This is a genomic window from Hyalangium versicolor (genome assembly GCF_020103695.1).
Lineage (GTDB): Bacteria > Myxococcota > Myxococcia > Myxococcales > Myxococcaceae > Hyalangium > Hyalangium versicolor.
Genome location: NZ_JAHXBF010000044.1, coordinates 1 through 57671 on the forward strand (window position 1 = coordinate 1; position 57671 = coordinate 57671).

Genomic DNA, 57671 nt, shown 5'->3' on the forward strand with positions numbered 1-57671 from the left:
GCGCCGCCTGCGCGTACGCGACGAACGACGGGACGATGTCCACTTCGGCCTCCTCGTCCTGGGCTGCTGCCTGATGCTCTTCCGTCGCCTTCAATCCTGACTTTTGTTAGGCGCTCTAAGCATTCCGGGCGGTTGCGAGGTAAGGACACCATTCTGCTGAAGGTCTGCACCCCCGGCGCGGGTTCGAATCCAGCCGCATCCCAAGCCTCCTACTATGGGATGAAGCTGTTCTGGTAGTTCGGATCCTCGACCGTGAGCGCCGCCGCCGTGGGATGCAGCGGCAACGTCGTGTCCAGCATCACCGCCAGCTCATCCGTCCTCTTGTGGCCGATGCTCGCCTCGTACGCGCCCGGGTGCGGTCCGTGCGCTACGCCAATCGGGTGGTGGCTCACGCTGCCCGGTCCCACGCCTCGCCGACTGGTGAAGTTCCCCCGGCAGTAGAAGAGGAACTCGTCACAGTCCACCGAGCTGTGCGGGTACGGGCACGGGATGGCCTCCGGATGGAAGTCCACCACCCGCGGCACGAACGAACAGATCAGCGCCCCACGCGTGGCGAAGGTGCCATGCCACGTGGGCGGCAGGTGCACCAGGCCCGCTCTCGGCTGGAAGTTCAGGATGGGGAACGCCCACGGATACACCGTGCCGTCCCAACCCACCACGTCCAGCGGCGAGCTCTGGTAGCGGAACCCGTGGAACGCATCCCCGCGCTTCACCACCAGGTCGCGGATGCCCTCGTCCTGCGGGCCCGTGAACGCCACCACCTTGAAGTCCCGGTGGCTGTAGGGCGCGTCCATCCGCAACTGCCCCACCTCGTTGCGCCACTGCCTCGGCAGGTGCAGCCCGCCCTTGCACTCAATGGACAGCCAGTACTGCGCCACGCCCTTGTCCGGGATGAACCGGTGCACCATCCCGTGCGGCACAAAGACGTAGTCCTCCGCCTCGAAGCGCAGGTCCCCCAGCGGCGTGCGCAGCACCCCACTGCCCTCGTGGATGTAGAAGAGGTCATCCCCATCCGCGTTGTTGAAGTAGACGGGATCCGCCTCCGTGGGGTGCAACACCCCGAGCGTCACGTCGGCGTTGAAGAGCAGCGGCACCCGCGCGTCGATGGGCGCACCACCCACGCGCTTGAGCTCCTGCGTCTTGTAGTGCCGCTTGGCCAGGGCCCGCCCTGTCACCGGCTCCGGCGCCTTCCATCCGTGCGTCGCCTCCGACAGGCTCTGCGTGTGCGGCGCCCGCTGGTGGTACGCAATGGTGTAGGGCCCCTCGAACCCGTCGCGGGTGATGCACTCCTCGTACATCAGGGTGCCCTTCTCATCCCGCAGCTGGATGTGGTGCTTGCGGGGCACCTTCCCGACGACGCGTCGCTCGAACATGGCCTAGATCCGCCCTTCCGACTTCTGCTGGCGCTCGATGCTCTCGAACAGCGCGCGGAAGTTCCCGCCGCCGAAGCCCTGGTCTCCCTTGCGCTGGATGATCTCGTAGAAGAACGGGCCCGCGTGCGGATCCTTGTAGAGGCTCGCCGCGTCCTTCATGAAGATCTGCAGCAGGTACTGGTGCTCCTTGTCCCCATCGATGAGGATCTCCAGCTCGCGCAGCTTCTGGATATCCTCGTCGATCCTCTTGATACCCATGCGCTGGATGCGCTCGGGCAGCGCGTCGTAGTACGAGCCCGGCGTGGGCATGAACTGGATGCCCGCCGCCTCGCGCATCGCCTTCACCGAGCCGATGATGTCATTCACCGTGAGCGCCAGGTGCTGCACGCCGTCGCCCCGGTGGTCCTCGTTGAAGAGGTTGATCTGCGAAGCCTTGAAGAAGGGCCGCAGCGGCTCGTTGTTGGCGAACTTCACCTTGCTGTTCGGATCCCACACCACCGTGGAGCGCAGGCCCGACCCGTGATCCCGCTTCTGCTGCGCCATGTCCTCGGTGTGGAACTGGATGCCCCAGAACGTCTCGAAGCCCATGACGTGCTCCATCCACAGGAGCATGGGCTTCATCGTCTGGAAGTTGCAGGTGATGTGGTCCACGCGGCCAAAGCCATAGCGGTTCTGCCCGCCCTGCGGCGTGGCGTGGGCCTGGAAGCCCGGGTACAGCGCGCGGTAGCCGTCCCGCTGGATGAAGCGGAAGGTGGTGTCACCGAACGGCGTGGTGATGGAGAACATCGCCAGCTTGCCGCCCCGCTCGTCGGTGTAGCGCTGGATGTCCGTGATAAAGGTGGCGTCCCGCTTCTCGAGCAGCCGGAAGGCCTTCTCGACGTCCTCCACCTCGTAGTTGATGGTGCCCACCCCGTCCGGGTGCTTGCGCAGGAAGCGCCAGGCGCGTCCGCCATCGCCATCCGGCTGGCTGACGATGAGCACCACGTCCCCCGCCTGGAAGACGGCCGACTTCTGCTTGCCCGCCTTCTCCAGCTCCGGCGACGACACGCCCAGCTCCGCGAAGTCCAGCCCCTTCGTGTAGAAGCGGCGGCTGCGCTCCAAGTCATGCACGTACCAGTGCACGCTCTCGATCATCTTGATGCCCAGCGATTCAACTTTGGCCATGGTCGGTTCCTTCAAGAGTGCTTGAACTGTCAGGCCGGCACCGCGTCGGGTTGCCGGTCGGGATGCGCCGCCTGGAAGGCGGGAAGTTTCTCGCACGCTGCCTCGATGCGCAGGAGCGTGGGATAGGGCGTCAGGTCTACTCCATAACGCCGAGCCCCGTAGAGTTGCGGCACCAGGTAGATGTCCGCCAGCGACACTGTCTCTCCCAGACAGTAGGTGCCCGCGGTCTCCTTCACCGCGGCCTCCAGCGCCGTCAGCCCGCGGACGTTCCAGTGCGCGGCGAAGGCCTTCTCGTCGGCCTTCAGCTCGTTCTTCACGTACTGGGCGACCGAGGTGTTCTGCAGCGGCTGGATTCCCGAGTTCACCATCTCCACCAGCATGCGGACCCGGGCGCGCGGCAGCGGCTCGGCTGGCAGCAGCGCGGGCGTGCGGTAGCGCTCCTCCAGGTACTCCAGGATGGCGACCGACTGAGACAATCGCACCAGCACCCCGCCCTCCTCGAACTCGAGGGTGGGCACGGTGCGCATGGGATTGATGGCGCGGTACGCCTCCGAGTTCTGCTGCCCGCCGTCCTTCAGCAAGTGGATGGGCTCGTAGCTGTAGGCCACGCCCTTGAGGCTCAGCCCGAGGCGCACCCGCCACGAGCTCGTCGATCGCCAGTAGCTGTACAGCTTCATCGCTTCACCACCTTCTGCGAGATGCGGCCGAACAGGCTGCGGCCCGCGCCGTCCAGCACCTCGATCTGGATGGTGTCCCCTGGCTTCATGAAGGGCGTCTTCGGCTTGCCCTCATCAATGGTCTCGATCATCCGCCGCTCGGCCAGGCAGGAGATGCCGCGGGTCCGGTCCTCGTTGGACACCGTGCCGCTGCCCAGGATGGTGCCCGCCGTGAAGCCACGCGTCTTGCTGATGTGCTGGATGAGCTCCGGGAAGGAGAAGTGCATCTCTCCCGCATCCGTGTCGCCCACGAGCTGGCCGTTGAGGGTGGAGCGCACGCGCATGTGCAGCCGTCCCTCCTTCCACGCTGGCCCGAGCTCGTCCGGGGTGAGGGCGAAGGGGCTGAACGCGGTGGCGGGCTTGCTCTGGAAGAAACCGAAGCCCTTGGCCAGCTCGTCCGGGATGAGGTTTCGCAGCGACACGTCGTTGGCGAGCATCACCAGCCGGATGTGCTTGCCGGCCTCGGCCGCCGTCGCGGCCTGCGGAATGTCGCCGAGGATGACGCAAACCTCGCTCTCGAAGTCCAGGCCCCAGGCTTCATCGCCCAGGGGGATGTCCGCCGTGGGCGCCAGGAACTCGCCCGAGCCGCCCTGGTACACCAGCGGATCCGTCTTCAGCGTGGGCGGAGGCTCGGCGTTGCGCGCCTTGCGCACCAGGATGACGTGGTTGAGGAAGGCACTGCCGTCGACCCACTCGTAGGCCCGAGGCAGCGGGGCCAGCAGCGCGTTCACGTCCAGCGGGCGGCTCTGGACGGCGCCAGACTCGAGCTGCTCCACCAGGGTGCGCAGCTGAGGCTCCGCGCGCGCCCAGTCATCCAGCGCGGCCTGGAGCGTGAGGGCCACCGGGGTGGCCAGGGCGTACGCGGTGCTGTCGCGGTTGACGACGATGAGCCGTCCATCGCGAGTCCCATCCTTGAGGGTGGCGAGCTTCAATGCCGGGCTCCTGGGCGGCCGAGAGGAGAACTGCCAGGCCGCCATCTTGCGCCGCGCTTTTGTGCCCTGAAACTGGGGGTGTCAAGCCACTCGCGGGTAGAAGACCGGGGGTGGCGGTTGTTGCTCCCAGAAGTCTGGCCTCCAGGACACCTGTACCGGGCTGATCCCATGGCACACCGGCCGACGCTGTGCGCACTGCGTCATCGCCGGTTGCCTGTCTGCTCTCCGGGCCGTCGTATCAGGCCTTGCGAGCAAGTGGGATGGAACCGGCGCAGCTTTGTTGAACGCCAGGGCAGCAAGTCCGAGTCGGTCGGCGCTGACCCCTTGGCACGGACCGTTCCGGCACCAAGCTTGTCGCAGGGACGACGCGCAGCCGACCGCATTGCCACGGCAATGCGCTGGGAGGGCGAGGGCATCGAATGGCAGACGGCTTTCCACAGGCCAGCGCCGCTCCTGGAGAACCTCTCCCCGGGCGTCGGCTGGGCAATCGCTTCGAGCTCCTCCAGCGGATGAAGGCGGGCCGAGGTATCTCGACCTGGCTGGGGAGCGACCTGCGGACCGGGGGCCGGGTCGTCATCAAGGTGACCCCCACCACCACCCTGGCACCCGCGGCCCGGCAACGGCTGGAGCACGAGGCCTCGGTGCTGGCGGAGCTGCGCAGCAGTTTCCTCACCCCCATGCTTCACATGGGCGTGTCGGGAGAACTGCTCTATCTCGTTACCCCCTACATCCCCGGAGAGACGCTCGAGGAACGGCTCTCCCACGGCAGCCTCTCGCTGCCAGAAGTGCTCACTCTGGGACAGTGCGTGCTGGCCGCGCTCGCCGAGGCCCACCGCCACGGCGTGCTGCACCGGGACGTGAAGCCCGCCAACATCATTGTCGAGGGCCAGCCGCTGGCGCGCGCCACGCTGGTGGACTTCGGCCTGTCGCGCAGTGAGCGGTTGGATCCGTCGTTGAGGGATCTGCCCGTGGGCACCGCGCGCTACCTCTCGCCGGAGCAGGCCGGGTTGCTCAACCGTCCGGTGGAGGTGACGTCGGACCTGTACTCCGTGGGCATCGTGCTCTTCGAGGCGCTCTCGGGCCGCCCCGCGTTCGACGGGGGCTCCGTGGGCGAGGTGCTGCGGCAGCACCTGGCGGCGCGACCCAAGCTGCGCAGTGGAGGAGTGGAGGTACCCCGCGCGCTAGAGGAGCTGGTGGGCCGGCTGCTGCAGACCGACCCCACGGACCGGTACCAGTCCGCCGAGTCCGCGCTGGCGGATCTGCGCGCGCTGGACGAGGCGCTCTCGCAGGGTGAGGCGGAACCGGAGCTCGTCACCGGCTCGCATGATCAGCGCCGCAGCCTCACCGAGCCCTCTTTCGTCGGCCGCCACGAGGAGCTGGCGGTGCTGGAACGCGAGCTGGAGCGCACCCGCTCCGAACCGGGGCGGCTGGTGGTGGTGGAGGCGGAGTCCGGTGGCGGCAAGAGCCGGCTTCTGGAGGAGCTGTCCGCGCGCGCCGTGCACCACCGGGCGTGGGTGCTCCAGGGACAGGCGCAGGATCAGGCCGCGCAGCGCCCCTTCCAGCTCTTCACCGGAGTGGCGGCGGGTATCGCCGCGGCAGCGCGCGAGAAGCCTGCCCTGGCGGAGATGCTGCGCGACCGGCTGGGAGAGCAGACCTCGGCGCTGTCCACCGTGCTGCCCCAGTTGGAGCCAGTGCTGCGCCCGGGCCCGCAGCAGAGCCTGGGCCCCGAGTCCTTCGGTGAGAACCGCGGCATCCGCGCCCTCACCTCGCTGCTGGCGGCACTGGGCACGGAGGCGGAGCCCGCAGTGGTGCTGCTGGATGATTGCCAGTGGGCGGATGAGCTCACGCTGAAGGCCATCGAGAACTGGCAGCAGGGCGCCTCGCACAGCGAGGGGCATGTGATGCTGGTGGTGTCCTTCCGCAGCGAGGAGGCGGGCCCCGGCCACATGCTGCGGCGGCTGAAGCCCAGCGCCCACCTGCGCCTGGCGACGTTCGGCGCCGCCGAGGTGGCGCGCATGGCCGAGTCCATGGCCGGAGCCCTGCCGCACGAGGCCACGGAGCTGGTGGCGCGGCTCTCGGAGGGCAACCCCTTCATGGCCTCGGCGATGCTCCACGGGCTGGTGGAGGACGGAGCGCTGGTACCCGGGCCGGATGGCTGGCAGGTGGATGCGGACGCCATGGCGCACGTGCGCTCGTCGCGGCAGGCCGCCTCGTTCCTGGTGCGGCGGCTGAAGCGGCTACCGGCGGAGTCTTTGCGGCTGCTCTCGGTGGGCGCGGTGCTGGGCAAGAGCTTCGATCTGGAGCGCGTGGCGGCGCTGTCTGGCACGCACCCCGAGCGGGTGGCCGCGGCGCTGGCCGAGCCTCGGCGGCGGCACATGCTGTGGGAGGACAGCAGGGATAGGTACACCTTCGTCCACGACAAGCTGCGCGAGGCGCTGCTGGGGCTGCTGCTCCCGGACGAGCGCAAGGAGCTGCACCGGCTGACGGCGCGCACCATCGCCAGCAGCCCGATGGCGGATCCCTTCGAGCTGGCCTACCACTTCGACGCCGCGGGCGAGTACACCCAGGCCCTGCCCTACGCGCTGGTGGCGGCGGAGAAGGCCCGGCAGCAGTTCGCCCTGGCCACCGCGGACCTCAACTACCGCATCGCCGAGCGGGGCGCGGCCGGCGCGGACACCGGCACGCGCTACCGCATCGCCTCCGGGCTGGGGGACGTGCTCATGCTGCGCGGCCGCTACGAGGAGGCCCAGCCACAGATGGAGCTCGCCCAGAGCCTGGCCAGCACCCGCGTGGAGCAGGCCCGCACCTGGTCCAAGCTGGGAGAGCTGGCCTTCAAGCGCGGCAAGGGAGACGAGGGCAACGCGGCGCTCGAGACGGGACTGAAGCTGCTCGGGCGCTGGGTGCCAGACAGCAACGCCCTGCGCGCCATGGGCGCCCTCTGGGAGATGGCCGTCCAGGCCGGGCACACGCTGCTGCCCCAGGTCTGGCTGTCGCGCCGCCCGCTGGACGACAGCGAGGAGGATCTCCTGGCCGTCCACCTCTACAGCCGGCTGGCGTATGGGTACTGGTACCAGCGCGGACGCATGGCCGTGCTCTGGGCGCACCTGCGCGAGCTGAACATCGCCGAGCGCTACCCGCCCACCCCCGAGCTGGCCCAGGCCTACTCGGAGCACTCGCCCGTGGCCACGGTGCTGCCCTGGTTCGAGCGCGCCATCGACTACGTGAGTCGCTCCCTGGCGATGCGCCGGGAGATGGGAGATGTCTGGGGCCAGGGGCAGTCGCTCGGCTTCTACGGGCTGGCGATGTATTGCTCGGGCCGCTTCGAGGAGTGTATCGAGCGCATCCGCGAGGCCATGCGGCTGTTGGATCGCACCGGCGATCGGTGGGAGATGAACAACGCCCACTTCCAGATGTGCATGGCGCTCTACCGGCTGGGGCGGCTGAAGGAGGCCGTGAGCTCCGCCCAGCAGTTGCACCGGGCGGCGCTGGCCATCGGAGACCGGTACGCGGCGCGGCTCGCGCTGGAGGCCTGGGGCAAGGCCTCAGTGGGCCGCATTCCTCGCACCCTGCTGGAGCCCGAGTTGGCCAACCCCAGCGCGGATCCCCAGTCGCGCGCGGGCGTGCTCATGGCCGAAGCCATCCGCCAGCTCCACGAAGGTGACGCGGAGGGCGCCGTCACCACGCTGGAGCAGGCCGAGCGGCTGGTGGAGCTCACCCACCTGCGCAACGAATACGTCTCCTCCGTGCCGGGCTGGCTGGCCACCGCGCGGCGCCTGCGCCTGGAGGGCATCTCGTCGTACGCGCCTGCCCGGCGCGAGGAGCTGCTGGAGGAGACCGAGCGCACCGCGGAGCGAGCCCACAAGGTGGCGCGAACCTACCGCAACAACCTCCCCCACGCCCTGCGCGAGAAGGGCCTGCTGGCGGCCATGAGGGGGCGGAGCCGGAAGGCTCGCCGCTGGTTGGAGCAGAGCCTGCGCGTGGCCGAGGAGCTGAAAATGCGCCACGAGCGTGCCCAGACGCTGCTGGCGCGCGGACAGGTGGGCAAGGAGCTCGGCTGGCCCGAAGCCACGGAAGATCTGCGGACGGCCACCCGGGAACTCCAGGAGATGGAGCAGGGCCTGGCCGAGGAATCCCTCGCGCCGGGAGCAACCCCCGAGCGGCTCGAGACGCTGTCCCTGGCCGATCGCTTCCCCCGCGTGCTGGAGGCCGGCCGGCGCATCGCCTCGGCCCTCACGCGCGAAGCGGTGTTCGAAGCGGTGCGTCAGTCCATGCTGGAGCTGCTGCGCGCGGAGCACTGCGTGGTGCTGGATCCCGCCGACGTGCTCCCCGAGGACACCCGCGCCGCCGAGGGCGTGAGCCGCACCGCCATCAACCAGGCCCTGGAGACGGGGCGTCCGGCCATTCTCGGTCAGGGCATGCCCGGCGGCGTGAGCGACAGCATGGAGATGATCGGCGTGCGTTCGCTGCTGTGCGCGCCGCTGCAGGTGCGAGGCAAGACGGTGGCCTGTGTCTGCGCCAGCCACCGCCAGGTAGGCGAGCTGTTCGGCGAGGACGAGGAGAAGCTCACGGGCTTCATCACCACGCTGGCCAGCGTGGCGCTGGAGAACGCGGAGGGCTTCGAGCGCATGGCAGCCCTCTCGGAGGAGCGGGGACGGCTCTACCGCGAGGAGCAGGAGGCGGTGCGCCGCCGGGACGACTTCCTCTCCATCGCCGCGCACGAGCTGAAGACGCCGCTCACCTCGCTCCAGCTCCACCTCCAGGGACTCATGTCCCAGGTGCGGCAGACGGCGCAGACGATGCCGCCCGAGCGCGTGGCCAACAAGCTGGAATCGGCCAACATGCAGACGCAGCGCCTGGGCCGGCTCGTCAACGAGCTGCTGGACATCTCTCGCGTGGCGCAGGGCCAGTTGCTGGGGAAGATGGAGGAAGTGGATCTCGTAGCCCTGGTCCGAGGCGTCATCGAGCGCTCGCGCGAGGCCCTGGCCCGGGCAGAGTGCCCGGTGGAGCTGTATGCGAGCTCCAGTGTCATCGGGCACTGGGACGCGATGCGGCTGGAGCAGGTGGTGGGCAACCTGATCACCAACGCGATGAAGTACGGCGCGGGCAAGCGCATTCAGGTGACGGTGGACGCCGACGCCACGCACGCCCGGCTCCGGGTCAAGGACGAGGGTATCGGCATCGCCCCGGAGGACGCCGAGCGCATCTTCGAACGCTTCGAGCGCGCCGTGTCCGTGAGGCACTACGGCGGCTTCGGCATCGGCCTGTGGCTGGTGCGGGAGATCGTCCAGGCCCTGGGCGGCACGGTGGAGGTGGAGAGCGCCCCGGGCAAGGGCGCCACCTTCACCGTCACCCTGCCCCTGAGCGGCCCGGAGCAGCCCGCCGCGGGGGACAAGCCCCTCAGCGCCGAGTCAGCTCCAGGTAGATGACGTTGCTCTCGCTGTCCCGGAACATGCGCCAGGACGCGAGCACCCCCGGGTCGATATCGAGGGTGAGGGCCTGCATCTGGTCCTCATCGCGGTAGATGAGCCACCAGTCCATGAAGGCCTCCAGGTAGCCGGCCTCGGGGCAGGTGGCGAAGTTGGCCACGAGCAGGCGTCCCCCCGGGTTCAGCATGTCGAAGAGGAGCTGCGTCAGGCGCCGGGCCGTGTTGTCGGACAGGTAGTCATACAGGCCGGCCGAGTAGGCGAGGTCCAGGTGCCCGAACACGGTGCGGCCCGTGAGCAGGGCTCGCACGGAGCCGCACACCGGGCGGATGGCCGTCTCCGGGTGCTGGCGAGCCACCTCCGCCAGGCTCACGGGGTCCTGGTCGAAGGCGATGAACTCGCCCAGGTGGTGCTCCTTCACCGCGTGGGACATCTCGGCCTCGCGCAGGTGTCCGCACGCCACCGAGAGGATCCGCGGCCGGTGCACCTGGGAGGCCACCGTGTCGATCTCCCGGGCCAACAACACGCGCCGCTCGCGAACGCTCCGAGGGCTCGGCTGCTGATACATGAAGCGGTAGATGTTACCGCCCGGGTGAAGCTGGTCCTCTCCCATCCGCTCGGCGTAGAGGTAGTCGATCAGCGCCGCATCCCCCGCGTAGCCGCGGGGCCGCTCGTAGCCGTGGCGTGTGAAGGGGCATTGGTGGAGCAGTTCCCGGAGCGGGTGGACCCGTGCCGCTTCGAGACAGAATTTCCTCCAGTCCTTGCGGCTCCACTGGCGTCTCAAATGGAACAGGCCATGGTGCAGGGTCAACATCCCCGTCTGCACATCGCCCCCATGGGAGAGCTGCCGGTAGATGCCATCCAGCCAGGAGGTCGCTTGACCGAGCATCTCACCCTGGCTCGCCCAGTCAGACACCGGCGCGACCAGGGCGTTACGCCCGATGCTGCGAACGAGATCAGACGTCGTCAGTCGTAGAGAGAAGGGATTGTGCATCAACAACGACAACGCGAGATGCCCATGTAGGCCATTCCTGCAATACATCGCGACGGAATGGGTGCTCCCTCGGCAGCCAGTGGACATGGCGCCCCGCGTCAGGGCTGGAGACGCGGGGCGGGGGGGCTGTTACGGTGAGCCGGCGGCAACCATGGCGCCAAACTCCTCCGAGCGCGGCTCGAGGCCGGACAGGAAGCGGCGGATGGCCCGGTTCACCAACTCCGGCTGCTCCAGGTTGGACATGTGCCCCACGTGAGGCAGCCGCACCAGCCGTGAGCCGTGGATGCGCGTGTGCAGCGTCTCCGCCATCTCCGGCCGTGTCACCACGTCCTCCTCGCCCACCAGGATGAGCGTGGGGGTGATGATGCGAGACAGCTCCTCGGTGACGCCGCGCCGGGTGATGACGCCCTGCATGGCCCGCCAGACATCCCTCGGATTCTGCAGCAGTTGGCGCCGCAGCTCCTCGCGCTCGGCGGCCCGCGACGGATCCTTCATGAAGGTGTGCCCGAAGTAGATGGACATGAGGCGGTCCACCACAGGGCGCAGCCCCAGCCAGTGCGTCGTCGCCGTGAGCAGCCAGTACCGGGACAGCGTCCACGGCGACTCCGAGCACGCGGAGGTGTCCAGCAGCGTCAGCGAGCGGAGCAGCTCCGGGTGCCGGGCCGCCACGCGCAGCCCCACGAAGCCGCCCATGGACAGGCCCACGAAGTGACAGGGGGCCAGCCCCAGCGCCTGGATGAAGGCCACCGCGTCTTCGTAGACCGTGCGCAACTCGATGCCCTTGCCGGGTGGAGCGGTGCTGCGCCCCTGGCCTCGATGATCATAGGCAATGCAGCGATAGCGGCCCCGGAGGGCATCGATCTGCCGCGAGTAGAGATTCGAGTTCCAGAGCAATCCGTGGCTGAAGACGATCGGCTCGCCGGATCCTCCAGTGTCCTCGTAGTAGAGCTGCACACCGCGAAGGTTCAGGAATGGCATGGTGTCTGGGAGAGGGAGTCAACCAGGAAGCGGAACCCCGCGAGCACGCCTGATGCTTCCCGCGTGCCATCGGAGTCTGGCCCCGGCCCTGCGCTCGGGGACAGGAGCGCCTGTCCTGCTGCCAGCCTTCGCCGGACACGCGGCGAGGCTCATGGATAGCGGCCGCGCTCGACCCGGAAGTCGTCCTCGGGAGGCAGCTCGATGGGCTCCACATGGCGCCCGGCGAGGATGCCGTGGCGGCGCAGCGTGCGCTCGATGTCCTCAGGGAATGCGAGCACCGGCTGTACGCCGAGGCCCGTGGCGAAGGTCACCTCGTCGATGAGCTTGAGGTTCTCCGGCTGGTGCGTGGCGATGATGATGGAGCCCCGCGAGCCCGTCTGCTGGAGCCGCAACGGGCAGATGCGCAGCCGCGCGAGCACCTCCGCCGGCATCGTGTTCACGACGGAGGCCGGCACCTTGTCCATCTGCTCCGAGCGGATGAACGGCACGTTGAGGTGCCCGGCCAGCAGCCGCAGGAACACCTCGCGCGGCATGACGTTGAGCGAGAGCACCGCCTCGCCAAACTTGCACTTCCACCGCGACTGATACGCCAGCACGGTCTCCACCTGCTCGGGCGTCAGTGCACCGTTGTGAACGAACCACTCTCCGAGTCGCATCCTGGGCACGTCTCATCCCCCGCCAACACACCGGCCGAGGCGGGAGAATGCGTCTGGCGTGCCATGCCCGGAGCCAGGCAATTCGCAGGGTTGGGCTCTCTCTTCCTGAGAGTGCGGAAGGTTTTTCCGTGACACACCTCCCGGAATTACCGTCCACCCCGACTCCTTGTCTGGTGGACAACCCGGCATCGAGTGCAATGACGCGGGTGTTTTCTCGTATCTCCCTACCGTTCAGTCACAGTGTGTGCGCGGGCTCTCCGCGCTCGCTCCCATTTACACTCAGGAGGTCGCATGTCGTCCCTCGTCTCACGAGCCCTCGCGGCGGTGGCGCTGGTGCCCACCCTGGTCCTGGCCGCTCCTCCGGCGGCGCCCGCGAAGAAGCCCGAGCCCGCTGCGGCCGCGCAACCGGCGAAGCCCACGGCACGGCCCTCGAAGCAGTACACCATCGAGCAGTTCATGGCGACGACGCGGGCGACGGGCGCCTCGTTCTCCCCGGACGAGAAGAAGCTCCTCTTCTCCTCGAACGAGAGCGGCATCTTCAACGCCTACAGCGTGCCGGTGAGCGGAGGCAAGCCCACGCAGCTCACGCAGTCGAAGACGGAATCCACCTTCGCCGTCAGCTATTTCCCGGCGGACGAGCGCATCCTCTTCACACGGGATCAGGGCGGCAACGAGAACAACCACCTGTACGTGCGCACCGTGGACGGCCAGGAGAAGGATCTGACTCCGGGCGAGAAGCTCAAAGCCCAGTTCTTCGGCTGGAAGACGGATGACTACTCGGCCTTCTACGTGCTCACCAATGAGCGCGATCCGAAGTTCTTCGACCTCTACAAGTACGACGTGAAGACGTACGCGCGCACCCTGCTCTACCAGAACGACGGCGGCTACGACGTGGCCGACATCTCCCGGGACGAGAAGTGGATCGCCCTCGGCAAGCAGCGCACCACGTCTGACGCCAACATCCATCTCTACGACGTGGCGAAGAAAGAACAGAAGCTCATCACCCCCCACCAGGGCACGGCGATGTACTCGGCGGCCGAGTTCGATCCGAACTCCACCTCCCTCTACTTCCTCACCGACGACGGCTCGGAGTTCAAGCGCGTGGCCCGCTATGTGCTGGCCTCCGGCAAGTCCGAGGACGTGGAGCGCGCGGACTGGGACATCATGTACACGAACTTCTCCCGGAATGGCGCCTACCGCGTCAGTGGCATCAACGAGGACGGGCGCACCGTCATCCGGCTCCACGACACGAAGGCAGGCAAGCAGGTGGCGCTGCCGCAGCTGCCCGAGGGCGACATCACCTCGGTGTCCATTGCGCGCAGCGAGAAGCGCATGGCCTTCTACCACAATGGAGATCGCTCCCCGAGCAACCTGTATGTCTATGAGTTCGGCACGGGCAAGTCCACGCGCCTGACGAACACACTGAGCCCGGCGATCGACTCGGCGGATCTCGTGGACGCGCAGGTGGTGCGCTTCAAGTCCTTCGACGGGATGGAGATCCCCAACATCCTCTTCAAGCCGCACCAGGCCACCGCGGAGAACAAGGTGCCAGCCATCGTCTTCGTGCACGGCGGCCCCGGCGGGCAGACGCGCAAGGGCTACGCGCCGCTCATCCAGTACCTGGTCAACCACGGCTACGTGGTGCTGGGCATCAACAACCGCGGCAGCTCCGGCTACGGGAAGACGTTCTTCACCGCGGATGATCAGAAGCACGGCCACGAGCCCCTGCAGGACTGTGTCGAGGCGAAGAAGTACCTGTCCAGCCTTCCCTACGTGGATGGCAGCCGCATCGGCATCGCTGGCGGCAGCTACGGCGGCTACATGACCTTGGCGGCGCTCACCTTCCACCCGGACGCCTTCAACGCGGGCGTGGACATCTTCGGCGTCTCCAACTGGCTGCGCACGCTCAAGAGCGTGCCGCCCTACTGGGAGTCCTTCCGCGAGGCGCTCTACCAGGAGATGGGCGACCCGGCGAAGCAGGAGCAGATGCTCAAGGACATCTCGCCCCTCTTCCACGCCGAGAAGATCAAGAAGCCGCTGCTCGTCATCCAGGGCGCCAATGATCCGCGCGTCATCAAGCCCGAGTCGGACGAGATCGTCCAGGCGGTGAAGAAGAACAACGTCCCCGTCGAGTACGTCGTCTTCCCCGACGAGGGCCACGGCTTCACCAAGAAGAAGAACGAGGCGGAGGCCTATTCGCGGATGCTCAGCTTCCTCGATCAGTACCTGAAGAAGTCCGGCGCCGCGCCGACGAACTAGCGCGCTCCAAACGACTGCGGCGGAGCCGGCTCCGCTTCGAGCCAACCCCGCCGCACTCACTTCGAGAAATAGCGCCCGGACTCACCGGGCGCCGTGGCTCATGCCTTCAGCGGCTTCACCGCCTCGGGGCACTGCCAGTAGGTGTACTCGCAGGTCTCCGTGCTCGGATCGCACGGCACCTTCGCGAGGGTGATGAGCTCGCACGGGTGCGTGGGAGCCCCGGGCTGAGCAGGCGAGGCGCCAGGAGGAGCCGCCACGCCGCCGCTGCCCGAGCCGTTGCCCGCGGGAGCCGGGCCCGCCCGGCCTGCCCCGCGCCCTTTGCGCGAGGACCCGCGCGAGTCCTGCTTCGACTCCTGCGACGGCGGAACCCACAACGTGGACACCACCGGCAGCAGGCCCGGGGCGACTCCCAACACCGCGCCCAGAACATACAGCTTGGTCCGCATGAAACCCCCTTGCCGGTCAGATCGCCTCCGCACCCCGCTGGCGCGTCGGCTCCGATCGGCCGGCAGCGACGTAACTACCAGTGAGGTCTGACATTTTTGGCCGCGCCGCCCCCTGCGACGCGCCCCGTCACCCGTGTCATTCCGGGCACTTCGAACCACTCCCCAACGCACCAGGAGAGGAGTCGTCCTGGGAGCCCGGAGGCGGTTAGAATGATCGGCTACCCCAGCGCTTGTCAGCGCCGTGTGGTATGGGAACACGCCCTCATGCCCTTCCAGATCATCGTCCACCAGCCCGATCGCATCCTCGAGGTCGTCTACCCGTCCCAGCCGACACAGGCTGATGTGGACGACTATCTGACGCGCGTGCGGACAACCATCGAGGAGCTGGCGGGGGACTGGAGCGCCCTGGTGGATCAGTCCCAGCTCCGGGTGATGCCCTCCAACATGGTGGCCGTGATGGCCAAGCTCAACGCCTTCGCGCAGCTCAAGGGCATGAAGCGCTCGGCGCGCATCGTCTCCACCGCGGGCTCGGGGCTCCAGGCGTGGCGGATGACGAAGCAGGCCATGCTGACCATCCCCGCGCGCACCTTCGAGTCCCGGGAGGATGCCCTCGCCTGGCTGAAGAACCCGGACGACGAATAGGGCACGCAAGGCGTTCGCCTGCGACATGAGAGCCTGTCCAGCCTCCAAGGAGGCGCGTGCGAGGCTTGACAGTCAGAGCGGCGGGGTCTAACGCGAGGCGCCATGAGCACATCCCGGTTTCCCAACCCGTCCACGCCCATCAGCAACAAGGTCCCCCTCCGCGTTCTCCTGCTGGAGAACATCCACATGTCCGCCGAGCACCTGCTGAAGGCCGAGGGCTTCGAGGTGGAGCGCGTGGCCGGAGCGCTCAAGCCCGACGAGCTGGCCGAGCGGCTCAAGGGCGTGCACCTGCTGGGCATCCGCAGCAAGACGAACGTCCCGGAGAGCGCCCTGGCCCACGCGGAGAACCTGCTGGCCATCGGCGCCTTCTGCATCGGCACCAACCAGATCGAGCTGACGGCCACCAACCGCCACGGCATTCCCTGCTTCAACGCGCCGTTCAGCAACACGCGCAGCGTGGCGGAGATGGTCATCGCGGAGATCATCGTGCTGACGCGCCAGCTGTTCGATCGCAGCCGCGAGGTGCACACGGGCCAGTGGCGCAAGGTGGCCACCGGCAGCCATGAGGTGCGAGGCAAGACGCTGGGCATCATCGGCTACGGGCACATCGGCTCGCAGCTGGGCGTGCTCGCCGAGGCGCTCGGCATGCGCGTGCTCTACTTCGACGTCATGACGAAGCTGCCGCTGGGCAACACGCGCTCGGTGAACAGCCTGGCCGAGCTGCTGGGCGAGTCGGACTTCGTCACCCTGCACGTGCCGGCCACGCAGTCCACGAACATGATGATTGGCCCGGCGGAGCTGGCGAAGATGAAGAAGGGCGCGTGCCTCATCAACGCCAGCCGCGGCTCGGTGGTGGACATCCCCGCCCTGGCCGAGGCGCTGCGCTCCAAGCACCTGGGCGGCGCGGCCGTGGACGTGTACCCCGAGGAGCCGGAGACCAACAGCGACGGCTTCCGCACCGAGCTGCAAAACCTGTCCAACGTGGTGCTCACCCCGCACATCGGCGGCTCCACCGAGGAGGCCCAGGAGGCCATCGGCCGCGAGGTGGCCACCTCGCTCATCAAGTTCGTGAAGTCCGGTGCCACCACGGGCTCGGTGAACTTCCCGCAGGTGGAGGTGCCCCTCATCCCCGGCACGCACCGCATCCTCAACGTGCACCGCAACACGCCGGGCGTGCTGCGTGACATCAACCGCATCGTCTCGGACCTGAACGCCAACATCCACGCGCAGATGCTGAGCACGGACTCCAACATCGGCTACCTGGTCATGGACCTGGACCAGGACGTGTCCGCGCAGGTGTGCGATGCCATCGCGGGCCTGAACACGGACATCAAGACGCGCATGGTGTCCTGAGGCACGCGTGGGCCCGCCCCCTCTCTGGAGCGGGCCCACTCCCTCACCTGTCGATGATCTTCCCCGGGTTGAGGATGTGGTTCGGGTCGAGCGTGCGCTTGAGCGCGCGCAGCAGCTCCAGCTCCGCGGGAGCGCGCGTATAGGACAGGTAGTCCTTCTTCAGCAGACCGATGCCGTGCTCGGCGGAGATGCTGCCCTGGTACTTGCGCACCAGGGCGAAGATGTCGTGGTCGGCCTGCTTCGTGTGCGAGAGGAACTCGGCCTTCTCCATGGCATCCGGCTTCATCACGTTGACGTGCAGGTTGCCGTCGCCGATGTGGCCGAAGAGGCAGATCTCCCAGCCCGGGTAGCGCGCGCCGAAGAACTGATCCAGCTCCGCGCAGAAGGACTCCAGCGCGGCCACGGGCAGCGCGATGTCGTTCTTGTGCGGCAGGCCGGTGGCGGAGAGGCTCTCGCTGATGCCCTCGCGCAGCGCCCACAGCTCCGCGGCCTGCGAGGCGCTCTGGGCCTGCGTGCCATCCGTCACCAGCCCGCGTTCGAAGAGCGAGCCCAGCCAGGCCTCCACCGCCGCCGCGTCCGTGGCCTCGGCCTCCATGAGTACGTAGCAGCCGCTGGGCGCTTCGAAGGGCGAGCGCAGCTTGCGGTGACGCTGCAGCCGGGCCAGGCACTTGTCCGTGAAGAACTCGTAGGCGGACAGGGACAGCGGCGCCTGGCGCGCATCCCTGAACAGTCTCAGCACGGCAGCCACGTCCGGCACGGCGAAGAGGAACACCTCCTGCTTGCCGGGCAGCCGCGTCAACTTGAGCGTGGCCTCGGTGATGATGCCCAGCGTGCCCTCGCTGCCAATGAAGAGCTGGCGCAGATCCGCGCCCGTGTTGTTCTTCTCCAACGCGCCGTTGAGCTCCAGCACCTGTCCCTGGGCCGTCACCACCTGGAGCCCCAGCACCCACTGCCGGGTAAGCCCGTAGCGGATGACCTTCACCCCGCCCGCGTTGGTGGCGATGTTGCCACCCACGTGGCTGGAGCCCTTGGAGGCGAAGTCCACCGGCCACGTCAGCCCGTGCTGGGCGCAGTGCTGGTGCACGGCCTCGGTGACGGCACCCGCCTGCACCCGCACCGTGTTGCCGAGCAAGTCCACCGGATCCATCCGGTTCATCCGCCGCAGCGAGAGCACCAGCTCACCCCGAGCCGCTACCGCGCCCGCCGCCAGCCCCGTGCGCCCACCCGAGGGCACCACCGCGACCCGGTGCTCGTTGCATAGGGCTAGTACCCGGGCCACCTCGTCCGTGGTGCGCGGGAAGGCGATGGCGGCCGGGGCCGGCGTGTAGACGCGCGTCCAGTCCCGTCCGTACTCCGACAGCTCCCCAGGCTCACGGGTGAGGAAGTCTGGCGGGAAGCCCTCGGCGATGGCTCGGAGGAAGGCGTCGGGGAGAGAGGCAGTGGACATGCCCGTAGGCGTATTGCACGCGCCCCCTCCTGACAAGACGTAGCATACGGCTTCAGGGCACCATCAGTGCCGCCAGCTTACCCGCCAGCTCCGCCTCGGTGCGCAGCGGCTCGTCGTCCAGAGCCTGCGCCTCCGCCTGGAGCAACGCCGCCGTCCGGTCCGCCACCTCTCGGGCGGCGGCCTTTTCGCCCTTCCCCCAGTGCTCGCATGCCTGCCGGGCTCCCAGGATGAAGTTCGTCAGCGCCACCGTCTTGCGCACCGTGTTCTGCGAGTACCACGTCGACGTCGAGCTGAGCGGCTCGCTGCCCTCGTAGCTCGCGGTGAGGGCGACCTCGGGCGCAGCCTCGCCCGCCGTGGGATTGAAGGAGAAGCCATTGGCCACCACCTGCTGGCCGGGCTGCACCTCTCCGGTGCTGCTGAGGCGCGCGACGATGGCACCGCGACGCCGCGAGAGGAATACCGTGGCCACGTCCATCGTGGCTGTGCTCGCCCCCGGGCTCACGCCGGGCACGCCATACACCGCCTCCACCCGGAAACCCTCGGACGGCGCGAGCGCCATGTGCAGATCATACGCGATGGGTGTCACCAGGAAGTCGAAGTCCTCATCGAACACCTCTCGCGTCCGGTCCGCGTTGCTCAGATAGAAGTAGTTCGAGCCACGCACGGCCGAGATCTTTGTCACGAGCTCCTGCCCGAACGCGATGTTCACCCCGAAGACCGTCGTGTCCCGGCCCTGATCGGAGTTGCCGCGCAGCAGGTCCATGAATTCACCGTCGCCCGTGGCGCCCACGTTGGGCATCGCGTCCGTGAAGAGGAACAGACGGCGCGCCCGGGCGGGATCCACCTCCCTCTTGGCGAGCTGCGCGTACCCTTCCTTCAGGCCGCACTCGATGCAGGTGCCGCCATCCACCTCGATCGTGTCGATGGCCTTCAGGAGCGCCTCGCGGGCTGCCGCGGACTGCTGCTGAACCAACGTCTTGACGTCATCGTCGAAGACGACCAGCGAGAACGTGTCGTTCTCGTCCAGCTTCGAGACGAGCCGACGCGCAGCCTCCTTTACCGACTGGAGCGGTGAGCCCCCCATCGAGCCGGAGCGGTCGATGACCAGGGCCACGTCCAGTGGCTTGCGACGAAAGGTGGCCGGGTCCACGTTGGAGGAGAATCCGACCTGCACGAACACCTCCTGACGCCCCGTATCGATGGCCGGCGCGATGCCCGTCGCCGTGCGAAGGCACAGCACCTGGTTGCACGCCGGGCCCTGCAGCGGCAGGTCGTGTTCCGAGTAGAGCCCCTCGGCGACGAAGTCCTCAGGAGCCGGAACCTGCCCCTGGGCGATCTTCGTCCGCGCCAGCCCGATGTCCTGCGAGCCGCCTGGGGTCGCTCCGAAATCTCCAGCGCCGCCTGTCCCGATGCCGTCTGTCCCAATGCCACCACAGCCAGCCAGCGTGAACGCAGTCGCCATCAGCGCGACGAGGAGCCTCCGCGTCATGTCATCCTCCTGAGGAGTAGGGGTGACTGCGCCGAAGCAAACCTTGTTCCCGACTGAAGCCCTTGATTTCACGCTCCTCGAGCGCACGGGCGTCATGCCCGCCCTGACAGCCGTGTCAGCCCTCAGTAGCTGAGGGGTGCGTCGACACCGGGCGTCCGGTCGTTCGGCACGTCACCCCTCCTTCACCGGCATGCGCATCACCCGCTGCCCTGGTGGGCACGGTCTGGGTGACGAGCGGGAAGCGGACGCGCCGGACATTCGGCTCGGCCCGCTCGCGCCGGACCGGCATCCGAACACGGAAGGCCGGGCGAGGAGGAACGGCCAGCGCCGTCCACAGTTCCAGGGGAATGGGGCTGAGATCCACCTCGAAGTCGGGCGTCTCCAGTGCGGAGAACACAAGCTCGCCCAGCAGTTGGTGCGCACGCTCCGGGCTCTCACCACCCACGGTGATCAGATAGCAAACAGAGAACTGCAGGGGCACCCGTCGCACCGAGCGCGCGGGAGGTGCGGCGCCCAGCTCCAGCAGGTACAGGCTCACCCCTTCCGTCAGGGTGGTCCGTTCCGGGACCGCGAAGGACACAGGGGCGTCCCCCAACACCTCACCCACCCATGCCTTCAGGCGCTGGTCGATCTCATCGATCATCCTGTCTCCTCTCCCACGTCAGCCCCAACCCTGGACCGCAGGACGGCAGAGAAAGTTGATCCCGATCTCTTCAACGGAAACTGCCCCAAAGGGTGGCTGCGCGTCCACGCATCAACACGCGAGTCAGCACTCAATCAGCCCTCATATGATAGCGTAACACGTCTGTGTGCGTTCATTACCCCTCGCCATATCCCTGGCGATCAAAGAAAGGACTATCGTGAAGAAGTTCGCAATCTGTGTTGTTTTGGCCTTGGCCGCTTGCGGCGTGGAGTCTCCGGACAGCGACGCCACAACGAGCCCGGACCTCACAAAGCCAGCAGCCGTCTCCTGCTCGGCCCTTTCATCAAGCGTGTGCTCGGGAAAGAGCGTCGGCGAGAGGTGCTCGCTCAGCCCGCAGCGCTGGTGCTTGCCGTCGAACGAGCTGCCGGACGGCAGCATCATCTGCCTCTGTCAGAGCCAGTCGACGAATTGATCTCAGTGGCTGCAACTGTCCGTGGGTGAAGGATACGACCCCGCGTCGCCCGCAGTGGACGGGCGCGCGGGACTCCGTGTGCTCCAGCGGCCAGGCAGGATTCCCGCCAGCGGTGATAAAGTGACCTGATGAGTCGGCGAGTCATCAACGACGGCCTCGGGACACTCCAGATCCACTCTCCCTACGATCGCAGGCTCGTGGACGTCATCAAGACGCTCCCCGGCCGCCACTGGAACGGCACCGAGAGATTCTGGTCGGTTCCCGAGAAGAACATCGTGGCGGTGGTGAACCACCTGTACGCCGAGGGATTCGATTTCTGCGAGAACACGCGGCGCCTGTACCGTGAACGCGGCGGCGACCTTGTCCTCGACACGAATGAGCACAAGCCCGGCGCTCCACCGAAGCAGGTGGGAGCGGCGACCGACCTCACCGTCTCGCAGCTCAATGAGAAAGTCCAAGGAGCGATCCAGCGGGCATTCCCAAACTCCCTCTGGCTCGTGGGTGAGATCTCCGGGTTCAACAAGGCTCGACACAGAAGCGTCGTCGGCTTCGAGCTCGTCGAGCGAGATGCGCTGGGAAAGGAATCCTCCAGGCTCAAGGCCGTCATTTTCGGGCGCACGCTGCGAGCGCTCCAGGACCGGCTCGCCACGGCGGGTGAACCCTTTCAGCTCGATGACGAGATCCAGGTCCGGGTGCGAGGGCGCGTTGATCTCTACATCCCGTGGGGCTCGTACCAATTCGTCATCGAGGATCTCGACCCCGACTACACGCTGGGAGAAGCAGCCCGGCGACAAGAAGAGCTTCGCCGACGGCTTGCCGAAGAAGGACTCCTCGAGCGAAACCGCTCGTTGCCCTTTCCTCCCCTTCCCCTGCGCGTGGGCCTCGTGACGAGCCTGAACTCGGACGCCTACCATGACGTGCTGCGGACACTGGAGGAGTCCGGGCTCGCCTTCGACGTCCTGGTTCATGGCGCGCGTGTCCAGGGCCGACAAACGGAGCCCTCCGTCCTGAATGCGCTGGACTGGTTCCGAGCCCATGCCGCGGAGTTCGATGTTCTGCTCATCTGCCGTGGCGGCGGTTCACGAACGGATCTTGCCTGGTTCGACTCGGAGGCCATCGCCCGGGCCATCGCGACGTTCCCCATCCCAGTCGTGGTTGGAATCGGCCATGAGCGGGACATCTCTCTGCTCGACTTCGTGGGCTGGAGGGCCAAAACGCCGACAGCAGCAGCCTCCCTGCTCGTCGATCGCATCCTGGAAGCCCGAGAGGTGGTCGAATCGCGCCTGGAAAGGATTCTCGAACACGCCAGGGAAATGCTCGAGGGATCCTCATCGGATCTCGAAGAGCAGGCCCGTCAGGTCCCGCTCGTGGCCAAGGATTTGCTCGAGCAGAGAACCCGGACTCTTCGGGATACAGCCCGGCGGCTCCGTCTGGGTGCGGGGCGCGACCTCTCTTCCGCGTCGCGTCGAGTCGACGAGATCGCTTCTCGGCTGGGCCCTCACGCCTCCAGGCTGCTCGCGCGCGAAAACGAGCGCGCCGAAGCGCGGAGGCGGCGCCTGCTTCTCCTGGATCCACGGCGTGTGGTGGAGCGAGGGTATGCCATCTTGCGCACGGAGACGGGGGCGGTCCTCAAGAACCCAGCACATGCTCCCAGCGGCACCCCTCTCACGGCCGAGTTGAAGTCGGGAGCGTTGCGGCTTCGCTCGGAAGGCCCGGAGAAGAAATAGGCGTATGGCACAGCCCAAGCACTCAACGAAGAAGGCTCCTGGCAAAGACATGGCAAAGCAGAAGCGGTCGACGAGCGAGCCCTCCTACGGTCAGGCCGCGTCGCGTCTGGAGGAAATCCTGCACGAGATCGAGGAAGGCCAGGTCGACGTCGATGAGCTCTCCGGGCTGGTGAAGGAAGCCGCCGACCTCGTAACGCTCTGCCGCGGGAAGATCCAAGCAGCGGAGATGCAGGTGAAGACCATCGCCGAGCAGCTCGATCGCGACGCGACTGACACCGGAACCGACGAGGATGACGCCGAGTAGGGAGCCTGTGTCGCAGGCCATCTCGGCGCGAATGCAACCCGCGCACTCGCTGTCCTTTTCTCCCACACTCGTCGGAGCGACTCGACGCCTTTTGCACGGCAGGCCGCTTCTCTTTCCCCGAGCGCCCACGAATGATGGCTCCCGGCCACTTCGGCCAGGTTCTCCCCTCAACACAGGTACTCCGATGATCAGACGTGTACCCGCTCTCTCCCGTCATGCCGCCGCGCTGGCCTGTGTGCTGGCGCTCGGCACCGGCGTGGAAGCTCTGGCGCAGGACTCCGGTTCCTCCGCCGACTCCCAGGTCGCCACCGCGAGCGACCCCGCCAGCAAGTTCGGACTCGGCGCGATGCTGGACGTTGGAGCCCCCGATGGAATTGGCGTCTCCATCGTGGTGCGCCCAGCGCAATGGCTGCGCGTCAACGGCGGAGTCACCACCAACACCCTCAGCCTCGGGGTGCGCGGAGGCATCAGCCTCGTCCCACTCTCCACCTTCATCTCCCCGTCCCTCAATCTGGACGTGGGCCACTACTTCAACGCCAACTACAACGATCTCGTCGACCGGTTGGGCGGCATCCCCCTGAAGACGACCGCTCCCTTCGATGACGTCGGCTACAACTACGCGGGCGGCAGCGTGGGGCTTGAGATCGGCAAGCCGCAGAGCTTCTCCGTCTACCTGCGCGTGGGCCTCGCCCACGGTTCGATGACCATCGAGGACGCGGAGAAGCTGCTGCAGGACGTCACCGACGATCCGGACATCACCGCCAAGCCGCTCTCCCTCCGCTTCACCACGCCCTCCATCAAGCTGGGCTTCCTCCTCTACCTCTTCTGATCGAGCCTCCCATGAGCCCTTCCATCCGAATCCTGCTCATCGCCCTGCCCCTGCTCGCCACCGGCTGCGACTCGCTCTTCTATGTCGAGGCGGAGACCGATGAAGTCTGCAAGACCGAGCGCAAGCTCTCCTTCCCGGCCAGCATCCCCATCCCCGGCACCGTGTCGCGGACCATGGAGTTTCCTGTCGGAGACATCATCGGCACCATCCCCACCGGCAGCACCGAGGCCCAGCTGCGCATGCGCCTCTTCGAGCTCACCACCACCGACGTGGACCTGAGCGGCGTCGAGAAGGCCAGCGTCTCCCTCCGCCTCGAGGGCCAGAGCGCTCCCATGAAGCTGCTCGAGTACAAGCGCCCCGCGAACCAGACCGCCACCCAGAAGCTCACCGCCACCGGCAGCGGCGTGCTGGACCTCAACGAGCTCATCCGCCAGGAAAACCTGGAGCTGACGTTCGAAGCCTCCGGCACGCTGCCCCAGCGCGACTGGAACGGAGACCTGCGCGTCTGCGCAGGCCTCTGGCTGAAGACGGATGTGCTCGATCTGATCTTCTGAGCCCCGCGTGGACCCCTACGGCTCGGTGGGCAGCTGCAGCTGCTCGCCGAGCACCTGGCTCTCCGCGTACCGTGCCATCGTCTGCTGCAGGTAGTCCAGGTGGTCCTCCTCCTCCGCCTGGCGCAGCGTGAAGGCATCCAGCGCGTCGTCGTCGTCCGCCTCCTCCGCCAGCGCCGTCAACAGGTCCCACCCCGCGTTGTCCACCAGCTCCGCCGCCATCAACGCGTGGAACAGGTGCTGCAACTCCACGTCCTCGCGGAGGATCACCTCCTCGAGGCCTCGCGTCTCCGCGGCCGCCAGCCGGGACCGCTCCGACTCCGCGTTCACGTCTCCACCCAGCGCCTGGATCTGCTCCTCCAGCCACATCTGGTGCTCGGCCTCCTCGTCCCGATAGGCCTGCATCGTGTCCACCATCCCCAGGATCTGCGGCTCCTTGGACACCGCCATCAGGGAGAGGACGCGATCGTAGAGCTTCACGCCCATCCGCTCGAAGGTGCGCCGCTCCTGGAGCAGATCAATGAGCTTCTCCGGGTTCTTCGCCGCCAGCTTCTTCATGACCGGCCGCCTCCTCCCGGCCAGAGCCGGGTCCGCATGCGCTCGGAGAAGCTATGCATCGGAGATACCTCTTCCCTCGCGCCCCACGCCAGCCCGCCCCCCCACCAGACGTTCCTGGGGTGTCCACGAGCGGGCAGTCGGATCCGCTCCTGTTCAGCGGACGCACCCTTTGCGCCGGGCCTCGCCCTCGCGCACCAGATGCACGCACCGCAGGGCGATAGCACCTTCCCCCAAGGGAAGAGGTTGGCCAGGGGTTTGCTACCCACCCCTTGAACCCCAAGGAAAGCCCATGACCGACGCCATCGAGAACTTCATGACCCGCTCCGTCCACACCATCGGGACGAAGAGCCCGCTCACCGAGGCCCACCGGATGATGAATGATCACTCCATCCGTCACCTCCCTGTACTCGAGGGAGGGAGGCTCGTCGGCATGCTCTCTCAGAGGGATCTGCACCTCATCGAGACGCTCAAGGACGTGGTCCCCAGCGAAGTCACCGTCGAGGAGGCCATGTCTCAGGACGCCTACACCGTGGAGCCCGGCACTCCCCTGGCCACGGTGGCCCGAGAGATGGCGCTCCACAAATACGGTTCTGCCGTCATCCTCCACGGCGCCGCAGTGCTGGGCATCTTCACCACCACGGATGCGCTCCGGGCGCTGGACACCGTCCTCACCGCGAAGCCGCAGGAGCCCGCAGCCAGGAAGCCCATGACGCGTGCCGCAAAGAAGACGGTGGCTCGCAAGGCCTCCAAGCCAGCGGCTCGGCCAATCCCCAAGAAGGCCTCGGCACAGCGCGGTGCGTCGAAACCACGGAAGGGCTCCGGGCAAGCGGCCAAACGCTCGCGACGCTGAGCTCCCTCTGAGAGTGGGGCGGAAGGATCAGGCCGTGGGAGGCGCGGAAGGAGGAGCCTGTTGAGCAGCAGGCTCGGGCGAGCGCTGGCCCTTCACGGCCGCCTGGGGCGCCTTCGGCTGCGTGCCGATGAACTCCTTGCGCGTGCCCAGGACGATGTCGAAGAACGGATGCGTGACACACCAGTTCGAGTTCTGATCACGCCCCATGTGGTGATCGTAGTGCCACGGTAGGTGCTCCTTCGCCCAGTACGGATCAAGGTGAGCCTTCTTGTGGATGCGGTAGTACCTCACCGTCGAGAACCACACGGTGGCGGTGAAAAAGGGAGCCACGGGCAGGAGCGGCAGGTGGCTCACCACGATAGCGGCCAGCCCCAACAACTCCTTGGACTGGGGCGACCAGGTCCACCACGAGCTGGTGTACTGGTCGTCCACCATCTCGTTGCGCCGGGACTTCTGGTGGTGCTCGTGCCAGTGGAAGCTCCAGAAACTCTTCGGGTTCTTCCCCAGGCCGTGAAGCACGTACTTGTGCAGCAACCACTCGCCGAAGTTGCTGTAGAGCAGGCCCAGTGGGATGCCAATCATGGTCCGCCTCCAGTGGCGCGTCCGGCCTCTGCGGTACCGCACCAAATAATGACTATTTGGTCACTTTTTTTGTAATCCGCAACGAAATGAGCGCTCGAAACCACCCGCACCGTCCGTCTGTCTCCACTCCACCCGCTGAATCGCCCCAACGGCGCCCTGGCCCCCAAGGCGGCGCCAGGGAAACCAACCGCCGCGAGCGGATGAAGGAGCTGAGCGAGGCCGGCCTGCGCCTGTTCCTCGAGCGAGGACTGGATGGGGTTACCGTTGACGACATCACCCAGGCCGCGGGGGTCGCCAAGGGAACGTTCTACCGGTACTTCGCGGATCAGACGGCGCTGGTGGACGCGCTGCTCGAGCCGGTGAGGCGCGATCTGATTGCGGGGCTGGAGGCGTGCGGCCGAGCCCTGGCCGCGGCGCGTGACGTGGAGGCCATGTTCGACGCGTACCGGGCGATGGCGGCCATCATCGCCGGTTCGCTGCTGCAGTACCCGAGCGTGGTGCGGCTCTACCTCCAAGAGTGCCGGGGCCCGGCGGTGGGGGCTCGGGTGAAGGTGGCGGAGCTGGCGCGGCTGGTGGCCCGTCACGCGGTGGACATCACCGAGAAGGCCCATACCCATGGCCTGCTGCGCCCCATCCGCCCGGCGGTGAGCGGGCTCGCGGTGGTGGGTGCCGTGGAGCGCCTGCTGCTGGCGGTGCTCAGCGAGGAAGACATCGGCAACCCGCTGGAGCTGCCGGATGCGCTCACCACGCTGGTGCTGGACGGGCTGCGGTTGCCCCTGGGGACGGCTCCGGTGCGCCGGAAGATGGACGGGAAGCCCAAGCGCCCTTAAGGGTAGAGCGTGGCGCGCAAGCGGATCAGCGGAGGGCTCCCCATTCCGGGGTGGGTGTGGCTGGGACTCGCCGTCCTCACGCCGCTGGTGCTGATCAACCTGGCCGTCAGCTTCTTTGGCGACACCGAGGTGTCTCCGTTCTCGCTGTCCTTCCTGGAGCAGAAGGTCCACGCACTTGGGGCCTACGCGCAGCACCGGCCCGCGTGCCTGCTCAGCGGGCACGAACCGCTCGAGCCCCTCATCGCCCAGGCCGAGCGCCGTCACCGCCTGCCCACAGGCCTGCTCCAGGCGCTCGTGCAGGTAGAATCCGAGACCCATCCGCACCGCATCTCCGCCGCAGGCGCCATGGGGCCCGGCCAGCTCATGCCCGGCACCGCGCGGATGCTGAGCGTGGAGGATCCCTTCGAGCCCGAGCCCGCCATCGACGCCAGCGCGCGCTACTTGGCCGCGCAGCTCGCGCGGTTCGACAACGTGCGCCTGGCGGTCGCCGCCTACAACGCGGGGCCCGGGGCGGTGAATGGGCAGGTGCCTCATAATGGAGAGACAGAGTTCTATGTGGCGAAAGTGATGGCGGCCTACGAGCGCCTGCGCCCTCCGCCCCCTCGGCCGGCTGTGGCGGGGAAGAGCCGGCCCACTGCTTCCGCTCGTCCTCCCGCCCGTCCTCCGCCAGCGACTGCTGCCAAGGCCCGCCCGGAGCCACAAGCGCGTCGGTAGTGCGACGTCGACCCATCCTCCCAATGACCGACCTCGGATGAATGACGGACGCGCGCGTTCGCGCGACGTGGGATTCATGCGCGCGCTGGTGCCACGCCCCACGCTTCCCCGAGGTTCGCGCACATGAAGGGTTCCGGAGGAATCACGAAGGTCGTCGTCATCACCCTGGCGGCGGTCGTCTTGCTGGTGGGTGTCATCACCCTCTTCGGAGACAACCTCCGCAAACTCAACGGTGCGAGCGCGTCGGCGCTCTCGGGAGGGGCCGTGGCCGACTACGGATCGCTCAACCGCAAGACGATGCGGAGCTTCGGGGAGAACTCCGATTACGACGGCACGGCACCCAGCGCTCCGGCTCCTGCCGCCCAGCACATGGCCGCCGAGCCCGTGCCCCCGGGGAACACCCACGCGGGCCTGCGCCCCAACCCCTTCACCCTCACCTCCGAGGATGCCCTCTCCACCTTCGCGGTGGACGTGGACACGGCCTCCTATGCCCTCTTCCGCCGCTACGTGAATGGAGGCTCGCTGCCGCCGCAGGACTCGGTGCGCATCGAGGAGTGGGTGAACTACTTCCAATACAAGCTGCCCGCGCCCTCACAGGGGGACTTCAGCGTGGACCTGGAGGGCGCGCCCTCGCCCTTCACCCCGGGACGGCACCTGCTCAAGGTGGGGCTCCAGGGGCGGAAGATTGGCAAGAGCCAGCGCAAGCCCACCCACCTCGTCTTCCTGGCGGACACCAGCGGCTCCATGTCCGCGCCGGACAAGCTGCCGCTGGCCCAACGCGCGATGAAGCTCATGGTGGATGGACTCAACGAGGAGGACACCGTGGCGCTCGTCACCTACGCGGGCAGCGTGCGCGACGTGCTACCGCCCACCCCCGCCTCCGAGCGGGCGAAGCTCTTCGCGGCCATCGACTCGCTCACCGCGGGCGGCGGCACCGCCATGGGCAGCGGGCTGGAGATTGCCTACCAGCACGCGGCGCGCAAGGCCGCCCCGAATGCCGTCTCACGCGTCATCGTCCTCACGGATGGCGACACGAACCTGGGGCGCAATGTCACGCCGGAGGCCATGTTGGAGAGCATCCGCGGCTCTGTGCAGGAGGGCGTGACGCTGTCCACCATCGGCTTCGGCATGGGCAACTACCGGGATGACCTGATGGAGAAGCTGGCCGACAAGGGCAACGGCAACTGTTTCTACATCGACAGCGAGAAGGAGGCCCGCCGCGTCTTCCAGGAGCAGCTCGCCGGGACGCTGGAGATCATCGCCAAGGACGTGAAGGTGCAGGTGGAGTTCGACAAGACGGCGGTGCGCGGCTACCGGCTGCTGGGCTACGAGAACCGGGACATCGCCGACCGCGACTTCCGCAACGACAAGGTGGACGCGGGAGAGATTGGCGCGGGCCACTCCGTCACGGCGCTATACGAGGTGGAGCTGACGGGCGAAGGTTCGAAGCTGGCCACGGTGCGCGTGCGCGCCAAGACGCCCTCGGGCAGCGAGGCCGCCGAGCAGAGCTTCTCCGTCTCGCGAGCGGAGCTCCACCGCAAGCTGGAGGACGCCTCGGCGAGCCTGCGCTTCGCCACCGCGGTGGCGGGGTCGGCGGACATCCTCCGAGGCTCGAAGCAGGCCAGCGACTGGAGCCTGGCCGTGGCCGAGGAGCTGGCCGAGGGCGCCACCGAGGGCATGGAGGACCGCGCGGAGTTCGTCTCGCTGCTGCGTCGCGTGCGCGAGGCGCGGCTGTCCGGCGTCTCCAGCCGAGGCTACTGAGCTCAGCGCCTCTGGAGTCCCCGGGCAGCGATGGGGTCCAGCCACAGGTACACGTCCCGGTGGAGCTGAAGGAAGGATGCCGGGCACCGCGGGGTGATGGGGCCGTGCACCATCGCCGTGACGGCCGCCGCCTTGCCCGCGCCAAAGGCCAACAGGTGCACCTGCTTGCCCTGGATCAGCGGCGCCACTCCCAGCGTCAGCGCCGCCATGGGGACCTTTGAGACGTCGTCCCCCACGAGCGGCGCCAAGGTCTGCCGCGTCTCGCGGGACAGGAGCACGCGGTGGCTCGTCGCATGGACCGAGTCCCCGGGCTCGTTGAAGGCGATGTGCCCGTTGGGGCCGATGCCCAGCAGCACCAGGTCCATGCCTCCTGCCGCCACCACCGCCGCGTCGTAGCGCGCGCACTCCGCCTCCGCGTCCGGGGCGCTCCCGTCGAAGAAGTGGGTGCGCTCCGGCGCCAGGTTCACGTACCGGAAAAGGTGGCGCTCCATATAGGCCTGGAAGCTGGCCGGATCATCCGGCGGCACCCCGAGGAACTCATCCAACGTGAAGGAGGTGGCGCGGGACAAATCCAACTCACCGCGCCGGTGCGACGCCACCAGCTCCTTATAGAAGTTGATGGGAGAGCGACCGGTGGGCAACCCCATGACCAGGTCGGGCTTGGAACGGACTTCGGCGGCGATGTGGGCCGCACAGGCGACGGCAGCTTCCTGCTCGGTGGCGAAGACGCGGACGTTCACGGGACGCAGCAGGTTGGCCCTGACGTCGGGCCCGAGAGGGTGGAAGGCCCGTTATGACGACAAGCGGCCTTCAGGGGAAGAACCCTTCCGGTATGGAAGATGGGCCAGACATGACGCATCGCATCAAAACCAACCATGGACATCCCCCATGCACGACGCACTGCGTCGTCACGCTCGGGCCTTCGCTCGGAAGTTCGCGGAAGAGGATGCCTGGCGGGCGCAACCCCTGGCCGCCAGCAGTGAAATCGTTCCTTTGCTTCTCGCCCGCACGCGCTAGAAACCGTTCTCATGAAAGTCGCTGTCCTTACTGGCGGGGGTGACTGCCCCGGCCTCAATGCGGTGATTCGTGCAGTCGTCCGCCGTGCCAGCGAGCATGGCTTCGAGATGATGGGCCTGCGGGACGGATGGAAGGGCCTGCTCGAGGACAACCACTTCCGCCTCACGCGGGAGACGACCTCCGGCATCCTCCACCGCGGCGGCACCATCCTGGGCACCTCGCGCGTCAACCCCTTCAAGGTGGAAGGCGGCCTGGAGAAGGTGAAGAAGGCGGTGGAGCGCAACGGCATCCACGCCGTCATCGCCATCGGCGGTGAGGGCACGCTCTCGGCCGCCACGCGCATGTCCCAGGAGGGCCTGCGCATCGTCGGCGTGCCGAAGACGATCGACAACGACTTGAACGGCACGGACTTCACCTTCGGCTTCGACACGGCGGTGACAATCGCCACGGACGCCATCGACCGGCTGCACTCCACAGCCGAGTCCCACAAACGCGTCATCGTCTGCGAGGTGATGGGGCGGCACGTGGGGTGGATCGCCACGTACGCGGGCATCGCGGGTGGAGCGGACGTCATCCTGGTGCCGGAGATTCCGGCGGATCTCGCGGGAGTGGCCGAGCACATCCAGCGGCGGCACGCCTCGGGGCGCACCTTCTCCATCGTGGTGGTGGCCGAGGGCACGCGGGTGAAGATGTCCGAGGACAAGGGCGAGCAGCTCATCACCTCGGGAGCGCTGGACGAGGCGGGCCGGCCCCGGCTGGGCGGTGTGGGCAGCATCGTGGCGCACGAGATTGAGCGGCGCACGGGCTTCGAGACACGCGTGTCGGTGCTGGGGCACATCCAGCGCGGCGGCGTGCCCACGGCGCACGACCGGGTGCTGGCCACGCGCTATGGCGTGCACGCGTGCGACATGGTGGCTCGGGGCGAGTTCGGGAAGATGGCCTCGCTGCGCGGCAACGAGATCATCAGCGTGGACCTGTCCTTGGCGACCAAGGAGCTCAAGCGGGTGCCCGAGGAGTTCTTCAAGGTGGCCCAGGTGTTCTTTGGCTAGGCGGGCACGGTAGGCTCGCCTTCGCCGATGGACCTGTACGCGGAGATCGCCGCCCTCGTCACCGAGGGCAAGCCATTCGTCCTGGCCACCGTCATCGAGAGTGCGGGCAGCACGCCGCAGAAGCCCGGCTCGAAGATGGTGGTGCTGGGCGACGGCTCGCTGCGCGGCACGGTGGGCGGAGGAGCCATCGAGCAGCAGATCATCGAGGCCGCGCTGGCGCTGCTGGGAGCCCCCGAGCAGACGCGCGTCATCGAGACGCACCTGACCCACGAGCTGGGGATGTGTTGCGGCGGCCGGATGAAGGTGTTCCTGGAGAAGCACGGGGCGCCCGCGAGGCTGACCGTGTTCGGCGCCGGGCACGTGGCGAAGGAGCTGGCGGCCCTGGCGCACAAGGTGGGCTTCCGCGTCACGGTGGTGGATGCCCGACCCGAGTGGGCTTCAGCCGAGCGCTTCCCTGGCTGTGAGGTGCTGCTGAAGGATCCGGCGGACCATGCGCGGGCGGTGGCGGGCAGTGGCCAGGACTTCTACTGCGTCACCACGCATGACCATCCGCTGGACCAGGCCGTGGTGGAGGCGCTGCTGAGCAAGCCCGCCGCGTACCTGGGTGTCATCGGCAGCCGGCGCAAGGCCGAGCGGTTCCGGATGCGGCTGAAGGCGGCGGGCGCGGAGGATGCGGCGCTGGATCGAATCCGCTCACCGATGGGGCTGGCCATTGGAGCGCTGACGCCCGAGGAGATCGCGGTCTCCATCGTCGCGGAGCTCGTCCAGGTGCGGCGCAGCGGACAGCCGCGCAAGTAGATGGGCAGTCCCTGTGAGTCTGGGTCGGTGACTCCCATGGACGTGGGAGTTGTACCGTAGGATGACCGCTCTCCCGGAGGTCATCATGTCCCGCCTGCTCCTCATGCCGCTCGCGCTCTGCGTCCTCCTCCTGGCTCCCGCCGCGCACGCCGACTGCTACTCCGATTCCGAGTGCAATGGCGGCCGCTGCCGCAGCGGCACGTGCACCACCGCCGGCGGCACCTGTTACTCCGACTCCGAGTGCCCGGGTGGGAGCTGCCGCAGCGGCAAGTGCACCACTGCCGGTGGCCAGTGCTATTCGGATTCCGAATGTGGCGGTGGCAAGTGCCGCAGCGGCAAATGCACCACTGCGGGCGGCGCCTGCTACTCCGACTCCGACTGCCCCGGCGGCAGCTGCCGCAGCAACAAGTGCACCACCGCGGGCGGCACCTGCTACTCGGATTCAGAGTGTGGCGGCGGCAAGTGCCGCAGTGGCAAGTGCACCACCGCGGGCGGCACCTGCTACTCCGACTCCGACTGCCCCGGCGGCAGCTGCCGCAGCGGCAAGTGCACGGCACGCTGAGCCTTCCGGTAGCATGGCGCCATGCGCGTCACCGGCGTCCCCCGCACTGCCCCTGGAGCTCCCCTGCCCGTCTGGCCGCCGCTGCTGGCCACACGCGGCCTCGGCGGGCTCAGCGCCGGCCACGCCCACCATGCCATGCACCTCGTGCTGAGCCTGGAGGCTCCGCTGCGCGTGCGCGCAGGCAGAGGGCCCTGGCAGGACATGCCCGGAGTGTTGACGGCTCCGGATGTGCCCCACGCCCTCGATGCCTCGAACCGCGAGGTGCTGCTCGTCTTCCTCGATCCCGAGAGCGAGACAGGGGCGGCGCTCCGCAGCTCCATCACCGGCCCCCTGCGCGCCATCACCGCCTCCGAGCGCGATGCGCTGATCCGCGACGTCGATCCGCTGGACCTCATGCAGGCCGGTGGCGTCGAGTGGACACGCCGAGCCGTCGAGGTGCTGGGAGCTGGCACCTCCACACCCCGCCCGGCCCTGCACCCCCGCGTGCGGAAGGTGCTGCGGCTGCTGCGCGACCTCTCCCCCGACGATGACGCCTCGCTGACCACGCTCGCGACCCAGGTGGGGCTCTCGCCCGGGCGCCTGATGCACGCCTTCACCGAGTCCATTGGCCTGCCGCTCCGGCCCTACCTCGCGTGGCTGCGGCTCCAGCGAGCAGCCGCGGCCATCGTGTCCGGCACCCCGCTCGGAGAGGCGGCCCATGCCGCAGGCTTCTCGGACGCCGCGCACATGACGCGCACCTTCCGGCGCATGCTGGGCATGCCTCCCTCCGCGCTGCGGCCTCCGGCACAGCCAGTTCGTTCAAGACGCTGAACCGGGCCTGGCCTACATCCAGGGTATGAACGCCAAGACCATGGACGACCGCTCCGAAGGACTCCTCACCTGGCAGTGGAACCTCTACACGGACAACCACAGCCAGCGCAGCAACCTGATCATGCACGCGGTGACGGTGCCGCTGTTTCAGCTCGGCACCCTGCTGCTCTTCACCTCGCCGCTCACCTCGATCTGGCTGGCCCTCCCGGGGCTCGTCGGCATGGTGGGTGCCATGGCGGTCCAGGGCCGGGGGCACCGCCTCGAGACGACTCCCCCCGTGCCCTTCCGGGGCCCGCTCGACGTGGTGGCGCGCATCTTCGTGGAGCAGTGGATCACGTTCCCGCGCTTCGTGCTCTCAGGTGGCTTTGCTCGCGCATGGCGCGCACAGAAGGGGACCTGAGGCGACAAGGGGTTTCCCCCGATCTCCTGATCTCTGGAGATCTCCTCCGAGCAAGGGCCCTAGGATGAAGGTTCCCCCTTCATCCCGCAGCACCGTCGAGCGGAGGCCCTCTCTTGCGCACTTCCCTCTGGTCGTGGGCGCTCGTCATCGCCCTGGCAACGGCTTGCAGCAGCAACACCCCCGATACCCCTGACGGTGGCGATCCCCAGGACAATCCCGACGGCGGAGGTGGACCGGGCCCCACGCCCGATGGCGGGACTTCTCCGGACGCGGGCGTCGAGACACCCGTCCTCATCGACATCACCACGGGCCTCACGCTGATCGACGACATCGACACGGCGCAGGTCGCTCCCAGCTACGAGTCCACCGCGGGCGCCAGCCTGGTACAGACCGTGCTCGGTAAGCCCGCGCGGACCCTGCCCATGGGGGATGCGCCCAAGGTCATGTCGTATGTGATTGGCAAGGGCAAGGGACTGATCGCGGGCCGGGCCTACGTCCTCGTCGTGGAGTACCCCGACGACGTGCCTCGAACCCTCTTCGTCGCCAACCGGGGCGCGGATCATCTGCAGGGCTGGGCCACCGGCACCGCGGTAGGCGACTCGCGCTCGCAGTACACGGAGCCCAGCGTCGAATCCCTCAACTACCCGCAGAGCGGGCAGTGGCAGCTCTACAAGCAGTTCTTCTACCTTCATGACCGCTTCCAGGGCGTCAAGGGCGTGCGGGACTCGGCCCCCGGCTGCCGGCCCAACCTGCCCGCCGATGGCTTCAACGTCGCGCTCTTCCAGACGAAGCAGTTGAACGATGCGCGCTCGCAGGGAGTGGCCGTCGGCCACATCAAGCTCTACGAGGTGAGCGATCCCTCCAAGCTCTACGCCCCCATCCACTACCCGCCCTCCACGCTGCCGCGCCGACGCATCTTCTGGCGCGAGGAGATGGCCGATGAAGCCATCATGGCCTCGGACATCACCCAGCGTGCCGTCGCCAATACGGAGGACTGGTACGTGTACAAGATGCGGATGGCCAAGGTGCTGGGGATCAACACCTTCACCAAGGATCTGCTCGAGTTCGGCTACAACCAGGGCTTCGAGACGGGCGATCAGAATTGGATGTACGAGGCACAGCCGCCCAACAACAATCTCTGGACGCGGCTGGTGCCCAGGGCGACCGCTGAGGACTTCGAGCTCCTGCCCTACTTCGAATACAAGTCCGGCATGGGCGCCAACAGCCTGGCCAAGCAGCGCCGCGCGCAGAAGCTGTTCCACGGCCAGAAGCAGACCTGCGGCAACACCAGCTACTACACCTGCGTCTACTGGACCGAGGACGCCGACGCCGACCTGACCGACCCCGACACGCTGGCCGACGCCAAGAAGCTGATCGACAAGACGGTGGGGCAGTTCAAGACCCAGGCGAAGTTCGCCGGCGTGTGGTTCCGCACGCGCAACACCCACCTGCCCATCAGCTTCGCGGCTGCCACCATCGCCCGCTTCAAGGCGGAGCGCCCCAACGACTCGGTGGCGCAGACCGCGTCCCAGGCCACGCTGATCGCGTCGTACCAGGGCAACAAGGACCTCTATAACCGGTACATCAGTTGGTGGTTCTCCAAGCGCGTCAGCTTCCTGAGCGCGGTGCGCGATTACCTGAAGACACAGCTCGGGCAGAGCGATGTCCAGGTTCTCTTCACGCCGTGGACGGGCGAGCAGGTGCCGCACCTCCATCCGCTCGGCCAGCCCAACAACCACGCGGGCGTGGTCACGGACGATTCGGCATGGTGGACCGCGTACATGAACACGGTCAGCGACGGTTACTACAAGTACCACTGGTCGCCCACGGACTACACCCAGGCCGTCAACAATGGCCTCTATCCCGCCCGGCTGGCGGAGCAGATACCCATCGACTTGAGCTCGAGCACCGACGTCCCGGAGGAGTTCCACTCGGCGCCCGGCGCGGACCCCGAGAACTACACGAATGTCGAAGGCGTGATGATGACCTATCCCATCGGCCGGCTCTTCACCGTCGCCTCCGCCGACGCGCTCGGCAAGTACCGCGCCGCCTCCGGTCTGACGGTCGTCCGCCACTACCCGCTCAATGAGGACACGGGCAGCGACCCCTCGCTCCCGTTCGGTGGCACCATGGGCTACGTCTCGGTGAACACCGATCGGGCGGGCCCGCACCTCATGCTGCAGCAGGCACGCGCCATCGCCAACGGAGACCCGCGCAACATCGCCTACCTGTCGGGCTCAAGCTTCTCCACGGGCTTCCCCGAGGTCATGCGCCGGTTCAATCAGGCGTTCCTGGCCGTGCCCGCGCTGCCCTCCGAGAAACTCGCTTCCGCTTCGAGCGATTCCGAAGTCGTCGTGCGCCAGATCAACACGCAGGGCCAGGGCACGTACTACTACGTGGTCAACACCTCGATGCAGAGCAAGGCGAACGTGAAGGTGACTCTCCCCGCCAGCGGCCGGATCACCAACCTCGTCACAAACCACGTCGAGACGGGAACCCAGCTCACGCTCACCCTCGAGTCTGCGGACCTCCGCGCCTACCGCGTGGGTCCCTGAGGCCGGACCCCTGGATTACGTCTCGCCTGGGGGCGTGTCGTCCTCGTCGAAGAGGCCGGTAGGCAGGCCGTCGAGGCTGCGCGCGTTCTTCATACGCCGGTACTCCTCCAGTCCTTCCTCTCCCTTGTTCTCGGCCCAGCGTGCAAGCGTGGGCCTGTCGCCGGTGAACTCGTAGAGGGGCACGCTGTAGCCGCAGGACTTCTGCACGAGGTCGATGTCGAGCTTCACCATCTGCCGAGCCCCCAGCGGCTCCACGCCGCCGAACTCGGAGGCCAGCAACCGGGTGTACCCGGTGCTGCCCCGGCGCAGCACCTGGCCTCGCCCATAGAGGCGCAGAATCATGGGCGGCCCCTCGAAGGCGCAGAACATGAGGGTGAGGCGTCCGTCAGCGCGCAGGTGCGCGGCGGTCTCGTTCCCGCTGCCGGTGAGGTCCAGGTAGACGACCTCGCTGGGGCCGAGCACGCGGAGCGAGTCGAGCCCCTTCGGTGAGAGGTTCACCCGACCGGTGCTGGCGGCGGAGGCTGTGAAGAACATCCGCTGGCGCAGGATGAAGTCGCGGTGGATGGGCTCAAGGTGCGGGAACTGGGTGGCCATCGGTGCGATCCCTCTCCCGCGAGAGTAGTCCCCGGCTCTCGAACCGGGAATGGCCTTCCGCCGAAGGACCATGGCTTACGCATCTGGGGAGACATCGTGTGAGACGGTTTTGACGAGCTGAGGTCATCCCTGGAGCCAGGCCCTCAGGCGCTCTTCATATCTCCCTGCATGCTCCAGGGTGGGGAAGTGGCCACACCCGTCCAGCTCGACGAGTTCCGCACGAGGCAGCGCCTGCCACAGGGGACGAGCCGAAGTGCCCTCATGTGTCCGGTCCGCGCACCCCCAGAGCAGGAGCGTGGGCTGGCGGATGTCGCTGTACTCGATCGCTTCAGAGCGCCGCAGGGATTGATAGGCGGAGGCAAGTTCGAAGGCGCCACCTTCTCGGAGGGCCTGGAGCGTGGGCTGGAGATAGCCCTGGCGCGTTCGCGCATCCGTCCCTTCCGGGAGCGCGGCCTGATACCAGTGACGAGCGATGAACCGCCGACCCAGGGACACGAGCGCCTGTCCCACGCGGGGCGTGTGGATGAGGCCGCAGACATCCGTTCCCTTCGCCCAGGTCTGCATCTGCTCTTGCGTGGACACCTGGGCGAGCACCAGCCGCTCCACGAGTTCCGGCCTCAGGCGTGCCAGGCGCAGCCCCACCAGCGCTCCCAAGCAGGACATCTCCAGCACAGCGTGGCGCACCGCCAGCTGCTCGAACATCCCGGCCATCACCTCCACCTGGAGCTCGAGGCTGAAGCGCGCCCCGTTCCGCAGCTCCGAGCGTCCGAAGCCCGGCAACTCGAAGGAGATGACGCGGAAGTCTCGCGCCAGCCGCTCGATGACCTCTCGGTGGTGCTCGATGAGGTTGGGAGGGTCCGGGACGATGACCAGCGTCCTGTCTGCCTGTCCGACCACCCGCGTGTGGACGCGCGCGCTCGGGAGCTCCACGAAGAAGGAGCGCTCTTCCACCGCCACCGCCGTCATCGCGTCCCTCCCCTTCCGAGCCCGGAGGCCAGCGCAGGAGCTGCCTGAGGAATCTCCATCTGAGGGGCTCGGGGACGCCGCAACACGGGCACGGCGATGGAGGCCAGACTCGGCTCGCGGGCGCCCTCTCGCCGGGGCAGAAGGGCCGAGCTCGCGGAGGCTGTCCGAAGCCAGGAGGAGACCTCGCCCCACCAGCTCTCCGGGCACTGCTCCGAGTCGAAGAAGCCCGAATGCCCCAGCCCGCGCAGCTTCAGCCGCTCGTGCTCGACGTGGCACCAGAGCGCTGGCGCCGAAACATAGTAGTCGTGTAGCAGCACCTGGACGGCCCGCCTCGGCGCATAGAAGGTGTCGTCCGCGAAGCTGAGCGCGAGCAACGGGAAGGTGCAGCCAGAGAAGCGCGCAGAGCGGGACTCACCCGTGGGCCACAGGTAGTGCTCGTCCAGGCCCCAGCGCGCATAGTCCTCGGCAACGCCTCGCTCCAGGTCGTCCAGCCCCACGAACGAGAGCGGCAGGCGGCCGAAGAGCTTCAGGCACAGTGGGATGTAGAGCCGGAAGAAGAGCCAGACGCCATACCGCTTCCAACCGCTCCAGTGGAGCCAGCAGCCCCGCTGAGACGCGACGAGCGCCACCGCGCTCAACCGGGAGTGATTCTCGGAGAACGGCAGGATCTGCCCCCCGATGCTGTGGGCCACAGCCACGAGTCGCTCCGGCGAGAAGGTGTCGCAAGCCCATTGGATGACAGCCGTCACATCCTGCTCGCCCCAGGTGCGCATGGAGGCGGTGTGCCGGTTCCCCTCCTCCAGCACCGAGCGGCCGATGCCGCGATAATCGAAGGTGATGACCCGCCAGCCGTCACGCGCCAGCCACCTCGCGAAGGCCTCGTAACGCTCCTGCCGGGCTCCCACGGCGCACAGCAGGAGGGCCACCTCGCGGGGTGCCACTCCCTCCTGCTGGTAGCTGCTCACCGCGAGCGAGATGCCATCCCGGGTGACAACCGTGTGGTGGTGACGCTGGACCATGGGTGATTCCTCGGCGTTCGACGGAATGGCTCAGGCCACCTGCTCCTGACCGGACAGCAGCTCCACGGCTTCGCGCTCGCTGGACTCCACGGATGGCACGGCCCCACGCAGCACCTCGAGCTGGGGATAGACAGGCTTGGGCCGGCGGAAGACGACCAGCGACTTCCAGATCGCCTCCCACCACCCGAGCGTGCGGTAGGGGTAGCCGTTCTCCTCGCAGAAGCGCTTCAGGATGCGGCTCATCCGTGGGTAGTAGACGTGGCTGTAGCCCGGGAAGAGGTGGTGCTCGATCTGGTAGTCCACTCCCGCGCAGAACAACCGGCCGAAGAAGCCCGTGCGGAAGTTCAGCGTCGTGGCCGTCTGCAGGAGGATGAAGTCCGCCCTCCGGAAGTACTCGGGGCGGTTGCGGTCCTGGCGATCCAGGAAGGCCGCCTCCTCCGGGAAGTGCGCGGGGGCGAACGCGACGAAGATGGCGTACCCCAGCAGCACCACGCGCACCGCGTACAACGCCAGCACCGGCAGCGGCCCGAAGAAGAGCGAGGGAATCACCAGCCACAGGGCCACGTGCCCAACGAGCATCAGCGCGTCGTAGCCGTGGGCTGCCTTGCGGCGGGCAGGGTCGCGCAGGCACGCGACGAGGTACTGAATCCCCGCTCGCTGGACGTTCAGCGCGTTGAAGGCGATGGCGAAGAAGATACCCAGCCACTGGTGATCGAACCACCAGCGCCGCAAACCCCGGGCCTGGGCCACGTCCCGTATGTTGATCGTGAACGCTGGCAACAGGTCCGCGTCGTCATCCAGTCCGATGACGTTGGGCGTGGGGTGGTGGACGGCCACGTGCTTCTGCCACCAGTACGTGGCGGACATGCCCAGGAAGAGCGGATAGCCGAAGTACGTAAGGGCCCGATTCGCCCAGCGCCGGTTGCAGGTGGCGTAGTGCGAGGAGGTATGGGTGTTGGTCGACACGCCCAGCGAGCCCATCGTGGAGAGGAGCAGGCCCAGCGCATCGAGCGCCAGGTTGTGGGCGAGCACCACGACGGCGAGCCCGCCCACGGCAAGCGTTACGTGAAAGCCGAGCTCCGCGACGAGCCGGCCGGTGGGCTTGCGGTTCCAACCGCGCGCAAGGAACTCCTGATTCAGGACGGACAGTGCATGCATGGGGATCTCCTTCTGGGACCTAGACGCGATGGAGCGGCATGGGCGCCGCGTAGTCCTTCGTGAAGAGCACCTGGTAGACCGTGCCATCCGACGCGAGCGGCGCCGCGACGCAGCAGTGCAGGTAGTACTCCCACAGCCGGCGGAACGCCGAGTCGTAGCGCTTCGGATCCAGTTGGTGCTGGTTCTGCCGGAAGCGCATGAGCCAGTGCTTCGCCGTGTAGTGGTAGTGACGGACGATGTTCTCCACGTCGCGGATGGCGAGCCCCTGGCGCTCCAGGTGGTGGGCCGCCTCCGAGAGCTTCACCTGCCCCGAGCCCGGGAAGATGTAGCGCTGGATGAAGGGATCATGCGTGTTGACGGGTGCGCTCGTGCCGATGGCGTGCACCAGCCCCAAGCCCTGTGGCGCCAGCGACCGGGCGATGAGAGAGAAGTATCGCCGGTACTCCTTGCGAGGCAGGTGCTCCAGCATGCCCACGCTGACGATCTTGTCGAAACGGCCCTCGATGCTGCTGTGGTCCCGCAACTCGATGCGAATGCGATCGGACAGCCCCGCGCGGGCGATGTTCTCGTTGCCGCGCTCGAAGTGCCGCTCGCTGTTGGTGATGCCCACGCCCGTCACGCCGTAGCGGCTGGCCGCGTGGATGAGCAGCCCCCCGAAGCCGCACCCGATGTCCAGCAGATGCTCCCCGGGCGCGAGCTGCAGCTTGCAGCAGATGCGGTCCAGCTTGTTGCGCTGGAGCTCCTCCAGCGAGTCCTGTGGCGAGAGCGCGTAGCCGCACGAGTACGTCATCGTCTCGTCGAGGAAGGACTCGAAGAGTTCGTCACCGAGATCGTAGTGCCGCTGGACGTAGCGCCACTGAGCCCGTGAGAGCGTGTTGCCCAGTTGCACTCGCAGCACCCGGAGGATGGTGCGCGGGTCTCCCCTCACCTTCTGGTCGATGCGGTTGCGCAACAGGATGGTGAGGAAGTCGTGGAGTTCGCCGTCCTCGACGGTGAAGTCCCCGTCCATATAGGCCTCGCCCATGCCCAGGTTTCCCTGGCTCAGCACGCGCGAGAAGAAGCGCCGATCGTGGATGCGGAGGGTCACCGCGGGGGAGCCCCCTCCAGCGCCAACCGTGAGCGGCTGGTCCTCGACGACGAGGCGGAGGGAGGCATCAGAGATATGACGATTCAGGATGTCGATGAAGGTGTTCTCAGCCAGGTTCATGACAAATGAGAGGGCTCTGCCGGCGGCTGTGACGTCACGGCCCGCAGACCTCCCGCCGCGGGGCGACCCTCGGCGGCCTGCTGCTCCAGCCAGGAGCCCATCTGCTCCCACAGGGTGGAGCGGAAGTTTTCGCGCAGCCACCGGAAGTGATCGATGGCGTCGACGTTCAGGTCCGCTGGCGTGAGGTGGCGGTGCTCCTTGCGCGCCCGGTGGTAGAAGCCGAGCAGTGCCTCCACGGCGGCCCGCGGCGCGAAGCGATCATCGGAGAAGCTGTAGGCGAGCAGTGGCCCGGAGAAGTCATCGAAGTACGGGCGCAGCGGCACCCCGCGCTCATCGGAGATGTAGTTCGGATTGCGGCACCAGCGAGCCCACTCCCGCGCCACGCCCCCCGGCAGATCCTCGCCCATGCCGAGCCTCTTCGCCGGGAAGTAGCCGAGCAACTTCGCCGCCAGGGGCATCGCCGCGTACCAGAGGAAGGCGAGCTGGTAACGCCGTGGGCTGTCCCAGTGGCGCCAATAGCCGCTCTGCGCTCCCACCGCGAGCAGGGCGGACACATGCTGGATGCGATCCGTCAGCCCGAGGAGCTGTCCCCCCGAGCTGTGCCCCACCACGAGCAGCGGGCTGCGCGGGAACTGCTCCACCAACCAGTCCACGACCCCCGCGAGATCCCGCGTCCCCCAGTCCGTCATGCTTGCGCGCAGGGAGCGCAGGGGTCCGGTGCGGGAACCACCAGTGCCTCGATAGTCATACGTGAGGACATGCATCCCCCGCTCCGCGAGGAACCGGGCGAACCGATCATAGAGGGTGCGCCTCACGCCCGTGGCTGGGTTGATCAACACCACGGGCCAGGAGCCCTCGCCATCCGCGGCGTAGAGCGTCGCTGCCAATGGGAAGCCATCGGTAGCGGGAATCGTCAGCTGCTCGAAGTGGGTATCCATGTCTCGCTGCCCTCGCGCATCGGGCCTCGGACATGAGGCCCTGTCCTGAAGGTGGGCGCGTGACGGCTCCGCTGCCGCCGCCCCTGGGGGCCGAGTGCCGTGAGCCTGGATGTGAGGCCGCCCCTGCCGCCGCCTGCTCCCAGGGCGGACGAGCGGCGCTTCCGTCACGCCCGGCCCCAACCGCCTCTGTCTGCCGGAGTCAGCCGACAACGGAGCAATGACAGATGGCCAGAGCAGGCTACAGAGTGTTCGACAGCGACATGCACTGCGTGGAGCCCCCCGATTTATGGGAGCAATACATGGAGCCTCGCTACCGGGAGCGCGCCCCGCGCAGCTCCGAGTTCGCATTCCGCAACGCGGTCGTTTACATGGAGCTCGAGCAGCGGCTCATGCCCTGGTTCGATCCCCGGGGACCAGATGGCCGACCGCTCCCGGCGGTGCTGCCCTCGGCGCAGGTCCGGACGATGGTGCGCCAGGCGATCGAGCAGCGGCCAGAGGCTCGCTCGCTGGAGCGCTTCCAGCAGTCCCGCTTCGCCGACTTCTCCCGCCGGGGCTGGTCCGTGGACACGCAGCTCGAGGCGATGGAGACCGAGGGCGTGGACATGACCGTCGTCTTCCCCACCTCCGGGCTGCTCGCGCTCGCGGTGGATGACCTGGAGCCCGAGTTCGCCAGCGCGGTGGCTCGGGCGTACAACAACTGGCTCCACGACTACGTGCAGGGAGATCCCCAGCGGCTGTTCGGCGCGGCCATGGTGGCGCCCCACTCCGTGGAGGACGCGGTGCGGGAGACGCGGCGGGCCGTGGAGGAGCTCGGCTTCCGAGCCATCTTCCTCCGCCCGAACCTCGTGGGCGGGAGACAGTGGTACGACCCTGCCTATGACGCGCTCTGGGAGGCCTGCACCCGGCTGGGCATCCCCGTCATCTTCCACGAGGGCGTGGGCTCACACCTGCCCCAGGCGGGCAGCCAGTTCGGCAGCAACATCTTCCTGCGCCACGTGGCCTGCCACTCCATGGAGATGATGTACGCGGCCATGGCATTCTGCGGCGGTGGCGTGCTCGCGCGGCACCCGGCCCTCAAGGTCGGCTTCTTCGAGGGCAACTGCAGTTGGGTCCCCTGGCTGCTCCATCGGATGGACGAGCACTGGGAGATCGAGCTGGGCGTCACCCATCAGCAGCTCCCCGAGCCTCCCAGCCTCTACTTCCGCCGGCAGTGCGTCGTGTCAGTGGAGGCGGATGAGGACTTCGTCACGCACGTCGTCGAGCACCTGGGCGCGGACAACATCGTGTTCTCCACGGACTGGCCGCACCCGGACTCGCGCTACCCTCGGGCCATCGAGCGCTTCCTGGAGATTCCCCTCCCGGAGAGCGCCCGGCGGAAGATCCTCTGGGACAACTGCGCCCGGCTCTACGGCCTCCAGAACGAGGCTCAGGCGGGCTTCTCGATGCGGCCGTCCGCGTGACGAGCGAAGCGCCCTTCCTCTCGCGCGTGGACCGGGTCGTCGCTCTTCCAGGGCCAGCCACCGAACTGCGTGCGCTGGTAGTCGGAGAAGGCCTGGACGATCTCCTCGCGCGAGTTCATCACGAAGGGCCCGTGGGCCACGACAGGCTCGCGGATGGGCCGGCCCTGCAGGAGCAGCAGCTCAGCCTCGTCCGAGCCGTTCTCCAGCACCGCCTCGAACTCGGGTCGGAGCACGGCCGCGTGCGAGGCCGGGATGGCCTTCCCACCGATGCGCATCCCGGAGCCCTGGAAGAAATAGAGCCAGCGGTTGGTCCCGCTCATCGCGGCGGGCAACGTCCACCGGGCGCCGGGAGCCATCTTGATCGTCCAGATGGCGACGTCGGTATCCGAACGAGATGCCCACGACTTCGGCGGCGGGGGCGGCGCCTTCACGTCACCGAGCCGGCCTGCGACGAGGGAAACCTCGGTGGTGCGCCCCTCCGCGTCCTTGGCGACATGCCGCGGAATAACGTGGCTCCAGAGCATGGAGAAGTGCGGCTCCACCATCTTGTCCACCTTGGGCAGGTTGAGCCAGATCTGGAACAGCTCGACGGGGTTCGGTCCCGTGCGGTCGAGCAGCGGGAACATCTCCGAGTGCAGGAGGCCACTGCCAGCGGTGATCCACTGGGTGTCTCCGCCTCCGAAGCGGGCCGCGGCGCCGAGCGAGTCGGAGTGGTCCAGCAGCCCACGGCGCACGACGGTCACGGTCTCGAAGCCCCGGTGCGGGTGCTGCGGGAAGCCCGGAACGGTGCGCCCGTGGTACATGCGCCAGCCGTCCTTGCCGGCGAAGTCCTGCCCGAGATCCCGGCCCGAGAGCGAGACGGCCGGTCCCATGCGCTCGTTGCCCTGAGGGTAGCGGTCGTCATGGTGGACGCAGAACAGGAAGGGATCCGGCGTCTCCCACATGAACCCGAGGGGCCGGGTGTTGATGATGACGTCTGCCTGCTCACTCCCCTTCTGACTCATTCCCTTCTCCTCGGGCTTGGGCGAAGTGTCCGAGCAGCCGGCCGCCGACGCACCCGCGACGGCGATCAGCTTCAGCGCATCTCTTCGACTCACATCACTCATGGGATGTAAGCCTAACGCGGTCCCGGCGCGTCCGCTCGTCGACACGCCGGGAAAGGCGAGGCTCAGCGAGAGATCGGGTCGTCGTCCGCCACGGACTCCGGGGTGTCCGCGGGGGGCAGCACCTTGTCGAAGCGCAGCCCCGCTGGCGGGTGGGCGGGATCATCCACCGGCCCCGGAGGCGTCTCGAGCGCCGAGGCCGCGCTCGTGGGCGCGGGCTGCTCCGCTGCCGCCGCTACCGTCTTCGTGAGGGTGAGGCTGTCCTTCACGGTGCCACTGGGAGAGAGGAACTGCGCGGTGAGCGTGCCGCCATTCACCGTCACGTCCAGGTAGCCCACGTCGGTGTTGTTGCGGTACGCGGTCCAGCTGGGCTGAGCGATGGGGAAGGAGCGAAGGGTCGCGCCGCCGCTGCCCACCACCCAGTAGACGACTCCGCGCGAGCCCGAGGGCGCGACACCGTCGCCCACCATCGCCTTGGAGCGCTCGTAGTTGTGGTCATGCCCCGTGAGGACGATGTCCACCTTGTACTGCTCGAAGAGGGGGCCGAACTCGCGGCGCATGGTGAGCTGCGAGCCGTGGGCGCCGCTCGACCAGGGCGGGTGGTGGAAGAAGGCCACCTTCCAGGGCTGCTTCGAGGCGGCGAGGTCCGCGGCCGCCCAGCTCTTCTGCGCGGCCAGGGTGCAGCGATCGGACGAGGCCAGGCCGATGGCGCAATTGGAGTCCAGCGCCACGAAGTGCACCGGGCCCCAGTCGAACGAGTAGTAGCGCTCGGTGTTCGCGGGGTTGTTGGCCGGCAGGTAGAGGTTGTCGAGATAGGGCTGGCCCTGGTCCGTCACATACTCGTGGTTGCCCGGGCTGGCGAAGAGCGGCACCTTGCGCAGCAGCGCCGCCATGGGCGTGAACATGTGATCCTGGAAGTCCTGCTCGGTGCCGGACTCGTAGGCATTGTCGCCCAGCGCCAGGAGCAGCTCTCCGGCCCGGCTGTCCTGCGCCAGCCGAGCCACCACCTGCGCCTGCGCGGAGCCTCCCGTGCCGAAGTCTCCCATCGCCGTGAAGTGCACGCTCTGCGTCGAGGGGAGCGTCGCCGTGCGGAACTGCCGCACACCCATGACGGAGCCGCACGCCTCGACGACGTAGCTATATGTCTGCCCCGGGCTGAGGCCGCTCAGCTTGATGACGTGCCGCCAGCCTGCGGCAGTGGCCGTCGCGGTGCGGGACACATCCGAGCCCGGGCCGAAGCGCACGAAGGGAGTGCACGACACGTTCGTGCGGAAGGCCACCAGCGCGCTGGTGGTCCCCACGCTCTGGAGGTACGGCTGACGCGGCAGCGCGGGCCCCGAGTCCGACGTGGGGGGCGGCGTCGCCGTCTGCTCGCCGCACGCGCGGGCCTCGATGATGGAGGCCCAGTCATTGACGGTGTTGCCGTTGACGGTGACGCGCACGTAGCGCGCCTTGCGCGTCGAGGTGAAGGCATACGTCTGCGCCGCAGTGCTCAGGGCGCTGTCGCCCGCGTACCCCTGCGTATAGGTCGTCCCGTCTTCGGAGGTGGAGATGATGAAGTGGTTCTGGCGAGTGCCTCCCTGGTGCCAGGCGATGGCCGCGCCGGTGAGGGACTGAGAGCTGCCCAGATCCATCAGCAGCCACGCGCCCACGCCCGGGCCGCTCCAGCGGGTCACCAGATTGTCGTCCTGCGAATTGGAAGCAACGCTGCCGGCGCCGTCATCGCCGCTCGCGCTCACCGATTGGGTGGTCAGCGCGCGGCAGTTGGTCACGGTCAGCGGACCCGAGGAGTCCTGGAGCTGCTCGGCGGGGGTGTCAGTGGAAGGAGGTTCCTTGGAAGCAGCGCCTTCCTCACATGCCGAGAGGAGGAGCACCGCGACGAGGCCTGAAGTGATCAGTGAGTGTTTGTGCATCGCGGCAAGGGCAACAGCACCTGTCTGGCAGGATTCCCGCAGCGGGCAGTCAGGCAGCGCGTGCGTCCGAGCCCTCGGCCGCTCTGGAAACAGGCCTGGATGGGGCTCAGTGCAGCAACGGTAGAGGGAACGCGGGCACGGCTCACCACTCCCCGCCCTCCGCTAGCGTACGCCCCGACACCAGCGGCCCCCAAGAGCCATGCGACTCGACAGCTCGTCTCCTCCGCGCGCCAAGTAGGCGACTGTCTCACTGGAGACCATCGCCATCGCAGGAGTGAGGCGCACTCACGTGCTCGAAACCCACTCCCAAATTGCCTACCCGTTCAAGAGCATCCTTGACTTCCCCTGAAACAATAAGCGCAGTCGTAAACCTTTTCGGCCTGAAGACTCGCGCGCCATCAGTCTTCGAGGGATCAATTCGTAAACCGTAGATCCAGCGATAGGCTCCTCTCCGCTCTGGGACAGGGTCGTCTTGGCCGTATCGATGGACTTCCCGGCAGCTCGCTTCGTCAATGCAGTCAATGGTTCTGCTTGCATTGACAATGAAGTACCGCTCGGGATCCCCCTCCACCGTCACCGGAAATAACTGCACATCATCAGGTGCTATCGCCCTGAAGACATGGGCGACTGCTTCGTTGATGATGGGGACACTCTCAACACCGGCGAACATGAATGTGCGCCTCTTGCCCTGGTTCCTCACCAGAGCCCTGATGGGCCCAGGGTTTGGAAGCAGGCGCCCTTCCCCGAACATCCAAGGTTCCTCAAACTTTCCGCCTGTCGCCGGTACGGGAGTCGTGATGTACCACTGAGGAACATCAGCGGTTCGCACCCAATAGCAATAACGTTCCACCGCGCGCCTCCTACTTCACGATGTAGCTTCGCAGCGACGAGTTCGGAGTCAGCAGCTCATTTGCAATCCTCGCAAGTTCGTTCATCAGCTCAACTCGACAAGCCTCGGAGTTCTATCGGGTCCAGGTTCCGCATCGCAGTCACAATCTCACCCTGTTCGTTGACGATCGCAATGCGGCTGGGCTCTATACCCCCAGGGTTGACGGGCGAGTAGACCCCATGAGTCAGTCCCGGCCCGCTGCTCTACGTCCTGCCATCCGCCTGAGCGGCGCACCTCCAGGTGACTCTACGGACTGTTCTGGTAGCGTCGCGCACAACCCAGGAGGTTGAGTCCATGCACGAGGGCGCTCCCCATCTCTCCGGTCACGTCGCCGCTCCTGAACGAGGAGCTGGTGGGAGTCCACCCATGAGCAGGCACGAGGAGAAGGGCGTGCCGGAGATGTCACCCGGAACGGATGTGGCGGGCTACGTGGTGGAAGCCCAGCTCGGCGAGGGCGGGTTCGGGACGGTGTTCCTTGCGCGGCGGGGAGGAGAACTCTACGCGTTGAAGTTGCTGCCGCTGGAGGAGATCGGAGTGTGGGCCGTACGGGAGCTGCTCAACCTGGCGAAGGTTCGGCACCCCCACGTGGTGCGCCTGCTGGGCCACGGCCAGTGGCCGGACAAGGCCCCCCGCTACTTCGTCATCGTCATGGAGTACGTGCCGGGCCGACGCCTGGACGTGTGGGCGAGCACGGAGAACCCCTCGGCGCGGGAGGTGGTGCGCAGGGTGCTGGGCGTAGCGCGGGCGCTGGTCGCTCTCCACGGAGCGAAGGTCGTCCACCGGGATGTGAAGGAAGCCAACATCCTGGTGCACGAATCCACCGGCGAGGCGGTGTTGGTGGATCTCGGAGTGGGGGGCGACGAGGAAGCCGGGTGGCGGACCGGTGGGTTGCTGCCGCCGGGGACGCCTGACTATCGCAGCCCCGAGGCCTGGCGCTTCGAGCGGGAGAACAAGGGCGTACCGGGCGCGCACTACCGCTCCACACCCGCGGATGACTTGTACGCGCTGGGGGTGGTGCTCTACTGGCTGCTGACGAACCGCAGGCCCTTCTACACGCAGAAGCAGAAGGAAGTGGATGCCGTCCTGAGCGAGGCGCCCAAGCCTCCCCACCTTCTCAACCCTCGGGTACCCCTGGAGCTGAGCGAGCTGTGCCTGCGATTGCTGGCGAAGAAACCCGAGGAGCGCCCCGCGGATGCGCAGGAGCTGTGCGAGGCACTTTCGGCGGTGCTGGAACGGCAGGAGGCAGTCTGGGCGGCGCCGCTGTGTGAAGTCTTCAGCGTGCACACCCTCACCACGCGCCTTGGCCCCGGGGGCAACGAGGTGGCGCACTACCTGAAGGCATCTCGCGAGGCCGAAGCGCGGCCCCGGCGTGGAGTGCGCCCTCTGGTCATGGTGGAGGATGAAGCTCCCGCAGCGGTTGCGGGCGCCGCACCTCCTCGCCCTCTTCCTGACCCTTCCCGCGCCGCGGGTTCTTCCAAGCCTGTCGTGGCGGCACTGGCCCGGGTCGATCCACCCGAGGCCTCTGCAGTCCTCTCCTTCGAGGTCGCACCGCCTGCACCCGTGGTTCTCGTTTCGGTGGCTGAGCAAGTCCCGCCGTCACCTGCGAGCGCCAGGGAGCGGCAGCCAGCGTCTCGGGCCGTGCGCGTCCCATTGCGGGTGGTGGTGGGATTGCTCCTCACGGTGGTTCTGGGGGGCGGTGGAGTCTGGGTCTGGCGAGCCTCGCCCCATACCGCCAGCCCGCCACCGCTCGTTACCGAGACTCAAGGAGATCCGCGCGCCTGGCCTTTCGAGCACGCCAGGGAAGTGACCTGGGAGGTAGGCAGGAAAGTGGCGCCGCCCTGGAAGCCGCCAGAAGCTACCGGCCCCGACTTCCTCGTCACCGAGGAGGCAGCTCTCGTGGAGCCCTCTACGTGGAGCGAGAAGGGAGAGGCTTCCATGAAAAGAACACAGCAGAAGAAGCAGAAGGGTCTCGGTCCCGTGGGCAAAGCCATCGCCACGGGTGCCTGTATGGCAGCGGCCTGCACCACCGGGCCCCAGGTGCGTCCCGAGCCTCCCTCCGAGCCGTGTCCTCCCGGCGCTCTCAAGACCATGGCCGAACTGGGCATCAACATCGGCGACGAAGGGGATGCGGTGCTTACCCCTGGACCGGTGGGCCGGCTCATGTCCGTGAGGGAGGGGGTAATCCGCATGCAGTTCGCCGGGAGGCCATTCAGGCCCCTGGGCCCGCAGGCCTTCCTGAAGGGGCGGCTCATCTTTGGGACGGAGCGCGTCTACGGGCGGTTTACGTTGGCACAAGAGAGGGACGGGACCCGCACCTGGCCTGTCTGCTTCGAGTTGGCGGACGACTTCCATAAACGTGGACTGCCGATGGAGAGTGGCTCGACGGCCGACACGGCGAGTGTGGGGAATACTGGGCGGGTGGTAGCGGTGGATCGCTTCCAGGGAGGCTGACCCGGGCGAAGCCCCCGGAGCGAGCGGCGCTCTTGAGCGGGAATGCGTGGTAGAGGCGACCTCCCAGGACGCTACGCTGCGCCCCCACTCAGGAGGTTCTGTTCCGTGTTCGACTCGTCCCCCGCTGCTCTTCTGGCGCTGGCGCTTCTCGTGGGCGCCACGGCCACCGCGCAGCCGCGAGCCGTCCCCTGCGAAACGGGGACACGGCGTATCGAGCTGAAGACGGAGCCCACCGGAGAAGTGCCTGAGCTGTGCATCGGTCCCGAATTGTCCACCGCGCTCCTCTTCTACGGCGCGGAACTCCTCAGCCACGGAGTGAGCGTAGAAGGGCTGGAGCGCTTCACCTTGGTGGAGGTGAGCAACACCATGCTCCGGCTGGTGCCCTCGGGACGTGTCATGCCGGGAGAGCGATTCCGGCTGACGGTACGATTCAAGGATGGAGAGGCCCCGGCAAGCGCGGCTTTCTGGCTGGTGGTGACCCCCGGGCAGGTGGAGCCCTTCGTGGAGGTGTACCGCGAGAAGCGCACGCTGGAGTCCTACCAGCAGGAGGTGCAGGAAAAGGACACCCAGCTCCACCAGTGCCAGGAGGACAACAAGAGCCTGCTCGCGGAGAAGGAAAGTCCCGGTCGACTCACGGGCCTGGTGACCACCGGGCTCATGAAGGAGGAGGGGATCCCTTTCAAGAAGATCTCCTTGACCATTGGGATGCATCCTGGGAATGCCACCGAGGTGGTTCGGGCCTTCAGCTATCGCTCCAACCGCACGGTGGCTGTCGTGCTGTGGCTCAAGGGCACCGAGGGAATGCAGCCCTGGCAAGCGGCACGAGCCGAACTGGTGGGGCCAGGACGCCGCCCGCTGCGCGTGTATCCACCCTGGCAAGCAGGGCCCCTCAGCGAAGACGTGCAGAACCAACGCGTGGTGATCGAGGCGGACGCCACGGAGGCGGAGAGCCGGGGCACCTTCACGCTCAAACTGTGGGATGCGGAGGGGACCCGGAGCATCATCGTCACGGGTGTGACGTTCCCGTGAACGCACACCCATCCTCAAAAGAAAACGCCGAGGTGCGCGGAGCACCCCGGCGTTTCTGTCAGCCCGACTCAGCCGCGAACTACTTGCCCAGACGGTACGAAGTCCACATGGAGTCCATGCGCGAGATCTGCCCCGCGGTGAACGTGTTCATGCAGCTGTCGTCCGTGTAGTCCATGAAGTTGTAGATGGGGTCCGCACCCGCGATGTTGGTGCAGGTGTCGCGGCCCGCCGGACAACCGTAGGCAGCGGACTTCTCGGCCGGCGTATCCGACACGCCGTCTCCGCCGGTGGCCGACGTGGCACAGGCGCCCTGGAACGTGTGGTAGAGGCCAAACCAGTGGCCGATCTCGTGGGTCGCCGTGTCACCCAGGTTGTACGGAGTCGCCGTGCCGCCGGGCAGCGACGAGTACAGGATCACCACGCCGTCCAGCTTCGGGGACGAGGTGTACGAGGACGGGAAGGTCGCCCAGCCCAGCAGGCCCCCACCCATGTTGTTGGAGTAGATGTTCAGGTCGTCCGCGGTGCCCTTGCGCAGCGCGGTCTTCATCGCCGTCTCGGAGCTGCCACCGCTCGAGGTGTACCAGGTGGAGTTCGTGGTGCGGTCCACGGACACCAGGTTGAACTTGAACGGGGTGTTCGCGTACGCCGCAGTCAGCACCGCCATCTGCGAATCAATCTGCGACTGCGGAACGTCGCCGTTGGCAATCCCCGAGCCCTTGTTGATGACGTGCCAGTACACGTTCACCGTGATGGAGCCCACCGCGGCCATCGCGCTGCGGTTCTGGGAGAGCGTCTGCTGCACAGCCTCCTGCTCGCCGGGGCTCAAGTCGCGGGTGGCGCATCCACGCAGGGCCGGAGCCTCCGCCTGCTGCTCCGCGGGCGCAGGAGCCGGCTCGGCCTCCTTGTTATCCGCGCAGCCAGAGAGGGCTACCATGGCGCCAACGACCAGACCGCTCTTCCAGTTGAAACGAAGCGACATTTCCTAACTCCTAGGAAAGTGGGGGAGCCACGGAAGGTACGCCGAGCAAGCAGCCTCCGTCAATGCGGCAACCAGTTTTTCTTGTACTTTTGCGTCTTCATCGATTTTCCCAGCCGTAGGATCAAGTGAGCATGTCTCAGACTTCCTCCTCCACAAGCCTTCCCGTTACTTCACGTTCCGTCACAGGCCGAGTGGATGTCCACCCCCGGGGATTCGGGTTCCTCAGCGTGCAGGGCGCTCCGTCCGGCGAGGTGCTCTCCGCGTTCATCCCTCCGCCGGAGCTGGGGCCGTTCCTGGCGGATGACGTGGTCTCCGCCACGGTGAGCCAGGCCGCGGACGGGCGATGGAGCGCGAGCGGGCTGTCCCTGCTGCAGCGCCCGCGCGAGCACGTCTACGGCGAGGTGGTGCTGCGCAAGGGCGCCCCTCACCTGCGCATCGACAACGAGGTGGCCAACACCGACTGGCCGTTGGACGCGGGCGGCACCGCCGTGCAGCCCGGAGACGCGGTGGTGGCGCGCATCGCCGAGGGCAAGGTGGCGCTCGTCTACAAGCTGGAGCCGGGCGTCGATCGCTCCATCGAGCGCGTCATCGCCCGCCACGCCCTGCGCCGGGACTTCGCCCCCGAGGTGCTCGCGGAGGCCCAGGCGGCTCGGGCCCGGCCTCATGCCCTGGGCGCTCGCAGGGACCTGCGCTCGGTGCCCACCGTCACGGTGGACGCGCCCTCCACGCGAGACATCGACGATGCCATCTCCGTGCTGCCGGCGGCGGCGGATGGGGCGCTGCGGCTGCTGGTGTCCATCGCGGACGTGGCGGAGTTCGTCTCCGAGGGCTCCGTGCTGGATCAGGCCGCGCGCGAGCGCGCCACCAGCGTGTACCTGGCGGGCCATGTGCTGCACATGCTCCCCCAGGAGCTGTCCGCGCACTGGCTGAGCCTAGTGCCCAACGAGGAGCGGCTGTGCCTCACGGTGGAACTGCGCATCGACGCGGAGGGCCGCGTCACCGCGGCGGACGTGTACGAGAGCATCATCCGCTCCTGGGCGCGGCTGAACTACGACGAGGTGGCGGACTTCCTGGACAAGGGCATCGTCTCGGAGCCCATGGCGCCGGTGCGCGAGGTGATGCCGTGGTTCCGCGCGGCCGCGGCGCGGCTGGAAGTGGCTCGCTCGGGCCGTGGCGGCATCGAGATGTCTCGCGAGGAGGGGCGCTTCACCTTCGACCGGGAGACGGGCCAGGTCTCCGGCATCGAGAACGAGCGGCCCACCTCCGCGCATAAGATGATCGAGCGCTTCATGGTGGCCGCCAACGAGGCGATTGGCGAGTGGATGCTCACGCGCGGCCTGCCCGCGCTGTACCGCATCCAGGACGAGCCGGATCCGCTGCGGGTGGCCGACCTGGCCGCCTTCGCGTGGAACTCGGGCTTCGCGGCGGGGTTCGGCGGCAAGCTGTCTCCGCTGGCGCTGGGCGCCTTTGACAGGCAGATCTCCGGCTGCACGGCGGAGCCGGCCCTGCGCTCGGTGCTGCGGCGCTCGCTGGGCCCGGCGCGCTACACGGTGGTGCCCTCGGGGCACTTCGGCCTGGCGGCGAAGTGGTACCTGCACTTCACCTCGCCCATCCGGCGGTACGCGGACCTGGTGGTCCACCGCATCCTCAAACAGTACCTGCGCGGCCGCCGCGACTTCACCCATCAGGATCCGGCCGTGGAGCAACTGGCCACGCACATCAACGCACGGGCCCGCGCCGCCTCGCGCGCCGAGCAGGATCGCCACCGCGTGCTCGAGGCGCGGCTGATGAAAGCGCACGTCGGCAAGAGCTACCCGGGGCGCATCACCCGCGTGAAACCGTTTGGGCTCATCGTTCAGCTGGACGACATGCTGGTGGAGGGGGTGCTCCCCGTGGATGCGCTGCCCCACGGCCCCTTCCGGCCGGACACGCGAGAGACTTCCCTCGTCGGTCCCAAGCGCACCTACACCATCGGCATGCCCGTGCAGGTGAAGGTGGTCTCCACGGACGAGTTGCTGGGCCGCATCGAGTTCTCACCGGTGGGCTGATTCCAGCTCCCAAGAAATTGCACCGTGGGGTCAACATCCGTCTCGTCCTCCGGTGCTGAGCACTTCCGCGGCGCGTTCCCGTCACTAACTACATGGCTGCCTGTCCCCGACCTTGGTCGGAGACGCGGGTGGCGGGTGAACGGGAGAGCGGTGGGCTCGGAGACACTCTGGGGGGGTCCGATGCTCTCGATTTCTTTTTTCTGCGAGCACCTTTCTCCAACTCACCTGGAGCGCTCGCCTCCGTGAGGACCGCGTCTTTTCCTCACTGGGAGTGCGTGACATCTTGATGCCCCACACCAGTGCCGTGCGTGCTGTCTCGCGAGAGAGACGAGAAGCAGCGCCGGCCAGAGGGATGTCACATGCGCGGCGAATGGCTTGGGCTCGTGGCAGTCACAGCAGTCCTGCTCTCGTGCGGCGAAGGAGAGCCGCCCTCGCAGTCCCTGCAGTTCCGTGTGGGCGGCACCGTCAGCGGACTCGATGGGAGCCTCACGCTCCAGCTCAACTCGAGCGAAAACCTCACCCTGAGCCAGAGCGGGTACTTCCTGTTCGAGACACCCGTTGATGACGGGAACCCGTACCGGGTGACGATCACCTCCGCCCCGCCGGAGCAGGTCTGCACCCTGAGAGCAGCCACCGGCCGCATCGGAGGCGCGGACGTGGACTCGGTGCAGGTGCTCTGCGTGGTACGCACCTATGCCCTCGGAGGGCACACGGATGAGGCGACGGGTTCCATCACCCTCCGCCTCGAGAGCGGAGATAACGGAGACACCGGAGAGAGCCTGGTCTTCCTCGCCCCCGGCGACTTCACCTTCCAGACCCGGCTGCCTCGAGGCAGCGAATACACGGCCTCCATCGAAGTGCAGCCCCGCGGCTTCCGGTGCACGATGACGGGAGCGAGTGGCACGGTGCAGGGCAATGTCACCAGCATCACCGTGCACTGCACCCCCTGGTACACCTTCAGCGTCTACCAGCCCGCCAGCCTCGTCATCGGCCAGAGCGATTTCAGCAGCAGTCTCGAGAACCATGGGGAAGGCATCGGCCCCCGGGGCATGAGGTACCCCTACGGCAATCCCTCGTTCACTGGCGGAAAGCTCTACATCCCGGACTTCTTCAACAACCGCATCCTTGGGTACAACGCCCTGCCCACGCAGAATGATCCGACTCCCGACTTCTACCTCGGGCAGATCGACTTCTACACCCACAGCCAGTCCGCCGGGCCCAAGGGGCTCTCCTGGCCTGCGGGCATCGCCTCCCATGGCGAGGAGATGGTGGTGGCGGACTCGGGCAACAACCGCATCTCGTTCTACAGCAAGCCGCCCGATTGGACCTTTGCCCCGGTGAGCCTCGTCATCGGCCAGCCGGACTACATCAACATCTCTCCTCGATGTGACGCGCGATCCGTTGTCACTCCCAGAGGAGTGGCCCTCACCCCTCACAAGCTCGTCGTCTCGGACGCCAGCAACAACCGCCTCCTCATCTGGAACAAACACCCCGATGCACTGAACGAGGAGGCGGACCTCGCGCTCGGTCAGCCGGACCTCATCACGTGCAACCGGGACTACAGCACCGGGGACGGGACTACCACTCCGCCTCCCGCCAATCCTCCCTCGGCCACCACCTTCAACCGCCCCCAAGGCATCTGGACGGATGGCGTGCGGCTCGTCGTGGCCGACACCGGAAACCACCGCGTCCTCATCTGGAACTCTCTCCCCTCCTCTGGCTCGCAGCCCCCGGATGTGGTGCTCGGACAGCCGGACTTCACCAGCAACACCCACGACACCACCCGGACGGGCATGTCTTCGCCCACCAACGTCACCTCCACCGGCGTGCAGCTCTTTGTGAGCGATGAGGACAACCACCGCGTGCTCATCTGGAATCAGTTCCCCACCACGAATGGTGCCCTCCCGGATGCCGTCCTCGGGCAAGCCGACTTCACCTCCTCCCTCTCAGGCGAGCCTTTCGAGGTGTGCTCTTCCGAGAGGCCGTCCTCGTGCCAAACCTACTATCGGCCGAACGCGCGGAGCCTCAATGGACCCACAGGCTTGCTGCTGGTCCCGCCGTACCTGCTGGTGACGGACACGTACAACCACCGCGTCCTCATCTACGAGAGCCAATGAGCCCGAGCGCTGGCGCCTTTTCCCCCGGACAACCTCATGGCATGGTCACTTTTCTCATGAGCGCCGTGCGAGCGGGTCTGCAGGAAGGCCCTGCACCGTGTACGGCCAGGGGAAGTCACCATGCGCGGCGAATGGCTTGGGCTCGTGGCAGTCGCAGCAGTCCTGCTCTCGTGCGGCGGCGAAGGAGAGCCGCCCTCGCAGTCCCTGCAGTTCCGTGTGGGCGGAACCGTCAGCGGACTCGATGGGAACCTCACGCTCCAGCTCAACTCGGGCGAAAACCTCACCCTGAGCCAGAACGGGTACTTCCTGTTCGAGACGCCCGTTGATGACGGGAACCCGTACCGGGTGACGATCACCACCGCCCCGCCGGAGCAGGTCTGCACCCTGAAAGCAGCCACCGGCCGCATCGGAGGCGCGGACGTGGACTCGGTGCAGGTGCTCTGCGTGGTACGCACCTATGCCCTCGGAGGGCATGCGGATGGGGCGACGGGTTCCATCACCCTCCGCCTCGAGAGCGGAGATAACGGAGACACCGGAGAGAGCCTGGTCTTCCTCGCCCCCGGCGACTTCACCTTCCAGACCCGGCTGTCTCGAGGCAGCGAATACACGGCCTCCATCGAAGTGCAGCCCCGCGGCTTCCGGTGCACGATGACGGGAGCGAGTGGCACGGTGCAGGGCAATGTCCCCAGCATCACCGTGCATTGCACCCCCTGGTACGCTTTCAGCGCCTACCAACCCGCCAGCCTCGTCATCGGCCAGAGCGACTTCAGCGGCTATATCGAGAACCACGCGGAAGGCATCGGTTCCCGGGGCATGAAGTTCCCCTCCGGCAACCCCTTGTTCGTGAACGGAAAGCTCTACATCCCGGATAGCGGCAACAACCGCATCCTCGGGTACAACGCCCTGCCCACGCAGA

General features: G+C 67.4%; 49 protein-coding genes (1 of these 49 running past the window's edge). 24 read left to right on the plus strand and 25 right to left on the minus strand.

The genetic code is table 11. The features are described 5' to 3' along the window. Positions 1–212: 212 nt before the first annotated feature. From KY501_RS49180 to KY501_RS49195, 4 genes are read right to left on the minus strand one after another with little or no spacing between them, the layout of a single operon-like run. Complete coding sequence (locus KY501_RS49180) at positions 213–1373, minus strand: homogentisate 1,2-dioxygenase (RefSeq protein ID WP_224372386.1); 1161 nt, start codon at positions 1371–1373, stop codon at positions 213–215. A 3-nt stretch (positions 1374–1376) separates the two neighbouring features. Continuing rightward, the gene (hppD, locus tag KY501_RS49185; protein WP_224372388.1) at positions 1377–2537 is read right to left on the minus strand and encodes a 4-hydroxyphenylpyruvate dioxygenase; all 1161 of its coding nucleotides are present in this window, start codon (positions 2535–2537) and stop codon (positions 1377–1379) included. 29 nt (positions 2538–2566) lie between these two features. Next, positions 2567–3214, minus strand: coding sequence for a maleylacetoacetate isomerase (maiA, locus tag KY501_RS49190; protein ID WP_224372390.1), 648 nt, complete (start codon positions 3212–3214; stop codon positions 2567–2569). Continuing rightward, complete coding sequence (locus KY501_RS49195) at positions 3211–4185, minus strand: fumarylacetoacetate hydrolase family protein (RefSeq protein ID WP_224372392.1); 975 nt, start codon at positions 4183–4185, stop codon at positions 3211–3213. Before KY501_RS49195 ends, maiA begins: the two co-directional genes overlap by 4 nt. A gap of 419 nt (positions 4186–4604) precedes the next feature. Between KY501_RS49195 and KY501_RS49200 the strand changes: the two genes are divergently transcribed. Then, positions 4605–9611 (plus strand): ATP-binding protein, encoded by a 5007-nt coding sequence (locus KY501_RS49200; RefSeq protein ID WP_224372394.1) that lies wholly within the window; start codon positions 4605–4607, stop codon positions 9609–9611. On the opposite strand, the gene KY501_RS49205 is transcribed toward KY501_RS49200, so the two are convergent. From KY501_RS49205 to KY501_RS49215, 3 genes are all read right to left on the minus strand, one after another. Continuing rightward, positions 9583–10497 carry a class I SAM-dependent methyltransferase gene (locus KY501_RS49205; protein WP_224372396.1) on the minus strand — a complete coding sequence of 305 codons (915 nt, stop codon included), beginning with the start codon at positions 10495–10497 and terminating at the stop codon, positions 9583–9585. The two genes, KY501_RS49200 and KY501_RS49205, sit on opposite strands and share 29 nt — an antisense overlap. Positions 10498–10731: 234 nt before the next feature. Continuing rightward, a complete protein-coding gene (locus KY501_RS49210) occupies positions 10732–11580 on the minus strand; it encodes an alpha/beta fold hydrolase (RefSeq protein WP_224372398.1) in 849 nt (282 codons plus the stop codon). A gap of 149 nt (positions 11581–11729) precedes the next feature. After that, positions 11730–12236, minus strand: a complete 507-nt coding sequence (locus KY501_RS49215) for a GspE/PulE/PilB domain-containing protein (protein ID WP_224372399.1) — start codon at positions 12234–12236, stop codon at positions 11730–11732. Positions 12237–12527: 291 nt separating this feature from the next. On the opposite strand from KY501_RS49215, the gene KY501_RS49220 reads away from it, so the two are divergent. Then, positions 12528–14495 carry a S9 family peptidase gene (locus KY501_RS49220; protein ID WP_224372401.1) on the plus strand — a complete coding sequence of 656 codons (1968 nt, stop codon included), beginning with the start codon at positions 12528–12530 and terminating at the stop codon, positions 14493–14495. A 98-nt stretch (positions 14496–14593) separates the two neighbouring features. Here the strand turns inward: KY501_RS49220 and KY501_RS49225 are convergent, their stop codons facing one another. Next, positions 14594–14941, minus strand: coding sequence for a hypothetical protein (locus tag KY501_RS49225; protein WP_224372403.1), 348 nt, complete (start codon positions 14939–14941; stop codon positions 14594–14596). Positions 14942–15205: 264 nt separating this feature from the next. Here KY501_RS49225 and KY501_RS49230 point away from each other — a divergent pair, with 264 nt between their 5' ends. Both KY501_RS49230 and serA read left to right on the plus strand, forming a co-directional pair. Beyond that, positions 15206–15583 (plus strand): SpoIIAA family protein, encoded by a 378-nt coding sequence (locus tag KY501_RS49230; RefSeq protein WP_224372404.1) that lies wholly within the window; start codon positions 15206–15208, stop codon positions 15581–15583. A gap of 102 nt (positions 15584–15685) precedes the next feature. Continuing rightward, complete coding sequence (gene serA / locus KY501_RS49235; RefSeq protein WP_224372405.1) at positions 15686–16936, plus strand: phosphoglycerate dehydrogenase; 1251 nt, start codon at positions 15686–15688, stop codon at positions 16934–16936. 43 nt (positions 16937–16979) lie between these two features. Here the strand turns inward: serA and KY501_RS49240 are convergent, their stop codons facing one another. The 4 genes from KY501_RS49240 to KY501_RS49255 all read right to left on the minus strand — a co-directional run bounded on the left by KY501_RS49240 (position 16980) and on the right by KY501_RS49255 (position 20956). After that, on the minus strand, positions 16980–18383 hold the full coding sequence (locus tag KY501_RS49240) for an FAD-binding oxidoreductase (RefSeq protein ID WP_224372406.1): 1404 nt from the start codon (positions 18381–18383) through the stop codon (positions 16980–16982). 52 nt (positions 18384–18435) lie between these two features. After that, positions 18436–19872 carry a vWA domain-containing protein gene (locus KY501_RS49245; RefSeq protein ID WP_224372407.1) on the minus strand — a complete coding sequence of 479 codons (1437 nt, stop codon included), beginning with the start codon at positions 19870–19872 and terminating at the stop codon, positions 18436–18438. A gap of 115 nt (positions 19873–19987) precedes the next feature. Continuing rightward, positions 19988–20515, minus strand: a complete 528-nt coding sequence (locus KY501_RS49250) for a Pvc16 family protein (protein ID WP_224372409.1) — start codon at positions 20513–20515, stop codon at positions 19988–19990. A gap of 141 nt (positions 20516–20656) precedes the next feature. Continuing rightward, the gene (locus KY501_RS49255; protein WP_224372410.1) at positions 20657–20956 is read right to left on the minus strand and encodes a hypothetical protein; all 300 of its coding nucleotides are present in this window, start codon (positions 20954–20956) and stop codon (positions 20657–20659) included. A gap of 159 nt (positions 20957–21115) precedes the next feature. Here KY501_RS49255 and xseA point away from each other — a divergent pair, with 159 nt between their 5' ends. The 4 genes from xseA (at position 21116) to KY501_RS49275 (ending at position 24401) form a co-directional block, all read left to right on the plus strand. After that, positions 21116–22714: an exodeoxyribonuclease VII large subunit gene (gene xseA, locus KY501_RS49260; RefSeq protein ID WP_224372411.1), complete on the plus strand. Its 1599-nt coding sequence runs from the start codon at positions 21116–21118 to the stop codon at positions 22712–22714. A gap of 49 nt (positions 22715–22763) precedes the next feature. Beyond that, on the plus strand, positions 22764–23018 hold the full coding sequence (gene xseB / locus KY501_RS49265) for an exodeoxyribonuclease VII small subunit (protein ID WP_224372413.1): 255 nt from the start codon (positions 22764–22766) through the stop codon (positions 23016–23018). Positions 23019–23202: 184 nt separating this feature from the next. Continuing rightward, positions 23203–23847 (plus strand): autotransporter outer membrane beta-barrel domain-containing protein, encoded by a 645-nt coding sequence (locus tag KY501_RS49270; RefSeq protein ID WP_224372414.1) that lies wholly within the window; start codon positions 23203–23205, stop codon positions 23845–23847. 11 nt (positions 23848–23858) lie between these two features. Beyond that, on the plus strand, positions 23859–24401 hold the full coding sequence (locus KY501_RS49275) for a hypothetical protein (RefSeq protein ID WP_224372416.1): 543 nt from the start codon (positions 23859–23861) through the stop codon (positions 24399–24401). A 15-nt stretch (positions 24402–24416) separates the two neighbouring features. On the opposite strand, the gene KY501_RS49280 is transcribed toward KY501_RS49275, so the two are convergent. Further along, positions 24417–24956, minus strand: coding sequence for a hypothetical protein (locus tag KY501_RS49280; RefSeq protein ID WP_224372417.1), 540 nt, complete (start codon positions 24954–24956; stop codon positions 24417–24419). Positions 24957–25245: 289 nt separating this feature from the next. On the opposite strand from KY501_RS49280, the gene KY501_RS49285 reads away from it, so the two are divergent. After that, positions 25246–25806, plus strand: coding sequence for a CBS domain-containing protein (locus tag KY501_RS49285; RefSeq protein WP_224372418.1), 561 nt, complete (start codon positions 25246–25248; stop codon positions 25804–25806). Between the two features lie 27 nt (positions 25807–25833). Here KY501_RS49285 and KY501_RS49290 read toward each other — a convergent pair whose 3' ends face one another. Next, positions 25834–26388 carry a hypothetical protein gene (locus KY501_RS49290; protein WP_224372419.1) on the minus strand — a complete coding sequence of 185 codons (555 nt, stop codon included), beginning with the start codon at positions 26386–26388 and terminating at the stop codon, positions 25834–25836. A 200-nt stretch (positions 26389–26588) separates the two neighbouring features. Between KY501_RS49290 and KY501_RS49295 the strand changes: the two genes are divergently transcribed. The 3 genes from KY501_RS49295 (at position 26589) to KY501_RS49305 (ending at position 29693) form a co-directional block, all read left to right on the plus strand. Further along, positions 26589–27218: a TetR/AcrR family transcriptional regulator gene (locus KY501_RS49295; protein WP_224372420.1), complete on the plus strand. Its 630-nt coding sequence runs from the start codon at positions 26589–26591 to the stop codon at positions 27216–27218. Between the two features lie 9 nt (positions 27219–27227). Next, positions 27228–27932, plus strand: coding sequence for a lytic transglycosylase domain-containing protein (locus KY501_RS49300; RefSeq protein WP_224372421.1), 705 nt, complete (start codon positions 27228–27230; stop codon positions 27930–27932). Positions 27933–28055: 123 nt separating this feature from the next. Then, the gene (locus KY501_RS49305; RefSeq protein WP_224372422.1) at positions 28056–29693 is read left to right on the plus strand and encodes a vWA domain-containing protein; all 1638 of its coding nucleotides are present in this window, start codon (positions 28056–28058) and stop codon (positions 29691–29693) included. Between the two features lie 2 nt (positions 29694–29695). On the opposite strand, the gene KY501_RS49310 is transcribed toward KY501_RS49305, so the two are convergent. Beyond that, positions 29696–30433 (minus strand): glucosamine-6-phosphate deaminase, encoded by a 738-nt coding sequence (locus KY501_RS49310; RefSeq protein WP_224372424.1) that lies wholly within the window; start codon positions 30431–30433, stop codon positions 29696–29698. A gap of 288 nt (positions 30434–30721) precedes the next feature. On the opposite strand from KY501_RS49310, the gene KY501_RS49315 reads away from it, so the two are divergent. From KY501_RS49315 to KY501_RS49340, 6 genes are all read left to right on the plus strand, one after another. Next, a complete protein-coding gene (locus KY501_RS49315) occupies positions 30722–31759 on the plus strand; it encodes a 6-phosphofructokinase (RefSeq protein WP_224372425.1) in 1038 nt (345 codons plus the stop codon). A 27-nt stretch (positions 31760–31786) separates the two neighbouring features. Next, on the plus strand, positions 31787–32557 hold the full coding sequence (gene xdhC / locus KY501_RS49320; RefSeq protein WP_224372427.1) for a xanthine dehydrogenase accessory protein XdhC: 771 nt from the start codon (positions 31787–31789) through the stop codon (positions 32555–32557). Between the two features lie 85 nt (positions 32558–32642). After that, on the plus strand, positions 32643–33119 hold the full coding sequence (locus KY501_RS49325; RefSeq protein ID WP_224372429.1) for a hypothetical protein: 477 nt from the start codon (positions 32643–32645) through the stop codon (positions 33117–33119). 21 nt (positions 33120–33140) lie between these two features. After that, entirely contained in the window at positions 33141–33929 is a 789-nt protein-coding gene (locus KY501_RS49330; RefSeq protein ID WP_224372431.1) for a helix-turn-helix domain-containing protein, read from the plus strand. A gap of 25 nt (positions 33930–33954) precedes the next feature. Then, positions 33955–34329: a terminase gene (locus tag KY501_RS49335; protein ID WP_224372432.1), complete on the plus strand. Its 375-nt coding sequence runs from the start codon at positions 33955–33957 to the stop codon at positions 34327–34329. Positions 34330–34442: 113 nt separating this feature from the next. Next, complete coding sequence (locus KY501_RS49340) at positions 34443–36884, plus strand: hypothetical protein (RefSeq protein ID WP_224372433.1); 2442 nt, start codon at positions 34443–34445, stop codon at positions 36882–36884. 15 nt (positions 36885–36899) lie between these two features. Here the strand turns inward: KY501_RS49340 and KY501_RS49345 are convergent, their stop codons facing one another. The 6 genes from KY501_RS49345 to KY501_RS49370 form a co-directional block, all read right to left on the minus strand. Beyond that, positions 36900–37478, minus strand: coding sequence for a pyridoxamine 5'-phosphate oxidase family protein (locus KY501_RS49345; RefSeq protein WP_224372435.1), 579 nt, complete (start codon positions 37476–37478; stop codon positions 36900–36902). A 123-nt stretch (positions 37479–37601) separates the two neighbouring features. Then, positions 37602–38444, minus strand: coding sequence for an alpha/beta fold hydrolase (locus KY501_RS49350; protein ID WP_224372437.1), 843 nt, complete (start codon positions 38442–38444; stop codon positions 37602–37604). Next, a complete protein-coding gene (locus tag KY501_RS49355; protein WP_224372438.1) occupies positions 38441–39463 on the minus strand; it encodes an alpha/beta hydrolase family protein in 1023 nt (340 codons plus the stop codon). Before KY501_RS49355 ends, KY501_RS49350 begins: the two co-directional genes overlap by 4 nt. Before the next feature lie 30 nt (positions 39464–39493). Beyond that, positions 39494–40621 carry an acyl-CoA desaturase gene (locus KY501_RS49360; protein ID WP_224372440.1) on the minus strand — a complete coding sequence of 376 codons (1128 nt, stop codon included), beginning with the start codon at positions 40619–40621 and terminating at the stop codon, positions 39494–39496. A gap of 19 nt (positions 40622–40640) precedes the next feature. Next, positions 40641–41828, minus strand: coding sequence for a class I SAM-dependent methyltransferase (locus KY501_RS49365; protein WP_224372441.1), 1188 nt, complete (start codon positions 41826–41828; stop codon positions 40641–40643). After that, on the minus strand, positions 41825–42766 hold the full coding sequence (locus tag KY501_RS49370; protein ID WP_224372443.1) for an alpha/beta hydrolase family protein: 942 nt from the start codon (positions 42764–42766) through the stop codon (positions 41825–41827). The genes KY501_RS49365 and KY501_RS49370 overlap by 4 nt, the downstream gene beginning before the upstream one ends. Positions 42767–43065: 299 nt before the next feature. Between KY501_RS49370 and KY501_RS49375 the strand changes: the two genes are divergently transcribed. Further along, positions 43066–44226, plus strand: coding sequence for an amidohydrolase family protein (locus tag KY501_RS49375; protein WP_224372444.1), 1161 nt, complete (start codon positions 43066–43068; stop codon positions 44224–44226). Here the strand turns inward: KY501_RS49375 and KY501_RS49380 are convergent. From KY501_RS49380 to KY501_RS49390, 3 genes are all read right to left on the minus strand, one after another. Continuing rightward, the gene (locus tag KY501_RS49380) at positions 44193–45170 is read right to left on the minus strand and encodes a pirin family protein (RefSeq protein ID WP_373691733.1); all 978 of its coding nucleotides are present in this window, start codon (positions 45168–45170) and stop codon (positions 44193–44195) included. The two genes, KY501_RS49375 and KY501_RS49380, sit on opposite strands and share 34 nt — an antisense overlap. Positions 45171–45394: 224 nt before the next feature. After that, complete coding sequence (locus KY501_RS49385; RefSeq protein WP_224372445.1) at positions 45395–47242, minus strand: metallophosphoesterase; 1848 nt, start codon at positions 47240–47242, stop codon at positions 45395–45397. A gap of 247 nt (positions 47243–47489) precedes the next feature. Further along, a complete protein-coding gene (locus KY501_RS49390) occupies positions 47490–47993 on the minus strand; it encodes an imm11 family protein (RefSeq protein WP_224372446.1) in 504 nt (167 codons plus the stop codon). Positions 47994–48497: 504 nt separating this feature from the next. On the opposite strand from KY501_RS49390, the gene KY501_RS49395 reads away from it, so the two are divergent. Together KY501_RS49395 and KY501_RS49400 are read left to right on the plus strand one after the other, a co-directional pair. Beyond that, positions 48498–50582: a serine/threonine protein kinase gene (locus tag KY501_RS49395; protein WP_224372448.1), complete on the plus strand. Its 2085-nt coding sequence runs from the start codon at positions 48498–48500 to the stop codon at positions 50580–50582. Between the two features lie 105 nt (positions 50583–50687). Next, on the plus strand, positions 50688–51611 hold the full coding sequence (locus tag KY501_RS49400; RefSeq protein WP_224372449.1) for a DUF2381 family protein: 924 nt from the start codon (positions 50688–50690) through the stop codon (positions 51609–51611). A 79-nt stretch (positions 51612–51690) separates the two neighbouring features. Here KY501_RS49400 and KY501_RS49405 read toward each other — a convergent pair whose 3' ends face one another. After that, on the minus strand, positions 51691–52590 hold the full coding sequence (locus tag KY501_RS49405; protein ID WP_224372450.1) for a zinc metalloprotease: 900 nt from the start codon (positions 52588–52590) through the stop codon (positions 51691–51693). Between the two features lie 131 nt (positions 52591–52721). Here KY501_RS49405 and KY501_RS49410 point away from each other — a divergent pair, with 131 nt between their 5' ends. The 3 genes from KY501_RS49410 to KY501_RS49420 form a co-directional block, all read left to right on the plus strand. Beyond that, positions 52722–54638 (plus strand): ribonuclease R family protein, encoded by a 1917-nt coding sequence (locus KY501_RS49410; RefSeq protein WP_224372451.1) that lies wholly within the window; start codon positions 52722–52724, stop codon positions 54636–54638. 359 nt (positions 54639–54997) lie between these two features. Continuing rightward, the gene (locus KY501_RS49415; RefSeq protein WP_224372452.1) at positions 54998–56755 is read left to right on the plus strand and encodes an NHL repeat-containing protein; all 1758 of its coding nucleotides are present in this window, start codon (positions 54998–55000) and stop codon (positions 56753–56755) included. A gap of 120 nt (positions 56756–56875) precedes the next feature. Beyond that, positions 56876–57671 carry the 5' end (the start) of an NHL repeat-containing protein gene (locus KY501_RS49420; protein ID WP_224372453.1) on the plus strand. Its footprint extends 971 nt past the window's final position, so only the first 796 of its 1767 coding nucleotides appear in the window; the start codon lies at positions 56876–56878; its stop codon lies beyond the right edge, outside the window.

Coding starts and splice junctions, on each gene's coding strand:
- KY501_RS49180 (WP_224372386.1), bottom strand. CDS start 1,373: ATGTTCGAGCGACGCGTCGTCGGGAAGGTGCCCCGCAAGCACCACATC.
- hppD (WP_224372388.1), bottom strand. CDS start 2,537: ATGGCCAAAGTTGAATCGCTGGGCATCAAGATGATCGAGAGCGTGCAC.
- maiA (WP_224372390.1), bottom strand. CDS start 3,214: ATGAAGCTGTACAGCTACTGGCGATCGACGAGCTCGTGGCGGGTGCGC.
- KY501_RS49200 (WP_224372394.1), top strand. CDS start 4,605: ATGGCAGACGGCTTTCCACAGGCCAGCGCCGCTCCTGGAGAACCTCTC.
- KY501_RS49205 (WP_224372396.1), bottom strand. CDS start 10,497: ATGCTCGGTCAAGCGACCTCCTGGCTGGATGGCATCTACCGGCAGCTC.
- KY501_RS49210 (WP_224372398.1), bottom strand. CDS start 11,580: ATGCCATTCCTGAACCTTCGCGGTGTGCAGCTCTACTACGAGGACACT.
- KY501_RS49215 (WP_224372399.1), bottom strand. CDS start 12,236: ATGCGACTCGGAGAGTGGTTCGTTCACAACGGTGCACTGACGCCCGAG.
- KY501_RS49220 (WP_224372401.1), top strand. CDS start 12,528: ATGTCGTCCCTCGTCTCACGAGCCCTCGCGGCGGTGGCGCTGGTGCCC.
- KY501_RS49225 (WP_224372403.1), bottom strand. CDS start 14,941: ATGCGGACCAAGCTGTATGTTCTGGGCGCGGTGTTGGGAGTCGCCCCG.
- KY501_RS49230 (WP_224372404.1), top strand. CDS start 15,206: ATGCCCTTCCAGATCATCGTCCACCAGCCCGATCGCATCCTCGAGGTC.
- serA (WP_224372405.1), top strand. CDS start 15,686: ATGAGCACATCCCGGTTTCCCAACCCGTCCACGCCCATCAGCAACAAG.
- KY501_RS49240 (WP_224372406.1), bottom strand. CDS start 18,383: ATGTCCACTGCCTCTCTCCCCGACGCCTTCCTCCGAGCCATCGCCGAG.
- KY501_RS49245 (WP_224372407.1), bottom strand. CDS start 19,872: ATGACGCGGAGGCTCCTCGTCGCGCTGATGGCGACTGCGTTCACGCTG.
- KY501_RS49250 (WP_224372409.1), bottom strand. CDS start 20,515: ATGATCGATGAGATCGACCAGCGCCTGAAGGCATGGGTGGGTGAGGTG.
- KY501_RS49255 (WP_224372410.1), bottom strand. CDS start 20,956: ATGATGCTGCCGTCCGGCAGCTCGTTCGACGGCAAGCACCAGCGCTGC.
- xseA (WP_224372411.1), top strand. CDS start 21,116: ATGAGTCGGCGAGTCATCAACGACGGCCTCGGGACACTCCAGATCCAC.
- xseB (WP_224372413.1), top strand. CDS start 22,764: ATGGCAAAGCAGAAGCGGTCGACGAGCGAGCCCTCCTACGGTCAGGCC.
- KY501_RS49270 (WP_224372414.1), top strand. CDS start 23,203: ATGATCAGACGTGTACCCGCTCTCTCCCGTCATGCCGCCGCGCTGGCC.
- KY501_RS49275 (WP_224372416.1), top strand. CDS start 23,859: ATGAGCCCTTCCATCCGAATCCTGCTCATCGCCCTGCCCCTGCTCGCC.
- KY501_RS49280 (WP_224372417.1), bottom strand. CDS start 24,956: ATGAAGAAGCTGGCGGCGAAGAACCCGGAGAAGCTCATTGATCTGCTC.
- KY501_RS49285 (WP_224372418.1), top strand. CDS start 25,246: ATGACCGACGCCATCGAGAACTTCATGACCCGCTCCGTCCACACCATC.
- KY501_RS49290 (WP_224372419.1), bottom strand. CDS start 26,388: ATGATTGGCATCCCACTGGGCCTGCTCTACAGCAACTTCGGCGAGTGG.
- KY501_RS49295 (WP_224372420.1), top strand. CDS start 26,589: ATGAAGGAGCTGAGCGAGGCCGGCCTGCGCCTGTTCCTCGAGCGAGGA.
- KY501_RS49305 (WP_224372422.1), top strand. CDS start 28,056: ATGAAGGGTTCCGGAGGAATCACGAAGGTCGTCGTCATCACCCTGGCG.
- KY501_RS49315 (WP_224372425.1), top strand. CDS start 30,722: ATGAAAGTCGCTGTCCTTACTGGCGGGGGTGACTGCCCCGGCCTCAAT.
- xdhC (WP_224372427.1), top strand. CDS start 31,787: ATGGACCTGTACGCGGAGATCGCCGCCCTCGTCACCGAGGGCAAGCCA.
- KY501_RS49325 (WP_224372429.1), top strand. CDS start 32,643: ATGTCCCGCCTGCTCCTCATGCCGCTCGCGCTCTGCGTCCTCCTCCTG.
- KY501_RS49330 (WP_224372431.1), top strand. CDS start 33,141: ATGCGCGTCACCGGCGTCCCCCGCACTGCCCCTGGAGCTCCCCTGCCC.
- KY501_RS49335 (WP_224372432.1), top strand. CDS start 33,955: ATGAACGCCAAGACCATGGACGACCGCTCCGAAGGACTCCTCACCTGG.
- KY501_RS49345 (WP_224372435.1), bottom strand. CDS start 37,478: ATGGCCACCCAGTTCCCGCACCTTGAGCCCATCCACCGCGACTTCATC.
- KY501_RS49350 (WP_224372437.1), bottom strand. CDS start 38,444: ATGACGGCGGTGGCGGTGGAAGAGCGCTCCTTCTTCGTGGAGCTCCCG.
- KY501_RS49355 (WP_224372438.1), bottom strand. CDS start 39,463: ATGGTCCAGCGTCACCACCACACGGTTGTCACCCGGGATGGCATCTCG.
- KY501_RS49360 (WP_224372440.1), bottom strand. CDS start 40,621: ATGCATGCACTGTCCGTCCTGAATCAGGAGTTCCTTGCGCGCGGTTGG.
- KY501_RS49365 (WP_224372441.1), bottom strand. CDS start 41,828: ATGAACCTGGCTGAGAACACCTTCATCGACATCCTGAATCGTCATATC.
- KY501_RS49370 (WP_224372443.1), bottom strand. CDS start 42,766: ATGGATACCCACTTCGAGCAGCTGACGATTCCCGCTACCGATGGCTTC.
- KY501_RS49375 (WP_224372444.1), top strand. CDS start 43,066: ATGGAGCCTCGCTACCGGGAGCGCGCCCCGCGCAGCTCCGAGTTCGCA.
- KY501_RS49380 (WP_373691733.1), bottom strand. CDS start 45,170: ATGTGGGAGACGCCGGATCCCTTCCTGTTCTGCGTCCACCATGACGAC.
- KY501_RS49385 (WP_224372445.1), bottom strand. CDS start 47,242: ATGCACAAACACTCACTGATCACTTCAGGCCTCGTCGCGGTGCTCCTC.
- KY501_RS49390 (WP_224372446.1), bottom strand. CDS start 47,993: ATGTTCGGGGAAGGGCGCCTGCTTCCAAACCCTGGGCCCATCAGGGCT.
- KY501_RS49395 (WP_224372448.1), top strand. CDS start 48,498: ATGAGCAGGCACGAGGAGAAGGGCGTGCCGGAGATGTCACCCGGAACG.
- KY501_RS49405 (WP_224372450.1), bottom strand. CDS start 52,590: ATGTCGCTTCGTTTCAACTGGAAGAGCGGTCTGGTCGTTGGCGCCATG.
- KY501_RS49410 (WP_224372451.1), top strand. CDS start 52,722: ATGTCTCAGACTTCCTCCTCCACAAGCCTTCCCGTTACTTCACGTTCC.
- KY501_RS49415 (WP_224372452.1), top strand. CDS start 54,998: ATGCGCGGCGAATGGCTTGGGCTCGTGGCAGTCACAGCAGTCCTGCTC.